The following is a 57,671-nucleotide window of genomic DNA, read 5'->3' on the forward strand; positions in this document are numbered from 1 at the left end:
GAAAGAACCCGAAGCTGATTACTTCGGGTTCACTCATTTTAGAGTATATGAGTTGTTATTATTATATTTACACTCCAATACCAACTTAATGCTTAAAACTATCTGTTATAAAAGTCGAGTTAATCCAAATCTTAGATTATTAGATTTTGAAGCTCTTTTTAACAAAACTCAGCTAAATAACAATAGTCAAAACATCACTGGTGTTTTAATAAAAAAAGACAATGAATTTTTTCAGATATTAGAAGGTGACTCAGAAACATTGGACACACTTTATGAGTTAATCAAAAAAGATTATCGTCACTCTAAGATTAAATTACATTTAAATAAACCCATTAAACAATTAAACTTTAAGTCTTTTGATGTTGGCTACTCAGTAATAAATGATATTAAAACCCTGTATAGTTTACAATTCTATATAAAAACATTACAGGATAATAATATAGAAAATAGTGATTTCTTTTTTCAATTTATTGAATCGCTATTAGAACCTAATTCATAAAAGTAGTAGTTTTACAAAAAATAACACAAAACCAATAAAATGTCTTCAAAATTAATTGCTCCTTCCATGCTAGCTGCCGATTTTGGCAACTTACAACGCGATACAGAAATGGTTAATACTAGTGATGCCGATTGGTTTCATATAGATGTTATGGATGGACATTTTGTACCTAACATCTCATATGGAATGCCTGTAATAGCTGCTATTAAAAAGCATGCTACCAAACCATTAGATGTGCATTTAATGATAGAAAAGCCAGAACGTTACATAGAGGAATTTGCTAAAGTTGGAGCAGACATTATTACAGTACATCACGAATCTACAGTACACTTACATCGTACATTAAGACAAATTAAAGATGCTGGCTGTAAAGCTGGTATTGTTTTAAACATTACAACACCTGTCTCTGTTTTAGAAGATATTTTACCAGAATGTTATATGGTGCTACTTATGTCTATAAACCCTGGTTTTGGTGGTCAAAAATTTGAAGAGGTGACCTACCAACGTATAAAAAAATTACGTAAAATGATTGATGAACAAGGTTTAGACACTAAAATAGAAATTGATGGTGGTGTAACAGATCAAAACATCCAAAAATTAGTGGAAGCTGGTGCAGATGTTTTTGTTGCTGGTAGCCATGTTTTTAAAAGTGAAAATCCTACACAAACTATTGCCAATTTAAAATCTTTGGCTAACTCATAATAAAGGCTCCAAAATTTGGAGCCTTATTTAATTACTTATTTATTTCTATCCCTTAAAACTGTCTAATTAAGTAATTAATTAAATCTGTTGTAGTCACTATACCAACCAATTTTTCGTGATCTACAACAGGTAATGCATGAAACTCTTTTGTTGCTAACAATTCTGCAACCTCTTTAATTGTTGTACTACTAGAGACACTTACTAAGTTTTTAGCCATCACTTGCTCTATAGTAAACATATTATATACTATACTTTCTACGTCTAAAGCATACTCGTCTGCTGCATCTGCAAAACTAATTCTTAGCAAATCTGTGTAGCTTAATATCCCAATAATAGCCTCTCCACTAACCACAGGAATATGTCTAATATTATGTTGTTTAAATAACTGTTCTGCTTGTTCTAAATCGTCTGTTTTATGTAAAGTAATAACCTGTGTGGTCATTATTTCTGATACAGGAGTTCTTTTTTTCATTTATAGTAGCTTTTAATTTCAATATTAAAATTAGTATTAATAAACCTTAATAAACATGATAAAAGTCAGCTGAAACAAAATTAATAACCTGCAAAGTTAAAGTTAAGCATCTGCTTCACTTTAGTGTAAATCTCTGGGAATTGTCTTTTAAACTCTTGTGGTGTTTCAATAAATGTTTCGATGATTACCGAAACAAATTCAAATTGATTGGTATAGGCGTAATCCCTAAAATAGTCTGAAGCAACTAAGCGGTCTTTGTAGTTTTCATTGATTTCAAGATAATTTGCAATATCTGCAAAACTATTTAAAAATATTGCTGCTTTTGGACCACGCTCTTTTAAATTATCTATATGAATAGCATGTACAAACTCATGAATAGCCAGATTGTAATTGTCATTTTCAATAGAATAACCATGCAAGAAATCTTCCCATGAAAATACTATTGCTTTATAGGCTGGATTAAATTCGCCTTTATGTAATTGTTGATTGGTATTAGAGTAAAACGCTTTTGGATACAGTATAACCTTGTCTAATAGTTTGATGTTATACCTTCTAAAACCAAAAGTTAGCATAGTTGCAGTAGCTGCAACAAGCACTTTCATCTGGTCTGTTATTTGCAGATTGTCTTTGCCAATAAATTGGTGTTTACTAATAAATTGCGCGACACGATGCTCAAAATAGGTTTGATTTTTTGGTGATAATTTTTTAAAAAATGAAAACTCATTTTTTAAAATAAAATTCTGAGCTGGACTTAACTTTTTTAACCTTAAATAAAAATGATTATATAATGGTTTTTTAAATTTTGACACAAACTGAAACTCAACTATCAAATATATTCTGTACAGAACAAATAAGATAATTACAATGGTACCTATAGCTAGGACATACTTGTACACTAATGGATTTTCTTTAAGTTCTGTTTGGGATTGTAAGGCTAAAAAAAATGTAGTCATTAATAATTAGTAGTTAGTATTTTCTTTTTGTTACATCCATATTAATCTTTTGCAAAATAACACATTCTATAAAAGACGTTTTGGATTTTAATTATGTTTATTAATTTCTCTAAAACTTAATATTTATTAAATAACCGAATAGTCATTCATTATTAATGTTTTAAAACATATTTTAAAGGATTAAGTGCGATTTTGTAATATAATTCTTCCTTAATCATCTTCATACAGTAGAAATTAATGTCTTTTTAGACTATTTGAGTCAAAAAAAGACCAGAATCAATGAATGATTGCCCACTATAACTGGTTTACCAATTGTATTTTATTAAAAAACAATCAATTGCCTCCCTTGTTTCACTAAATATAAAATGTTAAAAAATGTTATTTATTAAGAATATCACAAAAGAGTTTACATTTCGTCGATTTTTTTTGCTTCTTGTCGATAGTTGCGAATATTTCGTCTATGTTTGTAATGTAATTAGTCTATTAAATTGTAAAAACATTAATCTATTAATTAAAAAAACAAAAAAATATAAAAAAAACTATACTAACAGTACATTAATTCTTACTACTTATGAATACCAAAACCCTCACCCTCATCTACCTATTACTTTTAGGTTTCAATTTAAGTGTATTTGCTCAAAACCCTGGAAATGTCCCTACAGGTTTACAACTTTGGTTAAAAGCTGATTCTGGCACCAATTTATCAGGTAGTGATGTCACTTCTTGGGAAGACCAATCCATAAATTCGATTACTGGATCTTCAGATGGTGTTAACCACGCAACTATAATTAACGATGGTTTAAATTTTAATCCAATTGTTCAGTTTTCCGGTGACGAATTTTATAACTACGGGACACCTGTAACATTAAATATAGATCCTAGTTTATTAGGAATGACTATAATTTCAGTTGTAAAAACAGATCAAGCACAAGGAGGTACAGTTATCTCTAAAGGTGATAATACCAATAGAAATTTTCAATTACATTTTGATGCAACACACAGAGTTGTTCATAACACTTTTGGAAGATCAATAAGCAACAATGCAGAGCGTGTTGGAACGTTTCACACGTTAAACGAAGCAAAATTAAGCTCTAACATAGTTAATTTAGCAATTGTAGATCCGTTATTAAGATTAACTCCTTTTGTTAATGGTATTGCAGACCCATCTACAACCAACGATGGTGTACAATCTGGAACCAGCAATCTTTCTGATGTATTAATAGGTGCACGTCGTCAAACTGTTAATTCGGGTAGCACAGATTTTTTTAATGGTGATATCGCAGAAGTAATAGTATATAATAGAGACTTAACTGTATTAGAGTTACAACAAGTAGAATCTTATTTAGCTATTAAATACGGTATAACCTTAGGGGCTAACGACCAAACTTGGGATAGCTCTACTAGCACAGCTACAGACTTAACTTATTCTGGTACCAGCACAAACTATTTTAACTCTTTAGGAAACATAGTATGGAATGGTGCTGCAAACTCAGGATACGGACATAATGTAATTGGAATTGCAAGAGATGACAATTCTAGCTTATTGCAAACTAAATCGACTAGCTCTAGTACTGTTACGGAGTCTATTTTAACTATTGAAGGAGAAATAGGTAGCTTTTTAAATGACGATAGTTATTTAATTATAGGTAGTAATGGTGGCGAAACCACATTAACCTCTACAGGAACACCTACCAGAACCACACAAGTATTAAATAGAATGTGGAAAGTAAGCGAAGCTAATAATGATACAGGATTAGTTAAATTAGAATTTGACCTAAATGGTACAACAATTACAAATGCTGAAGCTACAGAATTAGATTTATTAGTAGCTGACGATGCTAGTTTAGATGATTATAAAAACTATAGAGGAAGTTATAATACTTCTACTAAAATATTAACCTATAACCTTATTGAATTAAAAGATGGACAGCTGTTTACTTTAGCAATTCCAGATGTAATTGCTGGACCGTTTCAAATCTTGCTTGATGGTGTAGACGATTTAATTACAACTAATTTAGATTTAAGCGGTTTACCAGAAGTTACTATTATGTGCTGGGTAAAAAAAGCAAATGATAGCGAGTTACTTCAAACAGGAATTATAGGACAAAATGGTGTTTTTGGATTATCAACACTAAACGATGATTTAAGTGTAATTTGGGGAGGTAACATTGTTGGAGGTTTAGATCTTACTCAAACTGGACTTGGAAACACAGGAGGCACTTGGCACCATATTGCTGCTTCGTTTAAAAATGGTTTTATAAAAATGTATTTTGATGGAGAGTTAGTCGATTCGTTTTTAGACACCTCAGGAAACACTGTACTTGGACTAGCTAGTGTAGCAACATTTAATATTGGTGGAGACATCACTAGTCTACTTGGAACAGATAATTTTGAAGGAGAAATAGACGAAGTACGTGTATTTAACAAAGCATTAGAAGACGAACAACTACAACAAATAGTATATCAAGAAATTGAAAATAACGCTGGAAATGTTAGAGGAAGCGTAATCCCTAAAGACATTAAAGACCATGCACTTAACTCTACAGTTAGCTGGTTAGACCTATCATTATATTACACCATGAATGTGGTAAGAGGAAATTGTGTAGTAGATGGTTCTGGTAATGCATTAAACGGTTCTATACAAGGTATTTCTTCTAATACATTATGGAATCAAACCACGCCAATGCCTTACGTATCTGTTAATGATGGAGCTTGGACTTCAGAGTCTACATGGTTACATGGTGATGTTTGGGACATAGAAGATTTACCAAATAAAGATTGGTCTATTGTAGAAATTAATAGTAATGTAGATACCAATAGTGCTCATACGCATTTAGGCTTAATTGTAAACCCTGGTAATACATTAACAATAAACGGAACCAATGAATTAAAAAACACATGGTTTTTAGATTTAAACGGTACCATAGACTTAAAAGAAGATTCTCAATTAATTCAAACAGAATTAAGTGATTTAAACGTTACAAGTGCTGGAAAAATTTTAAGACGTCAAGAAGGTGTAACAAGTATGCATAGATATAACTATTGGTCTTCTCCTGTTGGTGCAATTAGCACAACTAGTAACAATACAGATTTTTCAGTAAACATGTTACAAGATAACAATGGATTTATTCAATTTGTAAACACATATGACGCACCATCAACCACACCTGCTTCTATTAGCAGAAGATGGTTATATACATTTCAAAATGGTGTAACATATTACGACTGGATACCAAGAGACGAAAACAGTTTAATACCTGCAGGTGTTGGATACACTCAAAAAGGTCCTGGTGTTGCTGGTACAGAGTTTCAATATATATTTGAAGGAAAACCTAACAATGGAGATGTTATTATTCCTGTTGTTGATACTGGAGGTCCTGGTTCTGTACATAGCTCTACACAAACGCTTTATTTATTAGGAAACCCTTACCCTTCTGCTATAGACGCACACCAGTTTTTAGATGACAATGCATCTGTTTGTGGTGGTACAATTTACTTATGGGAACAATGGTCTGGAAACAGTCATAATTTAGCAGAATATAATGGTGGTTATGCAACATTAAATAAATTTGCTAAAGTACCAGCATATCAATTTGTAGGAATAAATGGTGCAAACAACGGATTTCAAGACGGAACCAAAACACCAACTCAATTTTTACCTGTAGGACAGGGGTTTATGACAGAAATTGTATTAGATGGTGACATTGTTTTTAACAATAGTCAAAGAGTATTTAAAGAAGAAGCTCTTGGAGAATCTGTATTTTTTAGAACTGGTAACACTAATAATCAAGCAGATAATGACTTAACAGAAGTTGACGCTTGTAAAAAAATTAGATTAGAATTTAAAGTTGACAACAAGCCAACAAGAGAATTAGTAATTGGTTTTTGCGGAAACACAACAGATGGTTTTGATTATGGTTACGATTCTAAACCAAACGAATTTAACAACAATGATATAGCAACTTCGTTAAACGGAGACAAAATGTTAATTCAGGTATTGTCAGAATTTTCAGAAGACAAATTAATAGATTTAATATTAAGCACAAGAGGTAATCATAATTACTCAATAACTCTTACTGAAAAAATAAATTTTGATGAGTCTCAAGAAATATTTATCTATGATGCTTTTGCAAATAAATATTATGACTTATCTAACTTTCAAAATTATAATTTTAATTCTGCAGATGGTATTAATCCCAACAGATTAAAAGTAGTTTTTAAACAACAAGCTACTTCAAATTTTGATAATCAATCTGACAATGTATTTATGTATTTAGACCAAGACAGTAATACTTTTTACGCTAAAGGTTTACAACAAGACGCATCTATGTTACAAGTAATAAATATGCATGGACAAATAGTACATAACACCTCTAACAATACCAATAAATCAAAATTAGATCAAGGTGTGCTTTTAGATAAATTTAGCACAGGTGTTTACATTGTAAAGTTAACTTTAAACAATGGAGAAACCCTTTCTAAGAAAATTATTATGAAATAAATAATATCCCTTAACTATAAAAAACCTGTAACTCAAGTTGCAGGTTTTTTTATGTTAATTCAAGAACAGGATTCGCTAACACGCATCTCTCAAGGCTCCGCTTTGAAAATAGAAAAACCGAAAACATAATTTTGAGTAAGCTCAATTTTGTTTTCGGTTTTTCTGTTTATTCGTGACCTCGAGAGGATTCGAACCTCCAACCCTCAGAGCCGAAATCTGATATTCTATCCAGTTGAACTACGAGGCCTATTGAGCAATGTAGTTAATAATTTTTTTGAACTACCTAGCCAAAAAGACTTTAAGACAATCTAGCTTTTACAATTGTAGAAATAGTTTTACCATCTGCTTTTCCTGCCAATTGACCACTAACCATTCCCATAACCTTACCCATATCTTTCATGCCTTCTGCTCCAGTTTTAGCAATAACATTGTCTACTATTTTAGCAATCTCCTCCTCACTCATGGCTTCTGGTAAAAACTGAGCTATCACTTCTGCTTCTGCTAATTCTGGTGCTGCTAAATCTTCTCGTCCTTGTTCTAAAAATATTGCAGCACTATCCTTGCGTTGCTTGACTTGTTTTTGAAGTATTTTAAGCTCTTCTGCTTCTGTCAACTCTGCTTTTGCTCCAGTTTCTGTCTGCGCTAAAAGTATAGCAGATTTAACAGCTCTTAATGCAGTTAATGCAACTGTATCTTTACTTTTCATTGCCTCTTTTAGGGCTGTCATTATATCTTTAGATAAACTCATTTTATTTGTGTTTTTATTGAACCACGAAGATAGGTAAAAGTATTTATTTTTAAATGTGATTGCTTTTGCACTGTAGAAACTAGACTTAAAAAATTCTTATTTGTAAAAGCGGGATTAGTTTTACCAATAACTTTGAATGCAACCCTTTCTTTTCAAAATAGGATTTCACTAAAAAAACCCGAAAAGCTTGAGGGCACTTTTCGGGTTAAAAATGGATTAATTTAAGTGATTAGTTTTCCGAAATAAACCGGAATAAACCTAACTAACTATTTAAATAATAGTGTTTTATTAATCTACGTTGTCATGCAAAAAAGAATTGTTACTTCTTAATTGGATATCGTCATTATCATCAACACTAAGTGTTGTTTTTGAAATACTATTGTCTGATGAGTGTTGACTATTATCTAACTCTAAACCTTGACGTTTATAAGCTGGAATTTTCTCTATATCTTCAATTTTAGAACTATTGAATTTATGATTAAAATTCTTCATTTTTTTTCTACGCTCGTCTGCTCTGCTTTTTAATAACTCAGAGATTGGCGTATTCATAGGATCTACTTCTGTTTCAGTCACATCTTCATCTGTATCCTCTAATGTTTTCTGTTCAAAAGCAACTTCCTTATCGACTTCAACTTTTGGTTCAGCCACTTTATTAATTGCAGAATTTACCTCAACATAATCATCTAAAGCATATCTTACTTCTCCAGTTTCAGAATTTTCGGTTACAGGAATAATTTCAATAAAATCATTTACTTCCATATCATTAACCTCGTCCGTTAAATTCATTACCACTGGTTTCTCCTCTTCTACTGTAGACTCTACAACTGGCTCTGATAATGGCATATCAAAACTTAATGTAATTTGTTGCTTCTCTTCTTCTTCTTCAATTCTAACTGGTGCCTCCACCTCTGTATTGGAAACTGTAGTAATATTAAAATCTTCAGTGTCTTCAACATTTACATCCACTTCAGAGTATATGACATCCATGTTTTTAATAAGCTCGCTTGTTGGAATTAAATCTACATCCTCATAGCTCACTCCTTTTTGTTTATTTATTTGAGCCATTTCAAATGCAGACAGCTCATCTTCTGTATTGTCTTCAATATCTAAAGTATGCTTTACTACCGCTTGAGGTGTCTCTTGCGTATCTTCTAGCTCAATATTAGGTAAGATTATAGCTGGCTCTTTTTCGTTACCACTTAAATCTTGTTCCATATTTTGGTCGTCTTCTAAAGCATGAATGACTTTTTTAATTTCGGTGTTTGAAATTTCATTTTGCTGCTCGACATCAAAACCTGTAGCTATAATGGTTACAGAAATTGACTCTTCTAAGCTTTCATCTTCACCAACACCCATAATAATATTGGCTCCATGACCAGCTTCATTTTGGATATGATCGTTAATTTCTCCAATTTCATCAATAGTAATTTCATGAGCTCCAGAAACGATTAGCAACAATACGTTTTTGGCTCCTGTAATTTTATTATCGTTTAATAACGGAGAATCTAATGCTTTAGAAATAGCTTCGTGAGCACGATTTTGTCCTGAAGCTTCAGCAGATCCCATAATAGCAGTTCCGCTATTACTTAATACTGTTTTTGCATCGCGTAAATCGATGTTTTGCGTGTAGTGATGCGTTATGACTTCTGCAATACCACGTGCTGCAGTAGATAATACTTCATCTGCTTTAGAGAAACCAGCTTTAAACCCTAGGTTCCCATAGACTTCACGTAATTTATTGTTGTTTATAACCACTAAACTGTCCACTTCTTTACGCAATTTTTCAATCCCTTCTTGAGCTTGCTCATTACGCATTTTACCTTCAAACTGAAATGGCATCGTCACAATTCCAACGGTTAAAATATCTAAATCTTTAGCCATTTTAGCTATGATTGGCGCTGCACCTGTACCAGTTCCACCTCCCATTCCTGCTGTAATAAATACCATTTTAGTATTGGTATCTAACATACGTTGGATGTCATCAAAACTTTCTACCGCAGACTGCTCTCCTACATTTGGATTAGCACCTGCACCAAGCCCTTCTGTTAAGTTTACACCTAATTGAATTTTGTTTGGCACACCACTGTTTTGTAACGCTTGTGCATCTGTATTACAGATTACAAAATCTACACCTTTAATGCCTTGAAGAAACATGTGATTGATAGCATTACTACCTCCACCACCTACACCGATGACTTTTATGACATTAGATTGATTTTTTGGAAGATCGAATGCTATGTTTTCGAATTCGTTGTTGCTGCTCATAAATTCTAGTTTTCTGGATCAATTATTATTTTAAAGCGATATAACATCGCTTGAATATTATTATTTTAATTTTACTCTGCGTTATCTAAAAAGTCTTTAACCCTTTCTGTTAACGTATCTAAAAACGACTTGCGTTGTTTTTTTGGAGGTTCTACTTTTTCTACTTCAGGACTTTCTTGGTTTGCCTCTTCCTGAGCCTGAATTTCTTCTTCAATTTTAGCTTCTGCTTTTTTACGGTCTTGACGTTTTAAACCGTCCATCACTAATCCTACTGCTGTTGCAAATAGAGGACTAGTAATAGCGTCATCACTATCGCCTGCAAGATGCTCGTTTGGATATCCAATTCTGGTATCCATTCCTGTAATATATTCTACTAATTGTTTTAAATGTTTTAATTGACTTCCTCCTCCTGTTAAAACAATACCTGCAATTAGTTTCTTTTTTTGTTCTTCGTGTCCGTAGTTTTTTATTTCGACATATACCTGCTCTACTATTTCTACAACACGTGCATGAATAATTTTAGACAGGTTTTTAAGGGTAATCTCTTTAGGATCACGACCTCTTAAGCCTGGAATAGACACTATCTCGTTATCTTTATTTTCTCCTGGCCATGCGCTACCAAATTTTATTTTAAGTAATTCGGCTTGCTTTTCTATAATCGAACATCCTTCTTTGATATCCTCAGTAATTACATTACCTCCAAAAGGGATTACAGCTGTATGACGGATAATACCATCTCTAAAAATGGCTAAATCTGTAGTACCACCTCCTATATCAATTAAAGCAACACCTGCTTCTTTTTCTTCTTGACTTAATACTGCATTAGCACTTGCAAGAGGCTCTAACGTGATACCTTCTAATGCTAAACCTGCACTTTGTACACAACGTCCAATGTTTCTAATAGATGATACTTGCCCAACTACCACATGAAAATTAGCTTCTAAACGCCCACCATACATACCAATTGGCTCTTTAATTTCGGCTTGACCATCAATTTTATACTCCTGTGGTAAGACGTGTATAATTTCTTCTCCAGGAAGCATAACCAATTTGTGTACTTGATTGATTAGGCGTTCTATATCATCTTCATCAATAACCGTTTCGCTATTTGGTCTAGTAATGTAATCGCTGTGTTGTAAACTTCTAATATGTTGTCCAGCAATACCTACAGTTACTCCTTCAATTTTTAATGCTGCAGCAGCTTCTGCTTCTTGAATGGCTAATTGAATAGATTGAATAGTTTGTGTTATGTTATTAACCACACCACGATGTACACCCAAACTTTTAGACTTACCAATGCCTAAAATTTCGACTTTACCATATTCGTTTTTACGACCAATCATAGCCACAATTTTTGTGGTTCCTATGTCTAATCCTACTGCAATGTTTTGCTCCATAACTTATGCTTTTGTACACACAACTTGATTACCAAATTGCAAGTTTACTTTACTGTAATTGTTTAAGGTTTTATCTTTTGTAGCTTTTAGGTAAAAGGCTTTTAGATTATTTATTTTTTTATCTAATTGTTTTAAATCTCCTAGTTTGACTACAAAATCACATTGTCTTAGTTTAAGGTCCATCGTTCCATTCTTGTTTTGATGAATGCGAACAACATGCTTTTTTAAAAACTCGTCTTCTTGAATTTTTACTGCTATTTTTTGTGCCTTCTCTAAGTTTTTTTTATTGACAAATCCAGTAACAATTGGGACGCGTTCTGTATAGTTTTTTGATAATGGCATATAACCACCATTGCTATCTATATAATACGACACGTCTGTTACCACTCTGGCAATAGGTGTTTTTTGTTTAACCTTTGCTGTTAAATGTCCTGTTACACTAACGTAAACATCTGCAAACTCTACAATTGGGTTTGCATTTAGAGTCGTTTCTAATAAGTTCAAATCTAAAATTTCTTTAGGCTCATTTGTAACGTACTGTTGATTTTGTATTAACAACTTACTAACATCTTCTTGTGTCATAAAAAGATTATTGTTTCCTAGGAATTCTACATGAGGTTTAGAAATCGTTCTTTTATTATTTCTTGCAGATGAAAACGCATACAAAAACACTACTAAACCCAGTAGAAACAGTAGTTTTATGTTATTCCAATTAACTTTCATTTTGAAGTGCTTTTTTAATTTTTGAAACTTCTGCACCTATATCTCCAGCTCCAATAGTTAAAATAATATCTGCTGTACTTTTCTTTATATTTTCTATTAAAGTGTCTTTTGTTACTAATTTTTTATTTTTTGCAGTCATTAAACTTAACAACCACTCTGAAGTTACACCTTCAATTGGCATTTCTCTTGCTGGATAAATATCCAATAATAGCAGTTCATCAAATTGTGATAAGCTTTTTGCAAAATCTTGAGCAAAATCTTGGGTTCTTGAAAACAGATGTGGTTGAAAAATGGCTAATACTTTTTTATTAGGATACATTTCTCTAACTGCCTGATGGACTGCATTAATCTCTTCTGGATGATGTGCATAATCATCGATAAACACTAAATTATCTGTCTTAAGTTGATAGGTAAATCTGCGCTTTACACCTTTATAAGACGCTAAAGCTTTGGCGAGCTGTTGGATAGGGACTCCATATTCTACAGACATCGCCAGAGCGACTAAAGCATTTGACAAATTATGTCTACCAGGTAGGTTAAATTGCAAATTTTTAAGCACTGTTTTTGGTGTTTTTACATCAAAAACATAGGTGCCATTTTCTATTGTTATGTTTTGCGCAGCATAGTCTGCATCATCTTCTATTCCGTAAGTTATTCCTTTAAGCGGAAGTCCATTTTTAACAAACAGTTTTCCGTTAGGCTTTAATTGTTTTGTAAAATCTTTAAACGAAGCTATCAATGCAGAAGCATCTCCATAAATATCTAAATGGTCTGCATCCATGGACGTGATACAAGCCATATCCGGATGTAAGGTTAAGAAGGAACGATCAAACTCATCTGCTTCAACCACACTAACCTCTGTTCCGTTAAGAATCAAATTAGAATTGTAATTTTCGCTAATTCCGCCTAAAAATGCGGTTAGTGGCACATTACACTCGTGTAACAAATGTCCTAAAATACTAGTTGTAGTTGTTTTACCATGCGTACCTGCAACTGCTAAACAAAACGTGTTTTGAGTGATTAACCCTAATACCTGAGAGCGTTTTAAAACAGTAAACCCATTATTTTTAAAGTAAGTCAACTCCATGTGACTTTTAGGCACAGCAGGCGTGTAAACAACTAAGGTCGTTTCTGGGTTTAAAAAACGGTTATCCAGATTAGCTACAGAATCTTCAAAATGTATGGCGATATCTAAATCTACCAGACTATCTGTAATATCTGTTTTAGTTTTATCGTATCCAGCAACACACTTACCATTAGCTTTAAAATAGCGCGCTAATGCAGACATACCTATTCCTCCAATGCCTATAAAGTAAATGTTATATATGTTGTTTAAATTCATTATTTATTTAGAAGTTTTTCTACTTCGTCTGCGATATCTTTTGTAGCATTAACTAATGCTAATTTTTTAATATTTTTACTTAGTTCTTCTTGTTTTTCTTTTGAAGCTACTAATTGTCCAAATTTATTTTTAAAGTCTACTTTTAAATCTTCTTGCGCAATTAAAAGCGCTGCATTTTCATTTACAATAGCTGCAGCATTTTTGGTTTGATGGTCTTCTGTAACATATGGAGAAGGCACAAAAATGGTTGGCTTACCAACTATACACAGTTCACTTACAGAACTTGCTCCAGCACGAGAAATAATAAAATCTGCAGCCGCATAAGCATAATCCATTCTGTTTATAAATTGATGCACTTGCACATGCTTTGTGTTTCCGTAAAGTTTATAATTTTGGTAGTATAATTTTCCACATTGCCATATAATTTGGATGTTTAGCGTTTGCAAAAAATCCAATTCATTAACCATTAATTCGTTAATAGCTTTTGCACCTAAACTTCCCCCTAAAACCAATAAGGTTTGTTTGCCTTCTTCTAGTTTAAAATGCTTGATAGCCTCAACTCTTTTAGAGGAAATATCTAATAAATCTTGTCGTACAGGATTACCTGTTTTTATAATTTTGTTGGCTGGAAAAAAACGTTCTAATCCATTATAGGCAACACAAATTTTTTGAACTTTTTTTGATAATAATTTATTGGTGATTCCTGGATACGAGTTTTGTTCTTGGATTAAACTAGGAATTCCTTTTGATGAGGCTACTTGCAATAATGGACCACTAGCAAAACCACCAGTTCCAATTGCTACGTCAGGTTTAAACTGATTTACTATTTGTCTAGCATTCCATAAGCTATTTATTAACTTAAATGGAAACATCATATTTTTAAGTGTTAGTTTTCTTTGAATACCAGAAATCCATAACCCTTTTATAGCATAACCAGCTTGCGGAACTTTTTCCATTTCCATACGGTCTTTAGCTCCAACAAATAAAAATTCTGCGTTTGGAAAACGCCTTTTTAATTCGTTAGCTATAGCAATTGCGGGATAGATGTGACCACCTGTTCCGCCACCGCTTAAAATAATTTTGTATGCTTTGTTTGTGTTACTCACTTTTAATCCTCTAAAGTTTCTGATAAAATCTCCAATGGATGTTCTCCATCTTCTTCTTTTTCTTTTTGTATAATTTCTTCACGCTTAGCACTAACACTTAAAATGATTCCGATTGCTAAACAAGTCATCCAAATACTAGTTCCGCCACTACTTATTAATGGTAAGGTTTGTCCTGTTACCGGAAACAACTCGACTGCTACAGCCATATTTATCATTGCTTGAAAAATAATAGGAAGCCCAACACCTAAGACTAGTAATTTTCCGAAAATAGTATCTGCTTTTTGCGCGACAATTATGATTCTAAATAATAACCACATGTATAAAATCATTAATGCAAAACCACCTAATAATCCATATTCTTCAACAATTATGGCGTAAATAAAATCTGAAGACGATTGTGGTAAAAAGTTTTTTTGAATGCTTTTTCCAGAACCAACGCCTACAACTCCTCCTGAAGCTATTGCTATTTTAGCTTTTTCTATTTGGTAATCTTCTTCTGTGTCCTCACCATTAAAAAAACTTTCTATTCTACTGGTCCATGTATCTACTCTATTAGGCATCGCATCTGGAAAAGCTCTTGCGATTAAAACAAACAAAGCTAGCCCTACAACTCCTGCTAAACCCATTGCAATTAGATATCTTAAAGGATATCCACCTAAAAATAATAATGCACAAGCCATGACAAAAATGATAGCTGTAGTTGAAAAATTAGAAGGTAAAATAAGAGCTAAAATGATAAAAACCGGAATCCAAAGAGGCAAGATGGACTCTTTAAACGTTATGGTTTTGTCCTTAATTTTAGACAAGTATCTTGCTATATACACCATTAAGACAACCGCAGCAAAGGTTGATGTTTGAAACGACATATTAACAAACGGTATACGTATCCAACGACTCGCATTTGCACCTTGTATAGTAGTACCTTGCAAAATAGTAAGTATTAGTAGCACAAATACAATAGGCAGCATTACCATAGATAAACCTCTAAAATATCGATACGGTATTTTATGCACACCATACATAATAGAAAACCCTAAAAACAAATGCATAAAGTGCTTAACAAAATAACCAAAGGTATTACCATCTCCACCAATATATGCTAAGTTACTTGCAGCACTGTAAACAGGTAAAAAAGAAAATATAGCCAAAAGCGCAGCTATTGCCCATATTAATTTATCTCCTTTTATGTTTTTAAATACTGTTTGCATGACCTTGATTTTTAATGGTGTTTAGACTATGCTCAAACACCACAATCAATTTTATAAATTTCTTACTGCTTCTTTAAATTGACGACCTCTATCTTCATAATTTTCAAATAAATCAAAACTTGCACATGCTGGAGAAAGCAACACATTATCTCCTGCTTCCGCAATTTTGTATGCTATTTTTACTGCCTCGCTCATAAACTGAGTTTCTACGATAATGTCAACCATTTTGCCAAAGCTTGCTATAAGCTTTTCATTATCTGTACCTAAACAGATGATTGCTTTAACCTTTTCGTTTATAAACGGAAACAACTCCTCGTAGTTATTACCTTTATCCACACCTCCAACAATCCAAACTGTTGGTGCTTCCATACTTTCTAGCGCAAAATACGTAGCATTAACATTGGTTGCTTTAGAGTCGTTTATGTATTGTACTTTATTAATTTTTAATACATTTTCTAATCGATGCTCTACTCCTTGAAAGTTTTCTAAACTTTCACGAATAGTTTGTTTTCTAATTTTAAGCAAATGTCCTACTGTTGATGCAGCCATTGCGTTTTTAATGTTGTGTTTACCCTCTAATGCGATGTTTTTTGTTGGCATAATTATCTGGTTATTATCTATGGTTATCTTAATATTATCTTGATCTAAATACGCTCCGTTTTCAATTGTTTTAGTTAGCGAAAACGGTAATAATGTAGATTGAATGGAATTGTTTTTTAGGTACTCTAAAATCACTTCATCATCCGCATCATAAATCAAATAATCGTCTTTGGTTTGATTTTGAACTATTCTGAATTTTGAAGCGATATAGTTTTCAAACTCATAATTGTAGCGATCTAAATGATCTGGAACAATATTAGTTATGATGGCTATTTTAGGATTAAAATCGAAACAACCATCTAATTGAAAACTGCTAATTTCTAACACATAATTATCAAAATCATGGTCCAAAACTTGCTTTGCAAAACTATCACCAATATTACCTGCTAAACCAACATCTAACTCTTGTTTTAACACGTGATGCGTTAACATAGATGTTGTGGTTTTACCATTACTTCCTGTAATGGCTACAATAGTAGCATTAGTATATTTTGAAGCAAATTCTATTTCAGAAATTACCGGAATACCCTTTTTTAAAAGCGCTTTTACCATAGGCACTTTATCTGGTATTCCTGGGCTTTTCATCACGACATTTGCATTTAAAATTTTAGCTTCTGTGTGCTGTTGGTCTTCCCATTCAATATTATTATTTATAAGAACGTTTTTATATTTTTCTTTTATTATTCCTTTGTCTGAAACAAAAACCTCATAGCCTTTTGCCTGTCCCAAAAGCGCTGTACCTACTCCACTTTCTCCACCACCCAATATGACTAATTTAGATTTACGACTCATGAATTACGATTTACGATTTCGTGTTCGCATTGTTTTTATTGATGCTACAACAATTGACAATAATTCATTCCCTTCTCCATGTAATCGTTTTATTTCTGCATGTTCTTTATCAGAAATTTCCATCATTAACTCAAGGAAATACATACTTTCATCAGCTTCCTCTTCTACAATTTTTAATTTATTAATGAAATCTGCATCAGACTTTGCTCTACAAGCTGCCCTATAATTAGCTCCAACAGAACTTGAACATCTTATTAGCTGATTACAATACGCATTATACTCTCTTGAAACCGGAAACTTGGCACACAAATTCCAACAGTCTGCTGCATATTTTCTTGTTCTTTTTTTTAATGCTTCTTTCATTATTCAATCCTAATTCTAAAATCGTATATCAAAAATCTGACTATCTTAATTTCAAGGTCACAATGGATAGTATGGCTAGAAAAATTCCAACAATCCAAAACCGTGTGACTATTTTACTTTCGTGATATCCTTTTTTCTGATAGTGATGGTGTAAAGGCGACATTAAAAATATACGTCGTCCTTCACCATACTTTTTTCTTGTATATTTAAAATAGGTAACTTGTATAATGACTGATAATGATTCTGCAAAGAAGATTCCGCATAGTAAAGGAATTAGTAATTCCTTTCTAACCGCAACTGCTATAACTGCAATCACACCACCAATAGTTAAACTTCCAGTATCACCCATAAATACTTGTGCTGGATAGGTATTGTACCATAAAAATCCAATGAGAGCTCCCACAAAAGCAGCTATAAATACTACCATTTCACCTAAACGAGGGATGAACATAACATTGAGATAATCTGAGAATACGATGTTTCCAGAAATGAAAGCAAAAATGGCTAATGCAAATACAATTATGGCAGAACTACCTGCTGCTAAACCATCTATTCCATCAGTTAGATTAGCTCCGTTAGATACTGCTGTTACAATAAAAATGACGATTGGGATAAAAACTAACCAAGCATATTTTGCATAATCATCTCCCATCCATGTTATTAAGTTTGAATAATCAAACTCGTTATTCTTTACAAAAGGAATGGTTGTTTTAAGCGATTGCTCTTCTACATTAAACTCTCTAGGTGAATTTTGAGTGATTAATTCGGTTTCATAAATTGGATTAATTTTTTCTGTCTTGATGGTGATTCCTGGATGAAAATACATGATTGCACCAACAAACAAGCCCAACCCAACTTGACCCATGACTTTAAATTTTCCGCTAAGACCAGCTTTATCTTTTTTAAATACTTTTATATAATCGTCTGTAAATCCAACCGCTCCCATCCAAAGCATGGTAACAATAAGCATAACCACATAAATGTTATCTAGCTTTGCTAATAACAACACAGGTATTAAGGTTGCTAGAATAATTATAATTCCACCCATGGTTGGTGTACCTGCTTTTTCTAACTGACCTTCTAGACCTAAATCCCTAACCGATTCTCCAACCTGTTTTTTCTGTAAAGCAACAATGATACGTTTACCGAAAATTGTAGAAAATAACAAGGATAATATGATTGCCAAAGCAGCTCTAAACGTGATGAATTGAAACACACTTGCGCCTGGAAATTGGTAGTTTTTTTCTAAAAATTCAAATAAGTAGTATAACATTTGTTGGTTTTTTAAATAGCACATCGACTAGCTCTGTGCGACATTTTCATTAGTTTACTTGTGTTTATTTCTGTAATTGTTTTAAAAATTCTTTTACAATTTTAAAATCATCAAAATCATGACGTTTACCCTTAACTTCTTGATAGGTTTCATGTCCTTTTCCTGCTATTAAAATGATGTCGTTAGGATCAGCTAATTGACAAGCTGTTTTAATAGCTTGTTTTCTATCTAAAATGGATATTGTTTTTTTAAAGTTTTGAGGCTCGACTCCCTTTTCTATATCTTCAATAATCGATTCCGGTTTTTCGCCTCTTGGATTGTCACTTGTAAAAATGACTTTAGTACTTAAAGCAGAAGCTATATGACCCATTTTTGGGCGTTTAGTAGCATCTCTGTCACCACCACAACCTACTACGGTAATAACTTCTTCATTTTTAGTTCTAATATCATTTATGGTTTCAAGCACATTTTGCAAGGCATCTGGTGTGTGTGCATAATCTACAATAGCAGTAATTTTCTGTTCAGAAATTAAAAACTGAAATCGTCCACTAACACTTTCTAGCTCACTAATTAATCTTAAAGTTTCTTCTTTTTCTAGACCAAGCAATTCTGCAGTAGCGAAAATGGCTAGAATATTATAAGCATTGAATGTGCCTATTAAACGCGCCCAAACTTCATTGTCATTTAGTTTTAATAACAAACCATTAAACTGGTTTTCTAAAATTTGAGCTTTGTAATCTGCAAAACTTTTTAAAGCATAAGTATATTGCTTTGCTTTAGTGTTTTGAAGCATCACACTTCCGTTTTTATCGTCTGCATTTGTTAGTGCAAACGCTGTTTTTGGTAACTCGTCAAAAAAGCGTTTTTTAACATCTCTATATTCTGCAAATGTGTCGTGATAATCTAAATGATCATGAGAGAGATTTGTAAAAATACCTCCTTCAAATTTTAATCCAAGTGTGCGGTTTTGATGAATCCCGTGAGAACTTACTTCCATAAAGCAGAATTCTACTCCTTCATCATTCATCATTTTCAAATATTGATTTATTGTCAATGAATCTGGCGTGGTATGCGTTGCTGGATATTCTGAATTATCTACCATAATTTTTACCGTAGATAATAATCCCACTTTATAACCCGCTTTTTTAAATAACTGATACAACAATGAAGCAATAGTGGTTTTACCATTAGTACCTGTTACACCAATTAGCTTTAAATTTTCAGATGGATTACCATAAAAATTTGCAGCCATTATTGCTAATGCACGACTAGAGTCATCCACTTGTATATAGGTTATTCCAGATTTTGTTTTATTAGGAAGTTGCTCGCAAACTACTGCAATAGCACCTTGTTTAATTGCATTTTCTATAAATTGATGTCCATCTGTAACACTTCCTTTTATAGCTACAAACACATCGTTAATAGCTACTTTACGAGAATTAAAATGAACATTACGCACTAAAATATTGGTGCTTCCAACTACTGCATCTAACGTTACCTTATATAATATGTCTTTTAATGAATTCACGAAGCTTCTAAAACTATGGTTTGATTATTTTTTAATTTGGTGTTTTTACTTACCGATTGACTTTTTACTGTTCCGACTCCTTGGCATTTCACATTAACTTTTACATTCATGTTTTCTAACAAAGCCAATGCATCCATAACTGGAAGACCAGTTACATCTGGCATAATGGTTTTATAAGTTCTTGCTAGGTTATAATACCCTTCGTATTCTTTTTCTACTGAAGCATCTTTAACCTGTAAGGAAGCCACTTGGTCAATTAATGGTGTGTCTGTAAATATTTTTTGAGCTATTTTTTTAAACACTGGTCCAGATACATCTGCACCATAAAACCCTTTTTTAATACTTGGTTTATGAATAATCACAATGCACGAATACTTAGGATTTTCTGAAGGAAAATAGCCTGCAAACGAAGAAATATACCTAGGGTTTTCTGCCCAATCCGCCATCCAATACTCCACTCTGGCAGTTCCAGTTTTTCCACTCATAGAAAAATAATCAGAGTATAATGACTTACCAGTCCCTCTAACCACTACGTTTTTAAGCATCTCTTTTGCTGCATTAAGTGTAGCGTCAGAACATATTTTATTATTAATTACTGTTTTTTCAAAAACTTCTATAGTTTGATCTAAATCTTTAACCTCTCTAATAAATCTAGGCTTTACCATAACACCATTATTAGCAATAGCGTTATAAAACGTCAATGTTTGTAACGGAGTAATTTTAAGGTTATACCCATAAGCTATAGATGGTAATGCATTTCTACTCCATAATTTATCACCAGGTTTTGGTAATACTGGAGCACCTTCGCCTTTAATAGATACTCCTAATTTTTTATCAAGATTCCAACTTCTTAAAATATCAAGAAAACGATTAGGGTCTTTTGCATAAGCATTATCAACAACCGTAGCTAATCCAATATTTGAAGACACCTCAAATGCTTTTGCAACTGATATTTTACCATGTCCACGCGAGTCTTTAATACCTCTTCCATAAAATACTTTATACCCATTTCCGGTATCTACAATATCTGATGTATCTATTTTTTTATCCTCTAAAGCAGCCATTAAAGCCATAAGTTTAAACGTAGAACCAGGTTCATGCGCTTCGTAAACTGCATAGTTTCTTTTTTCGTAATAATAACCAGCTTGTGTTTTTCCTAAATTAGAAATTGCTTTAATTTCACCAGTTTTAACATCCATAACCACTACTGTTCCATGCTCTGCCTCATACAATTCTAATTGCTCCAACAAAGCATGATGTGCTATATCCTGAATATTGACATCAATAGTTGTGTATACATCAAAACCATCTTTAGGCTCTACCTGATCATAGTCCAAAATAGGTTTCCATTGTCCTTTACCTATTTTTTGTTTTAAGCGCTTTCCGTCTTTCCCTCTTAAATAATCAACCCCAAAAGCTCCATCAATTCCTGCTCTGGTAACATTACCTTGGTCGTCCGTACGCTCGTACCCAATGGTACGTTGTGCGACTTCACCCAATGGATGCTCGCGTTTTACTTTTTGCTCTACTATAAGTCCACCTTTAAAAGCGCCAAGTTTTAACAATGGAAACTCTCTAAACTTTAAGTAATCCGAATACCCAATATTTTTCACTAAAGAGAAATAACGGTTTTTATTAGCACGTGCTTTTGCTAATTCCTTTTGATAATAATTAGAAGATTTACCTGTGTATTTAGCTAATGCATCACTAAGCGGTTTTAAATTAGCTTTGAAGTTTTTTTCTGATGGTGTTACAGCATCAAATAAAATATCATATTTTGGAATTGAAGTTGCCAACAGACTACCATCTGCAGAATACACATTACCTCTATTAGCAGGAATAACAACATCTTTTAATGTACGTTGATCCGCTAAGGCTCTGTACTTGTCTCCATGAACCAATTGGATAGTTAATAATTTTCCAACCACCAAAAGTCCGAAGATGAACATACATCCTGCGACAAAATACAATCTGTTTAATATGTTCTTTTCGTTAACTGACACGATTTTTTGAATTTAGCTTTGTGGTTTAACAATTATTTTTTTTGGCGGAATTACTGAAGGCGCCAACCCTTTTTCTTTCATTTTTTTAACTACTGACGATTCCATTTTAAGTTGCATCAACTTGGTTCTTCCATCATATAGTTGAGACCGCAATTCTTTGACTTGATTATTAAGTTTTGCTATCTCATGCACCTTTTTATCTAAACTGTGTGAGCTTGCAATCATAACCAGAGCTAAAGCTGAAATAAACAGAATAAGCCTCCAGTTTTTAAAGGAGTCTTCACTAACTAGGAATGTTCCTCTTAATATGCTGTAAATGCTTTTTTTCATAATTCTAGCTTTTGGCTTTTGGCTTTTGGCTATTTGCTTTCTCTGCTATTCTTAGTTTTGCACTACGTGCTCTGTTGTTTAATTTTATTTCTTCTTTAGTTGGCACTATTAGTCCACCAACTTTTTTTAATGGCACTTCAAAATGTCCAAACACATCACGTTCAGGCTCACCTTCAAACAACCCATTTCTTATAAACCGTTTAACTAATCTATCTTCTAGACTGTGATAAGAGATTAAACTTAATCGGCCTTTTGGTTTTAAAATTTCTGGTGTTTGTTGCAAAAACTCTTTTAACGCTTCAATTTCTTGATTAACCTCAATCCTTATAGCTTGATAGATTTGAGCTAATATTTTGTTTTCATGTTTTGGAGCTAAAAACTTTTGAAGCACTTTTTTAAGTTGCTCGCTGGTTTTTATAACTTCATTTTTACGATGTTCGACAATTAACCTTGCCATAGCTGGTGCTGCACGAAGCTCTCCATATTGAGACAACACCTGTCTTAGTTGCTCTTCTTCATATTCATTTACCACATGATAAGCAGATAACTGACTATTTTGATTCATGCGCATATCTAAATTGGCTTCAAATCGAGTTGAAAACCCACGTTCTGCGACATCAAACTGATGCGAGGACACCCCAAAATCTGCTAAAATCCCATCTACTTCTTTGACTCCATGAAAACGCAAAAAACGTTTGATATATCTAAAATTTTCATGAATAAGCGTAAATCTAGGATCGTCAATAGCATTATCAAGCGCATCTTTATCTTGGTCAAAAGCATATAGCTTTCCGTTTTCACCCAAACGATTTAAAATCTCTTGACTGTGCCCACCACCTCCAAAGGTGACATCTACATAAACGCCATCTTTTTTGATTGCTAAACCATCAACCGTTTCGTGTAATAATACTGGATTATGATATGCTGTCATCTCCATCGTCTTGACCCATTACCTCCTCTGCTAAATCTGCAAAATCAACTGTTGCATCATCAATAGCTTTTTCATACTTCGTTTTGTCCCAAATTTCTACAATATTCACAGCAGAAGACATTACGATATCTTTGGTTATAGAAGCAAAACCAACTAAGTCTTTTGGAATCAACAAACGTCCATTAGCATCTACCTCTACCATTTTTACACCAGCAGTAAACCTGCGGATAAAATCGTTATTCTTCTTTTTAAAACGGTTTAGCTTATTTACTTTTTGCATTAACGCATTCCACTCTTGCATAGGATACAATTCCAAGCATTCTTGGAAAACCGCGCGTTTTAACACAAAGCCATTTTGCAACTCTGGAGCCAACTGTTTTTTTAATGCAGCAGGTAGCATTAGCCTTCCTTTTGCATCTACTTTACATTCGTATGTTCCTATTAATGAGTTCAAAACCGTTTTTGCCTATCAAATTTTTGTAAAAATCAAATATATTGAAAATTTTACCACATTTTACCACATTTTACCACATTGTTAATAAGTATTCAAATTTTAACAGTTTATAGACGTATAAAAATCACTGAATGATTAGTAAAATCAATCACTAAAAGAGTTATCATCAAGTGGGAGTTGCTAGGGTTTTATTTCACTAAATAACAACAGAACAAAACAATTAAAATAGCTGTTTTTTAAATGAAATAGTTATATTTGCTTTTGATGTAAACTACTAACCATTAATGACGCGTACACTTAAAAAAGAAGGAAAATTCAACTACATAGAAGTTGGTGAAGGACAGCCAATAATAGTGCTTCATGGACTGATGGGAGGATTAAGTAATTTTAATGCAGTAACTACTTTTTTTAGTGATAAAGGTTACAAAGTAATTATTCCAGAATTGCCTATTTACAGTATGTCTTTATTAAAGACTAACGTTAAAGCGTTTGCAAAATACTTACATGATTTTATCGCTTTTAAAGAGTTGGATAATGTGGTTTTATTAGGTAATTCTTTAGGTGGTCACATAGGATTGTACCACACTAAAATGTTTCCAGACAAGGTGAAAGCTTTAGTAATTACTGGTAGCTCTGGATTGTATGAAAGTGCTATGGGAGGAGGATACACCAAGCGTAGTGATTATGAGGTGATAAAGAAAAAAGCTCAAGAAGTATTTTATGATCCTGCAATAGCAACTAAAGAGATTGTAGATGAAGTTTATGAAACCGTAAACGATAGACATAAGCTTATTAAAACTTTAGCAATTGCAAAAAGTGCTATTAGACATAATATGGCTAAAGATTTACCAAAAATGAATACTCCAACTTGTATTATTTGGGGAAAAAATGACGCTGTAACACCTCCAGAAGTTGCAGATGAATTTAATAGTTTATTACCAGACTCGGATTTGTTTTGGATTGATAAATGTGGGCATGCTGCTATGATGGAACATCCAGAAACCTTCAATCAAATTTTGTTAGATTGGTTTAAAAAAAGAAATATTTAGATTTTAAACAAACATCTAAATACTTATATAAAGTCCGTTGTCACGGAAATTAAAAACTTTATCCATGCATATTAAATCTGCTGAATTTGTTGTAAGCAACTCTGATGTTACCAAATGTCCAAAAGACCGTTTGCCAGAATACGCCTTTATTGGACGTAGTAATGTTGGTAAATCTTCTTTGATTAATATGTTGACTAGCAGAAAAAGTTTAGCTAAAACTTCAGGAAGACCAGGAAAAACACAATTAATTAATCATTTTTTAATAAATGACAATTGGTTCTTAGTAGATCTACCAGGATATGGTTATGCTAGAGTTTCTAAAAGCACCAAAAAAGTATTTCAAAAATTTATAACACAATACTTTGAACATCGCGAACAATTAGTTACTGCATTTGTTTTAGTTGATATAAGACACAAACCGCAACCTATTGATCAAGAGTTTATGCAATATTTAGGTGAAAGTGGCATTCCATTTTCTATTATATTCACCAAAGCAGATAAGCTAAGACCAAAAGCTATTGAAAACCATGTGGAAGCCTATAAAAACATCTTATTAGAAACCTGGGAAGAGATGCCAAATTACTTTATTACCTCTTCTAGTAAAGATATTGGTAAAGACGATGTTTTAAACTACATTGATGGACTTAATAATAGCATAGTAATTGACTAATCATTGACGTGTATTTAATTGCATCACGATTATTCAAAGCACTACACTAAATTGTAATTAGTATTTATTACAACACTACAGATGAAGCTCTTAAGATTTTTTACCTCCTAAAAACGCGACTATCAAAGCCACAACACCTAAACCAATTGTAATATAAGAGTTAGTATTATCTTGCGCTTCCATATTTAGAGGTCCAACACTTATTGCTGCTTCTGGAGCTACCATTGTATAAATTCCATAAATTAATAGTGCAATACCTGCAACCATTAATACCATTTTGATAGTTTTATTCATAAAAATTTAGTTTAGTTATTTTAGAAAGATAGTTAAATTTATTTAAAAAATAACTAAACACTTAATTATAAAACTTGTAATCTAATGCTCAAATTTGGCCTCAAACAGATGCGCAAAATGTTTCAAAATTTTAGCTTTAACCTCAGCTTCATCTACGGTTTTAATACCCAACTCAACATTTAAAGAAGTTACAGCTTTACCTCTTATTCCGCAAGGAATAATATTATCAAAATAACCCAAATTTGCATTTACATTTAGTGCAAACCCATGCATAGTAACCCATCTACTTGCACGTACACCCATAGCACAAATTTTTCTAGCAAATGGTGTCCCTACATCTAACCAAACACCTGTTTCACCATCACTTCTAGTGGCTTTCAAACCGTATTCTGCCAGGGTAAGAATGATGATTTCTTCTAAAAAACGTAAGTATTTATGGATATCTGTAAAAAAATTATCTAAATCTAATATTGGGTAGCCTACAATTTGTCCAGGACCATGATACGTAATATCACCTCCTCTATTAATTTTATAAAACGTAGCTCCTTTTTCTTTAAGTTGATTTTCGTCTAATAATAAATTAGACAAATCACCACTTTTACCTAAAGTGTAAACGTGTGGATGCTCTACAAACAAAAAATAATTATCGGTTTGTAATCCTGCAGCTTCACGTCTGTTTTTAATTTTAGTATCTAAAATACCTTTAAATAATTGCTCTTGGTAATCCCAAGTTTCTTTAAAGTCTTTGGTTCCTAAATCTTGTAATTTGATGCTTTTATTCATTCTAAAAATTAATGTAACAAAGATACAATTTATCTAAGCGATTCTCCAATAAAAGAAAACACAAACATCTTGTTAAACTCCTTTAAATTCTTCAATTTAATTGAAAAAATCGTAAATCAAATCGCTATATTTGTGCCTTTAAAATTTACAATAGTATTATGTCACAATTATCTGAGCAAGAGCTCGTACGAAGAGAAAAACTTGCAAAATTACGCGAGTTAGGTATCAACCCTTATCCAGCAGATTTATTTCCGGTTTCTGATAATTCAAATCAGATTAAACAGGACTTTAAAGAAGGCAAACAGGTTGTTATAGCCGGTCGTTTAATGTCTCGTCGTATACAAGGTAATGCTAGTTTTGCAGAATTACAAGATAGCGAAGGACGTATACAAGTGTATTTTAATAGAGACGAAATTTGTACAGGAGACGACAAAACCAAATACAATACTGTCTATAAAAAATTACTAGATATAGGTGATTTTATTGGTATTGAGGGTGAGTTGTTTACCACTAAAGTAGGTGAAAAAACGGTATTAGTTAAAGATTTTAAAGTATTAAGTAAAGCCTTAAAGCCATTACCTCAACCTCGTGTTGATGCAGATGGAAAAGTACACGATGCTTTTACAGATCCAGAACAACGTTACAGACAACGTTATGCAGATTTAGTAGTTAATCCTCATGTAAAAAATGTGTTTGTTAAGCGTACCAAGCTATTTAATGCCATGCGTGAGTTTTTTAATAAATCTGGATATTTTGAAGTCGAAACTCCAATTTTACAACCTATTCCTGGTGGTGCAGCAGCACGACCATTTGTAACGCACCATAACAGTTTAGATATTCCGTTATACATGCGTATTGCCAATGAGCTATACTTAAAACGATTGATTGTTGGTGGTTTTGAAGGTGTCTATGAGTTTTCTAAAAACTTCCGTAACGAAGGGATGGATAGAACACATAACCCAGAATTTACAGCAATGGAAATTTATGTAGCCTACAAAGACTACAATTGGATGATGGACTTTTGTGAGCAATTGTTAGAACATTGTGCAATTGCAGTAAATGGAACCTCAAAAGCTACTTTTGGAGAGCATGAAATAGACTTTAAAGCTCCTTACGCTAGAGTCACTATGGCGGATTCTATCAAGCATTTTACAGGGTTTGACATCACAGGTAAAACAGAAGCTGAAATTAGACAAGCTGCTAAAGACTTAGGTGTTGAAGTAGATGAAACAATGGGTAAAGGAAAATTGATTGATGAGATTTTTGGTGAAAAATGTGAAGGCAATTATATACAGCCTACATTTATTACCGACTATCCAAAAGAGATGAGTCCATTGTGTAAAGAGCATAGAGATAACCCAGAGTTAACAGAACGTTTTGAGTTAATGGTTTGTGGTAAAGAAATAGCTAATGCATACTCAGAACTTAACGACCCGATAGACCAACGTCAACGTTTTGAACACCAGTTAAAACTAGCTGCTAAAGGTGATGATGAAGCTACCGAGTTTATTGATCACGACTTTTTACGTGCATTAGAATATGGAATGCCACCAACTTCTGGAATGGGAATAGGTATGGACCGATTAATCATGTTTTTAACAAACAATCAGTCTATACAAGAAGTATTATTTTTCCCGCAAATGCGACCAGAGAAAAAAGCTATCCCAATGTCTGATGAAGAAAAAGCAGTATTTGCTATTATAAAAAATAACAACCCAATAGACCTAAATGAACTTAAAGGACAATCTGGTTTAAGCAATAAAAAATGGGATAAAACCATTAAAGGATTAACCAAACTTGGAGTTGCAAAAGTCAACAAGACTGAGGATGGCTTGTTTGTAGAGTTGGCTTAACACCTTTACTAGATTAATAAAAACTAATTATATAAATAGGAACTACAGAAATGTGGTTCCTATTTTTTTTTGATTTAATTTTAAGCTTTAAACTGTTAATTAAAAGCTAAATACATTACTATTATTAAACTATTACAAACTAATCAGGTCTTAGCAGTATATAAATTTTAAACAAATAATAAACATGAAACAATTAGTAATAGTAGCTTTAGCTTTAATCACTTTTCAAGCTAATGCACAAGACACCAAAGACCATAAAAGAGGAGATAGATCAGATCGTTTAGAAAAACGCATGGAATTAGAGCCTCAAGAAATGGCTGAATTACAAACTAAAAAAATGACCTTGCATTTAGATTTAACGGAAGCGCAACAAAAAAAGGTGATGGCATTAAATTTAGAAAATGCTAAAAAGCAAAAAGAAGCAATGAAAAAACGTCTTGAAGCAAAAGACGAAAAAACGAAGCCTACTAAAGAGGAAAAGTTAAAACGAATGAATGACAGATTAGACCAGCAAATAGCTACTAAGAAGAAAATGAAAGAGATTTTAACTGCAGAACAATATGAAAAATGGGAAAAGTCTCAAGTAAAAAGAGGAAACAGAAATGAAAAAATGAAACAAGGTGCTAAAAAAAGAATGGCGCACAAAAAAGAATTTGATAATAAAGAACGTAATGAAGATTAACCTATTATACGTTTAAAGGTAAAAAAGCACTGATAATCTATTCAGTGCTTTTTTATTTGTAATTATTAAACAAAAAGTGTTACTTTGATAGTATAATTAATTAACTCCTATAACAATGAAAAAAATATTTACGCTTTGCCTTTTTGTTTTTGGTTTCTTATTAGTCACCAACACTGCTCAAGCACAACAAAAATTTAGTGCAGAAGTTAATGAGGCTGCACAAACTAAAGCTGTTGAATTTGGTCGTTTTTTAAAGGCTGATCAAGCAACACAAGAATCTATATATACTGCATATCAAGAATTTTACGCTAAATCTGAAACTTTAAATAGTATGTTAAAAAAAGGAACTAGTGATTATGCTGATTTAGAAACAAAACTAAATCAACGATTACTATCTCAAATGGATGAAGCACTAACTGACGAACAATATGCTAAATATTTAGAATTAACAGATCAATCTGGCAATCAAGAGTAAATAATTAACACCTATAAAAAAAGCCGATTATATTTCTATAATCGGCTTTTTTATGTTTAAATATATTGATTAACTAAACACTGCTTCACAAGCTGCAATAGTTTTATCTAAATCTTCATAGGTTAAGGCATCATTTAAAAACCAACTTTCAAAAGCACTAGGTGCTAAATAAATTCCTTGATTAAGCATCCCATGAAAAAAGGTTTTAAAGGTATCATTATTACCTTTAGCAGCAGTTTCAAAATCGACCACATCATTGTCACAAAAATGTACTGAAATCATAGAACCTACTCTATTAATGGTATGCGTTATATTTCTTTTTTCTAATACTTCAGCAATTCCTTTATGTAAGTATTCGGTTTTTTTAGCCAAGCTTTCAAATACATTTCCATTATTAAGCTCTGTTAACATGGCTAATCCTGCTGCCATAGCTAAAGGGTTTCCGCTTAAAGTACCTGCTTGATATACTGGACCTAAAGGCGCTAAATGATTCATAATTTCTGCTCTAGCAGCAAACGCTCCAACTGGTAATCCGCCACCAATTACTTTTCCAAAGCACACAATATCTGCTTTAATATCTAATAACTCTTGCGCACCACCTTTAGACAATCTAAAACCTGTCATGACTTCATCAAAAACTAACAATATATTGTTAGCATCACATAAACTTCGTAAGCCTTCTAAAAATCCTTGTTTTGGAGGAATACAACCCATATTTCCAGCTACTGGCTCTATGATAATACAAGCTATTTCATTTTTATTAGCATTAATTAAAGCTTCTACATTATCCAAATCGTTATACTTTGCTAATAGGGTGTCTTTTGCTGTACCTTGGGTAACTCCTGGACTATTTGGTGTACCAAAGGTCACTGCTCCACTTCCTGCCTGTATTAAAAACGAATCTGAATGTCCATGATAACAACCAGCAAATTTGATGATTTTATCTTTTTTAGTGTATCCTCTTGCTAATCTAACAGCACTCATACAAGCTTCTGTCCCAGAGTTGACAAACCTAATTTTATCAATATTCGGAACCATTGATACTGCTAATTCTGCAATTTGAGTTTCAATTTGAGTGGGCATCCCAAAAGAGGTTCCTTTTTTTGCTTTATCTATTACAGCATCAACAACTGGTTTGTGTGCATGACCTAATATCATTGGTCCCCAAGACGCAATGTAATCTATTAATTGGTTTCCATCTTCGTCATACAAATAGGCTCCTTTGGCTTCTTTAACAAAAATTGGTGTTCCGCCTACTGCTTTAAATGCGCGTACTGGAGAATTGACACCTCCAGGAATAACTTGCTCTGCTTCTGCAAACAAAGCACTACTTCGTTTATAAATCATAAACTTTTAAAAATCTTTAGGAATTGGTTTTACATATAAAACTTGACCGATAAACAAATCGTTATTTTCAAGACCGTTTAACGACTTTAATTGATCAATTGAGATGTTGTATTTTTTTGATAACGAATACAAAGTATCCCCTTTTACAACAGTATGCTTATCGTTTGAAGTCGTTTGTTTACCTAAAACATCTGCATCAAAACGATATAATTGATAACGCTCTATCAAGCTAATTAATTTATCTGGATATTTTCTATCTGTTGCGTAGCCAGCAGCTCTTAGCTCTTTAGCCCAACCTTTGTAGTCATCTTTTTCTAATAAGAAAAGTTTAGCATATCGTTTGCGTTCTGTTAAGAACAACGAATGGTCTCTGAATGAGTATTTCGAGTTTTTATATTTTCTGAAACACTCTTGCGAGGCATCATCATCATGATAAATTTTTGCTCCTGTCCACTCATGACATTTAATACCAAAATGGTTGTTAGCTTCAACAGACAATCGTCCTTGACCAGAAGCAGATTCTAAAATACCTTGAGCTAGAGTAATGCTTGCAGGTATACCATAATTACGCATTTCGTCTTGTGCAATATCACTGTAAATAGCAATGTATTCTTCTGTTTTATTGGCGTAAACTTCTGGAGTTTCTTTTATTGTTTCTTCAACAATAACAGCTTCTTCTTTAGGAGTATCTCCTTTAGTTTGATTAGTGTTTTTGACAACTCTAACTGTTTTTTGTTTACTTTTTCTAGTGGTTACTTTTTTTGAAGACCCACAACTAACAATTAGAATGATTAAACTTAATATGGTAATTATTTTTTTCATTAATTATAAAATTAATTGTTGTTGTTTTTGCTTTAATCGCTTATTCATTCCTTCAATACCTTGCAAACCTCCAGTATGTATTGCTAATATTTTAGAATTAGGTTTGAAAAATTCTTTTTTTATTAAATCGAATATTCCAAATAGCATTTTTCCTGTGTACACTGGATCTAAAGCAATAGCATATTGTTGTTTAAACTGATTGATAAACGCAACCAGCTCTGTATTTATTTTAGCGTAACCACCAAAATGATAGTCCGTTATTAAATCCCAATTAGTTTGTGTTGCAAATTTACTAATATCTTGTTTTAAAAAGTCACCTTTTAAAGCCGAAAATCCCAAAACTTGTTGACTAGGTTTTGAACAATTTATTAATCCTGCAATTGTACCTCCTGTACCAACAGAGCTACAGATATAGCCAAAATCTAAGTCTGTAGGATTTAAGATTTCTTCGCAACCTTGAATAGCAAGAGGGTTAGTACCTCCTTCTGGTATTATAAAAAAGTCACCAAATTCCTGTTTTAATTTTTCTAAAAACGAGTCTGTAGATTTATATTTAAACTGATCTCTAGTAACAAATTTAAAGATCATACCACACGATTGTGCGTACTTAAGTGTTGGATTTTGATTGATTTTTGCTTCCAACTCTTCTCCTCTAATAACACCAATGGTTTTAAAGCCATATACACGACCAGCTTCTGCAGTTGCTGCAATGTGATTGGAATAAGCACCACCAAAAGTCAATAATGTTTGATGATTATTTTTTTCCGCGAAAGCGATATTATATTTTAATTTACGGTACTTATTTCCAGAAATTATTGGATGTATCAAGTCTTCACGTTTAAGATACAAAGACACAGAACTATCAAAAGGAAGTTCGATTTTTTGATTAACACTAAGTTCTGGCTTAAATTTCATGTGCGCTAATATACTTTAAAAATTGCCAAAATGGTCTGGATTTTAGATAGTCTAAATTGGCATCATTACAAAAGGCTTCACGCTCAAAACTGATATTTTTATAGGCTAAAAACCAATTTTTATGTTGAATATATCTTACTACAAACTCTAAACCATACCAGATATAAAATGGTAAAACAAGCAGCTCTATTTGTTGTTTTAAATGAATTTTTTCGTGATTAATTAATACAGCACTTTGCTTCAACCTTTTATTTTTAAGAAAAATAAAAGGAAAAATGGTCATTCCGGTATACCCCTTAGGGACTAAATATTTTGATACTATTATCATAGTTTTTACCATTCAAAATGTATTCCAATTTACGTTATCTTTGTGATATGAAGAAGATATTACCTATCGAAGAAGGCGATTTTTACCTGACACCAGAAGGCTATCGTTGTTTTACAGAACAATACCATTTAAAGCGTGGTTATTGTTGCGAAAGCGGTTGCAGACATTGTCCTTATGGCTATAATAAAAAAACAAATTCAGTAAAAAAAAAGTAAAGTCAGCATCTACTATGACATTTAAAGAACAAATATTAGAAGGTATTCCAGAACATTTACCTCAGCCAAAACCTTATGATGCATCAATCAATCATGCACCAAAACGCAAAGCCATTTTAAGTAAAGAAGAAGAAAAATTAGCTTTAAAAAATGCACTGCGTTATTTTGAAAAGAAACATCATAGCATCTTATTACTAGAGTTTAAAAACGAGCTAGACACTTATGGTCGTATTTATATGTATCGTTTTAGACCAGATTACAAAATGTATGCTAGACCAATTTCTGACTATCCTGCACAATCAAAACAGGCTGCAGCAATCATGTTAATGATACAGAATAATTTAGATTATGCAGTTGCGCAACACCCACACGAGCTGATTACATATGGTGGCAATGGTGGCGTGTTTTCTAATTGGGCACAATATCGATTAACCATGAAGTATTTGGCAGAGATGAATGACGAGCAAACTTTAGTTATGTACTCTGGACATCCAATGGGATTGTTCCCTAGTCATAAAGAAGCACCAAGAGTTGTGGTAACTAATGGTATGATGATACCCAATTATTCTAAACCAGACGATTGGGAAAAATTTAATGCATTAGGTGTCACGCAATATGGACAAATGACCGCAGGAAGCTACATGTATATTGGTCCGCAAGGGATTGTTCATGGTACTACAATTACGGTTTTAAACGGATTTAGAAAAATTAAAAAAGAACCAAAAGGTAACCTGTTTGTAACTTCTGGTTTAGGCGGAATGTCTGGCGCGCAGCCTAAAGCAGGTAATATTGCTGGTTGTATTACTGTTTGTGCAGAGGTTAATCCAAAAATTACACAAGTCCGTTTGGACCAAGGATGGATTGATGAAAAGATTACTGATTTAAATGAATTAGTTGCAAGAGTTAAACAGGCTAAAGTCGAAAAAGAAACGGTATCGATTGCCTACTTAGGAAACATTGTAGACGTTTGGGAAACTTTTGATAAAGAAAATATCCACATAGATTTAGGAAGCGATCAAACGTCATTACACAATCCTTGGGCTGGTGGTTATTATCCAGTTGGATTATCTTTTGAAGAGTCTAATACCATGATGGCAAACAACCCTGAATTATTTAAAGAGAACGTTCAGGAAAGTTTACGCAGACATGCATCTGCTATAAATAAACATACCGCAAAAGGGACTTACTTTTTTGATTATGGTAACGCGTTTTTACTGGAAGCTTCACGTGCTGGTGCAGATATCATGGCAGACAATGGTATAGATTTTAAATACCCAAGTTATGTACAAGACATCATGGGACCTATGTGTTTTGATTATGGGTTTGGACCATTTAGATGGGTTTGTGCTTCTGGAAAACCAGAAGATTTAGCAAAAACAGATGAAATTGCTTGTACTGTTTTAGAAGAAATAAAACAACATTCGCCTAAAGAAATCCAGCAACAAATGGCTGATAATATCCAATGGATTAAAGGTGCACAAGAGAATAAATTAGTAGTTGGCTCTCAAGCTAGAATATTATACGCAGATGCTGAAGGACGCATGAAAATTGCTGAAGCTTTTAATGAAGCAATTGCCAATGGAGATATTGATACAGTTATTTTAGGTAGAGACCATCATGATGTTTCTGGAACAGATAGTCCGTATCGTGAAACTTCAAATATTTATGATGGCTCACGCTTTACCGCAGATATGGCTATACATAATGTTATTGGAGACAGCTTTAGAGGTGCTACTTGGGTGAGTATTCACAATGGTGGTGGTGTTGGTTGGGGAGAAGTTATTAACGGTGGATTTGGTATGGTTCTTGATGGTAGTAAAGAGGCATCAAAGAGATTAAAATCCATGTTGTTTTGGGATGTTAATAATGGAATTTCAAGACGAAGTTGGGCAAGAAACGAAGAAGCTATTTTTGCTATTAAACGTGCTATGCAAGCAGAACCTGATTTAAAGGTTACGCTACCCAATCTAGTTGATGACGATTTATTGAATTCAATCTAAAAAAATAAAACTATGAGAAAAATTATCAAACTTTTACCCATTGTGTTAGTGGCAATTGTCCTAACATCATGTAGTTCTGTTAAAGTAGCTGCAGATTATGATAAAGCTGTTCAGTTTGACAACTACAAGACCTTTGCTTTTTTTAAATCGGGAATTGACAAAGCAGAAATTAGCGATTTAGATAAACGTAGAATTCTACGTGCTATTGAAGCCGAATTGATGGCTAAAGGTTACACAAAATCTGAAAACCCTGATTTGTTAGTTAGTATTTTTACTAAATCTAATCAACGTGTCAACATATACAACAACGCCTGGGGAATGGGTGCTTGGGGTTGGGGAGGCGGATTTGGACCTGGTTGGGGTTGGGGTTGGAACAACCAACCTAATGTCACAACCTCTGTACAAGGCATGCTATTTATAGACCTAATTGATGCAGATAAAAAAGAACTAGTATGGCAAGGTCAAGGTACTGGTTACCTATCTAAAAATATAGACAAAAAAGAAGCTAGAATTAAAGAGTTTGTGTCTAAAATTATGGAAAAATACCCTCCTGGAATGGACAATTAAAATAGTATAGATGAAAATAAAAAGCGACTTAATTAAGTCGCTTTTTTTATTTGTAAATGGTTTAAAAAATTAATCGTCAGTGTCTACTTTAATCTTAGTTTCACCATCCTCTTCTTTAATTTTCACCTCTTTGTCTTCGGTTTCCATTTTTATTTTAGTTTCATCACCATCTTTTTTAACTTTGATGTCTGCGCCTTCCGCTTTCATCTCGTCAATTAACTCTTCTTTTTCTGTTTTCTTTTCTTCTCTACATGAAGTAAAAGATGCACCTAGAAATAATGCGCATAAAGCAATTGCAAGTGTTTTTCTCATTGTGTAAAATTTTAGTTAGTGTTTAATGATGTTAATATAAAAATTTCTGTTTTAAAGACGTGTTTATAGCAAATAAGGTTGTGCATGTCCATTATCTACCAACCATTGGTTAAGTTCTAACCCATCTTCTAAAATAATGTTTGCTAAATAGCGCCCATATTTTCCTTGTTTGTCTTTGTAAGAGCGTATGGTGACTTCTTTATCTAAAATCATACTTCTAACTATATCTCTAACTTTTTTACCCTCTTCTTTTTCTACTCCTCTTAGTTCTGGTGTATCTATTCCGTAAAGTCGTAGTTTCATTTCTTGAAAATGTAAAAATCCTAAATCAACCACTGCAGTGACCGTATCACCATCATAAACATCTATTATTTTAGCTTTGTACGTGTACATAAATTAGTCGTTTTAATAGTCTTAAAGCTACAAATTAATTTACAATACTCATGAAAAAGCAATAAAAAACCCTTAAAACAAATGTTTTAAGGGTTTAAATATTTTATAAAAACTTGATTAGTTTTTATTGTTCTTAAAGTTTTCAAACTCGTTAGCTTTTTCTTCTCTTGGCCAAGAGTTATTAGAAGTATCCACATCTGCAGTCTCTAATTTAGGGTCTACAGTAATACTAACTATTTCTTTTTCTGAAGCTATTGCTTTACTTACCTCTTTATCATTAAGTCTCCAAATTTGTGCAGGATACGTTTCTGTTTTAGACGTTCCGTCAGCATAGGTATACTCAACAATAATAGGCATCACTAAACCTCCTGGTTTATCAAAGGTTACGTTATAAAAGTACTTAGGCTCTTTTAGGTTTTTTTGTTCTTCTGGCGTGAAATTATCCATAATATACTCTTTTAAAGTTGTAGAGCTTTCCATTAAACTTTTAGTTTTCATGTCTTCTTTAAAGTCTTCACTTCCTTCTTCAACCATATACACTAAAGGTGGTAAATCACTAAGACTCATTCCTCTTTGTGCTACCATGTCTTTAATTTCTTTATTAGGCTCGCTAGACACGTAATATTTCTTTACGTCTTTAATACCTATATCAACATAGTCTGTTGTGTAAAACCATCCTCTCCAGAACCAATCTAAATCAAATGCAGATGCATCTTCCATAGTTCTAAAAAAGTCTTCTGGAGTTGGGTGTTTAAACATCCAACGTTGAGAATATTCTCTAAACGCATAGTCAAACAACTCGCGTCCCATTACTGTTTCTCGTAAAATATTAAGAGCAGTTCCAGGTTTTCCGTATGCATTGTTACCAAACTGATAGGTATTTAAACCTTTTGTCATAATTGGAGCAATATAGTCTTGATCGCCTCCCATGTAATTAACAATGTTAGCTGCTGGTCCACGACGTGAAGGATACTTATCCATCCCTTCTGAAAGACAATCTGGATACCATTCTGCAAAATCTTGTTCTGCTACGTATTGCACAAAAGTGTTTAAACCTTCATCCATCCAAGTCCATTGACGCTCGTCACTATTAACAATCATAGGGAAGAAATTATGTCCTACTTCATGAATAATTACAGACATCATACCGTATTTAACACGGTCACTATAATTACCATCTTCATCAGGACGTCCATAATTCCAGCAAATCATTGGGTATTCCATACCTTGATTTTTGGCATGCACAGAGATTGCTTTGTGGTAAGGATAATCAAAGGTCATACGTGAGTAAGACTTTAACGTACTTGCTACTGCTTTAGTTGACCACTCTTCCCATAATGGGTTACCTTCTTTAGGGTACATAGATACAGCCATAACATCTTTGTTTCCTATCTTAACAGCCATCATGTCCCAAATAAATTTACGAGAGGTTGCAAACCCAAAGTCACGTACATTCTCTGCATATAACTTCCATGTTTTTTTCTTAGTCGATCTTTGTTTTTCTGCTGCTTCTGCTTCTGCTTGTGTCACAATTAAAACAGGCTCATCATAAGATTTTTTTGCTTGTTCGTAACGCTTCATCATCTCTTTAGAAAAGACTTCTTTTCTATTAGTTAGTTTTCCTGTTGCATCTAAAATATGATCTGCAGGAACAGTAATATTTACTTCAAAATTACCAAATGGTAAAGCAAACTCGTCACGACCCCAAAATTGTGAGTTCTGCCATCCTTCTACATCATTATATACTGCCATTCTAGGATAGAATTGTGCAATAACGTATGCTCTGTTATCATCTTCAGGAAAATACTCGTATCCAGAACGTCCACGTCCATTGACGTGATCATTAATATTGTACCACCATTTAATTGAGAAAACAAATTGCTCTCCAGGTTTTAAAGCAGTGGGTAATTCTACACGCATCATTGTACGATTAATCATATGTGGTAATGCACGACCTTTACTATCTGTAACAGCTTCTATATTAAATCCTCCATCAAAACCATCTGTCATATAACTATCTGTAAAAGACGATATTTGTTGTGCTGGTGCAACTCCGCTACCTTGAATTAAAGGTGTTTTAGAATCTCTTGCACGCATGTTTTGATCTAATTGTACCCAAAGATATTTTAGATTGTCTGGCGAATTATTAGTGTACGTTATTGTCTCGAAACCGTACAATTTAGCATTTTCATCATCTAGCTCGATGTCCATTTTATAATCTGCTTGTTGCTGATAATAAGCTGGTCCTGGAGCACCTGATGCAGTTCTAAACATGTTTGGAGTAGAAAACTCGTCATACAACTGTTTAAACTTATTGTTGTTAGTGTGACCTGGTTGGCGTTCTTTTTTTTCTTCAGTTTGGTCTTGTGCAAATGCACTTACAGACACGAATAAAGCTGAAAGAAATAAATACTTTAGTTTTTTCATTGTGAGTGTTTGTTACTTTAAGGACGTGAATTTAACAAAAATTAACGTTGTAAAAAGCGTTTGTTAAAAGTTTAACAAACCTTTATCGTTCTCTGGAATTAAAACAAAAGTTTTGTGTTTACCATTAATTTTTGTTCTTACAATGTTTTTTTGATCGTCAAAAACATCGTAAAGCACTTTGTTTTGTATTTGAAAATTTTTGATGGACGAGATGTTTTCTATTTCTAGATAACAATGCATGATATCGTCATCATATTTTTTACCTATAAACGTTAAAACTTTTGGTTGATTATTTATAGATATTGTTATTTTATTAAGCAGGTATTTTTCAATGTAAGTGTCAATTGTTAATTCGTCTTCATTGTTATTTAATGTGATTGTTTCATCATAACGCTGACGTAATAACTTTTCAAAATCATCCACAAAAATTCTTGATATAATTTGTAACGATTGTTTGTCTTTTACATATTCTATTTGCGTTATACTAACATAATATTTGTGTACAGTAGTAAACGAGAATAATGTAAATAGAAATATAAACAGTGTGTATTTAAGTGCTTTCATTAAAAATTTTATAGGATTACAAATCTAATGGATTACTGTCAAAAAGCATTCCAATTAATTAGTTTAATCTTGTTCTTGAAGGTTTTTATTGTATTGGTCTAATTTCTTTTTAAAAAAAGCTAAAGCATCTAAGTTGCTTTTACTACAAACACCTCTAAAATCTTTATCTTCCTGTACAAAATAAAAAAATTCTGCGTGATACTTTACATCAAGCGGATTGGATGCAAAAAAATCTGCAGCTAAATCGTTTTTAAGTCTTGTTAATAAGGCATCGTCATTTTCAAGCTTCACAATTTCTTTAAGTTTTTTTGTACGTCCACTAATCGCATTCATGATAGGATTTAAAGGGATATTACCAGACAACATCCCAAGTAACACATCCTTGACATTTAATTCGCCTGCTTCAAACAAGCGTCTTTCTGCTTGCGTTTTTTGTTTTCCTTTATATCCAGGAATGCCAACATCATAAAAATTAATATCTGGTTTAGTATTAGAATTTAATATATCATCTTCTAAATTTCCTGATAAGGGTTCAACCAGAAATACCTCATCCAACTCATTTGTTAGTATCTCTAAAAAAACATTTACTGTTTTTGAAGATATCTCTTCAGAATTAACAACTTTTACTAAGGTTTTGTATTGTACTGCTGTAAAAATAATGGTATCATTTACTTTAGCTTTTATAGTAAATTTACCTTCTTTGTTGGAGGTTGCATTAGTAAGAGATGTTTTGTTTAAAATATGAATATTTTCTACATCATCATCACCAGAAATTGTACCAGATAACTCTACTGTTTGTGCCTGCAATACGTGAGACACCAATGCTAAACCAATAATTAATAGATACTTAATCTTTTTCAACTACTGGCTTTAAAAATTCTTGACTTTGTTTGTGTAGGTACTCTATAAGTTGCATTTCTTTACCGTTTTCAAGTAATTTAGTGTCAAAATCATTAGTTTCTACATATGCTATAAAGGCTTCAACCTTTTCTTCTGGAATTTTAAAATTAACGGTAAAATATTCATGTGTATAAGTATCACCTAAAGAGGTAACTTCTTCAACCTTAGAATTGGAAGTTGTTTTGTTGTCTTTCTTTTTAAACAATAAACCTACCAAACCACCTAAAATTGCCATACCATTTGCTTGGTAACGTATTCTATCGTTTTGGCTCATAGCTGCTAGGTTTTCTACTTTACTATATTGGTCATTAGAAAACTCATACAAACTAATATCATCCACCCCAAAATAAATAGCATCTAGATTTGGATTAAATGTCTCGACATTGGCTACATCTTCTTTTAAAACACCTGTTAAATCATAAGAAAGTATAACAACCTCGTCTAACTTATTGACTTGTTCTACTAAGTAGACATTCATTTGTTTTGAGTCAATAACATCTTGTGCTACAGCTACATTAAAATCTTTAAACTGTAAAGCAGACACATTAATTTTATCATTTAACATGGCTTTGATAGTAAATTCTCCGTTTTCATCTGTTACAGTACCTTTATTAGAAGATAAATTATAAACGGTTATACCTTCCAAATCTGGAGAGGCAACTATAATTTTACCTTTAATCTCTACTCTAGTCGAATCTTGAGCATTAACAAATGTAAAGGCTAGTAAAAAAATGGCAATAAGGTATGATTTCATGATGGTTGATTTTAAGTAAATTAATAACTTTTAGTCTTAATTTTTATCTAAAGCCTGTATAATCTTTTGTTAAAAGCTATGATTACTTAAATTTACAAAAACTAAACCTATGAAGCAATTATTAATTGCAAGTACTTCCACCCTACATTCTGGTGGTTATTTAGAGTATATTTTGGATGCGTTACCACTTCATTTTAAAAACGCAAATGAAATAATTTTTATTCCGTTCGCTAGACCAAGTGGAATTTCTCATGACGATTATACTAAAAAAGCAGCTGAAGCTTTTAAAAAAATAAATATTAAAGTAAAAGGGTTACATGAGTTTGACAACCCAAAAGAGGCTATTAAAAACGCAAAAGGAATTTTTACTGGTGGCGGAAACACTTTTGTTTTAGTCAAAGCACTTTACAAATTTGACATTATTGAAACACTTAAAACCGCTATTAATAGTGGTACACCTTATTTAGGCACAAGTGCAGGAAGCAATATTTGTGGTTTAACCATGTGCACCACTAACGATATGCCTATAGTGTATCCGCCAAGTTTTAAAACCCTAGGATTAGTACCATTTAATATTAATCCGCATTACTTAGATCCAGATCCAACTAGTAAACATATGGGTGAAACTAGAGAAACTAGGATTAAAGAGTTTCATCAATTTAACACCCAACCTGTTGTTGGATTACGTGAAGGAAGTTGGATAGAAGTAAAAGGAGCCTCTATACAGCTTAAAGGGGCTTTACAAGCTAGAATTTTTGAGTATAACAATGAGCCTTATGAAATTGAAACTGGTACGTATTTAAATGAATTAAAATAAAAAAGCTTCATCTTTGAAGATGAAGCTTTTAGTGCGAGAGACCAGGTTGTAATTCGTTGGAGTTTATCTTGAGCGAAGCCGAAAGGCTCAGTATAAACTTCTCACCTTAAATCTAAAAACTATTTAAATTTATTATATAAAAAAACCTCATCGTTTTAAATGAGGCTTTTAGAGCGAGAGACCAGGTTCGAACTGGCGACATTCAGCTTGGAAGGCTGACGCTCTACCAACTGAGCTACTCTCGCATTTCCGTTGGCAAATATAATAAGTATTATAGTTTTTACAACAAAAAATTAAAGTGTTTTATAAAAATGATACCCATAAATTTCATAACCTTCGTTATAATAAAATTTATGCGAAGGGTAATTTTGAACGTAAGTGTTTAATTCTGAAGTGATACACCCTTTGCTTTTAGCATAATCATACAACCATTTAAAAAACTGTTTCCCCAAACCTTTACTTTGGTAAGCTTCTTCTATATATACATGATCCACTTCCATACTTTTACCTGCATAGTGTCTAGTTTGAAACCACATCCCACAAATACCTATAAGTGTATCGCCATCAAACACACCAGCACATTCGTAGTTTTGTGTGATCATTTCTGCAAATCGCTCTTTTAAAATAGCATCAGAATTAGCATGATTAGTCAATTTTTGAACTAATGGTATGATAGAATTTATTTCTGTATTATCAATTATTTTAAAGCTAAATGACATTGCGTTAATTTTCAGTAAAATTAGTTAATTTTGAAATACTTCAAATAATTTAAATGAAAATCATTACTGAAACTGAAAGGTTGTATCTCAGAGAATTTATTCCCGAGGATGCCATTCATTTTTATCAAATAAATCTTGATGAAGATGTTATTAAATATACAGGTGATATAGCTTTTGAGTCTTTAACCGAAGCCAAAGAATTTTTATCATCTTACAACCAGTATCAACAACATAATATGGGACGATGGGCTGTTTGCGATAAACAAACAGATGATTTTTTAGGTTGGTGCGGATTAAAATACCATCCTAAAGATGACATAGTTGAAGTGGGTTACCGTTTTTATAAAAAATATTGGAATAAAGGCTACGCTACAGAAAGTGCTAAAGCAGCTATACATTATGGTTTTGAAACCTTAAAACTAAAAACCATATTTGCACATGCACACGTTAACAATGTAGCTTCACATAAAGTTATAGAAAAATGCGGATTACAATTTGTTGACCAAAATAATTACGATGGTATGCCAGCTAAACTCTACAAAATTGACAATCCAGATATAACAATTAAAGCCATTTCTGGTTCTGATACTATTCCTGTAAGACATGCAGTTTTAAGAAAAGGTAAACCAGTAGAAGCATGCCCAATTCCAGAAGATAATTTAGAAAGCACCTATCATTTTGGACTTTTTTATAAAGATAAACTAGTGGGTGTTTGTACGTTTGTAGCAGATCAATCTCCATATTTTGATGATGCAGTTCAGTACAGATTACGTGCAATGGGAGTTTTAGAAGAGTATCAAGGATATCATTTTGGAAAACACTTGTTAAACCATGGTGTTGCCTTTTTAAAAACCAAAAACATTGATAGATTATGGTTTAACGCCAGACTTATTGCTCTAAATTTTTATAAAAATAATGGGTTTACAACTATTGGCAATCAATTTGATATCCCTAAAGTAGGACCACATTATGTTATGCACAAAACTTTACAATGAAAAGAAAAAATCTAATACCATTTTTAACAGTTGCATTAATGATACTTGCAATCATTCCGCAATTAGCTTTTTATCAAGTCTCTATCTCTGCAGACGAGCTAATAGGTAAAGGGACACCTCAACTTTTTGGCGAACATTACAAGCTTAGAGAAGCTGCACATTTAGCCTTTAAAAAATTGCAAGCTTCAGCTGCAAAAGACGGAATAAGTATTGCTGCAGTTTCTAGTTACAGAGATTTTGACCATCAAAAACGTATTTGGGAACGCAAGTTTAAAAGCAACAAAGCAAAGGGATTATCAGATTCTACCAACATTAGAAAAATCATAGAATATTCAACCATTCCAGGTACTTCACGTCATCATTGGGGAACAGATATAGATATTTACCAAACCAATGTAAAGCAACCCAAACATGTGTTACAACCTCAAAATTATCATGGAAATGGCGCCTATTGTAAAATTAAAGAGTGGATGGATAAAAATGCAAATACTTATGGTTTTTATTTAGTTTATACAGATAATGCCAACAGAAAGGGGTTTAAATACGAACCTTGGCACTACAGTTACAAACCATTGTCCAAACCTTATTTAAAAGCTTACAGAGCACTTAATATTTCAAACATTTTAAATAACGAGGGTTTACTTGGTATAGATTCCTTTTCCCAAAGCTTTGTAAATCAATACATCAATCAAAATATTTTGGATATTAATCCAGAACTTTTGTAAATTGTTACTTTAAAATAAATGTTTAATGAGAAATTTAAGAGGACGCTTATTAATAGGATTATGTATCGCTGCTTTTTTTGGGTTTAAATATTGTAGCCAGCAACAAATCAATCCATATACAGGAAAAAAACAAGCTATTTCTATGACTCCAGATCAAGAAATACAAATGGGTTTACAAAGTCGAGATCAAATGGCTGCACAACATGGTGGTTTGTATCCTAATGAAAACTACCAAGCTTTAGTTGATAATGTTGGAAACAAACTAGTTAAAAACAGTATAGCTAGAGAAACCCCTTATAGATATGAGTTTCATTTACTTGCAGACCCAAATACTATTAATGCATTTGCGTTACCAGGTGGACAAATATTTATTACTTATGCTTTATTTTCTCAATTAGAAAACGAAGACCAATTGGCAGGAGTTTTGGGACATGAGATTGGTCATGTTTTAGGAAAACACAGTGCAGAACGTATAGCAAATTCCGAGCTTTGGCAAGGTCTGTCTACAGCAGGTTCTGTTGGAGGCGATTTTGGTGGAATAGTTAGTCAATACGGAATGTCAAAATTACTAAAAAACGGAAGAGGTGACGAGTTAGAAAGTGACGATTTAGGTGTCCGTTTTATGATTAGAGCTGGTTACAATCCTGAAGAAATGATTAAAGTCATGGAGATTTTAAAACAAGCTGCAGGACCAAATAGACAACCAGAATTTCAAAGCACACATCCAGATCCAGATAACCGTATTGAAAAAATTAGAGAGTCTATTAAAAAGTACACGCTTAACTAAAACGTTATCGTAAATAAGCTTTAAAGTCCTGCTAATGCAGGACTTTTCTATTTATATTTGTAGTATAATTTTATCAAAAATGAACAAAAAAGTAATCTTAATGATTTTGGATGGTTGGGGAAAATCTCCTGATCCTAAAGTCTCTGCAATAGATAATGCCAACACCCCTTTTATAGATAGTTTATACACTAAGTATCCTAATGCACAATTACGCACAGATGGTTTACATGTTGGCTTACCAGAAGGGCAAATGGGTAATAGCGAAGTTGGACACATGAATTTAGGTGCTGGACGTATTGTGTATCAAGATTTAGCCAAAATTAATTTAGCTGTAGAAAATAACACCTTAGCAAGTGAGCAAGTATTACAAGACGCTTTTAATTATGCTAAAGCAGAACATAAAGCGGTTCATTTTTTAGGATTAGTAAGTAATGGTGGTGTGCATTCGCATATTAACCATTTAAAAGGATTAATTACTGCAGCAGAAGTAGCTGGTGTTAAAAACAGTTATTTACATGCGTTTACAGATGGTCGTGACGTAGATCCAAAATCTGGAAAAGGATTTATAGCAGATATATTAGATTACACTAAAAACACAAACACACAAATAGCAAGTATAACAGGTCGATATTATGCTATGGATAGAGATAAACGCTGGGAACGTGTCAAGTTAGCTTATGATGCGTTAGTAAATGGCTTTGGTGAAAAGACAAAAGATATATTGGCTACTATTCAAAAAAACTATGATGCAGATATTACAGACGAATTTATAAAACCAATCATTAACACATCTGCTGAAGGATTGCCATTAGCGACTATCAAAGAGGATGATGTGGTTATCTTTTTTAACTTTAGAACAGATCGTGGTCGTGAGTTAACTGAAGCTTTATCGCAACAAGACTTCCATGAACAAAACATGCACAAGTTAAATTTACATTATGTGACTTTAACTAATTATGACGAAAATTATAAAGGCATTAACGTTGTTTTCAATAAAGATAATTTAACCGAAACCCTAGGAGAGGTATTAGAAAAAAATAATAAAACACAACTTAGAATTGCCGAAACAGAGAAATATCCACATGTAACATTTTTCTTTTCTGGTGGTCAAGAAGCACCCTTTAAAGGCGAAAGTCGTATTTTAAAAAACTCGCCTAAAGTGGCTACTTACGATTTAAAACCAGAAATGTCTGCATTTGAATTAACTGAAGCATTAGTCCCAGAATTAGAAAAAGAATCTAATGATTTTGTTTGTTTAAACTTTGCAAATGGTGATATGGTTGGTCATACAGGATCTATGGTCGCAGCAATCCAAGCATGTGAAGCTGTAGATAAATGTGTGGAACAAGTCGTAACTACTGCATTAAAACATGGTTACACAACCCTATTAATAGCAGATCACGGAAACTGTGAAACGATGATGAATCCTGATGGTTCACCACATACTGCACACACAACCAACCCTGTTCCTTTCATTTTAATTGACCAAGACTTAAAATCCATAAACAATGGTGTTTTAGGAGATATAGCACCTACCATATTAAAACTTATGGGAATTGAACAACCAAAAGCAATGACTTGTAAATCTTTAGTTTAAAATTGTACTTTTGTAATCGATTTTAATAGTACAAATGAATATTTCTAAAGGTTTAATTATTGCTGTAGATTTTGATGGTACCATCGTGGAAGATGCTTATCCAGGAATTGGAGAAGCACGTCTCTTTGCGTTTGAAACCCTTAAACGATTACAAGCAGACGGTCACAGACTAATACTTTGGACCTACAGACATGGTAAACGATTGGATGAAGCTGTTGCTTTTTGTAAGGATAATGGCATTAATTTTTATGCTGTCAATCAAAGTTTTCCTGAAGAAACCTTTAAAAATGATGTAAGTAGAAAAATCCATGCAGATTTATTTATTGACGATCGTAATATTGGTGGGATTTTAGGTTGGGGAGAAATCTACCAGATGTTAACCAACGAAACACCTCAACTACCAAAACCAAAGAAAAAGGGTTGGTTTAAATTTTAAGGAATGATTATAGTAAAAACAAAAGAAGAAATAGAATTAATGCGTGAAGCAGCATTAGTGGTTTCTAAAACATTAGGTGAAGTTGCAAAAGCAGTAAAACCTGGTGTAACTACATTACAATTAGATAAAATTGCAGAAGAACATATTAGAGATTTAGGAGCCATTCCAGGTTTTTTAGGACTTTATGATTTTCCTAATACACTATGCATGAGTCCAAACTCTCAAGTCGTTCATGGTATACCTAATAACACACCTTTAGAAGAAGGAGATATTATTTCTGTAGATTGTGGTGCGATATTAAATGGTTTTTATGGAGACCATGCTTATACTTTTGCTATAGGTGATATTGATCCAGAAACCGAAAAACTACTTCAAGTTACTAAAGAATCTTTATACGTAGGAATTAGAGAATTTAAGTTAGGAAATCGCGTTGGTGATGTTGGATATGCCATACAAAAATATTGCGAAGACCATGGTTATGGCGTAGTACGCGAATTAGTAGGTCATGGTATTGGAAAAAAAATGCATGAAGATCCAGAAATGCCAAACTACGGAAAACGTGGACGTGGTAAAAAATTTATTGAAGGAATGGTGGTAGCTATTGAACCTATGATAAATTTAGGAACACAACGCATTAAACAACATCGCGATGGTTGGACCATTACAACTTTAGATGGTAAACCTAGTGCACATTTTGAACATGATGTTGCTATTGTAGATGGAAAACCAGAATTATTGTCAACGTTTGCTTATATCTATGAAGCATTAGGTATTGAAAGTAACGAGGAGGATGAGTTTAGACAGAAAGCGTTAGTGTTGTAATATTTGACACTAATTTCACTAATTATCACTAATTTGCTTACTCATAACTTCTTACTTTACTGTTAAAACTTAAATTAATGTCAAGTCTTATTTATAAAGAAGATGCCTATAAAATAATTGGCATTTGTATGGAAGTACATCGAGAATTAGGTAAAGGATTTAGCGAAATGGTTTATGGTGATGCTTTAGAAATTGAATTTATTGATAATAACATTAAGTACTCCAGAGAGACTAAGTATGATATTACTTATAAAGGAAACTTACTGCCTCATAAATATAAAGCAGATTTTATTATTGATGATAAAATAGTACTTGAAATAAAAGCAATTAGTACTTTAACCGACTCTCATGTAAAACAAACGCTTAATTATTTAGCAGTATCTAAATTAAAACTTGGGTTGTTAATTAATTTTGGTGAAGACAGCTTAAAATATAAAAGAATCGTACTGTAATGATTCGTGAAAATTCGTGAAATTCGTGTTAAAGAAACTCTTCAAATTTATTCTAAACATCATCCCTAGACCTTTACTTATAAGGTTAAGTTATATTGTCAGACCAGTTTTAGCTTTCTTTTTAAAAGGAAATAAATTTACAGACCCGATAGATAATAAAAGTTTTAGAAGCTTTTTACCTTATGGTTATGGTAAACAACGTAATAATGTACTATCACCTTCCACTCTATCTTTAGAACGTCACAGACTGTTATGGTTGTATTTAAAAAATGAAACCGATTTCTTTTCAGCAGAAAAAAAAGTATTACATTTTGCTCCAGAACAGTGTTTTTTAAAACGTTTTAGAGCGTTAAACAATTTAGACTATACAACTACTGATTTATTATCTCCAATTGCTGACGTTAAAGCAGATATTTGTAACCTTCCGTTTGAAGACAATAGCTATGATATTATTTTATGTAATCATGTATTAGAGCATATTCCAGATGACACCAAAGCGATGCAAGAATTGTTTCGTGTGATGAAACCTGGAGGGTTTGGCGTCTTTCAAATTCCGCAAGACTTAAATCGAGAGACGACTTTTGAAGACAATTCTATTACTGACAAAAAAGAACGCGCAAAAATCTTTGGTCAATATGACCATGTACGTATTTATGGTCGTGATTATTTTGACAAGCTAAGAAGTATTGGTTTTAAAGTTGAAGAGGTTGATTATACAGCACAGCTTTCCGCAGAGGCGATAGAACAATATTGCTTAGCTAAAGGAGAGATTATTCCTGTAGTTTACAAATAAATTACTTAACAGGAAACTGATTTAAGTTTAATGTTTCTAGTTCTTGCTTATCATTTTCAAAAATTAAATACGCTTTCAATTCTGGATGAGTAGATAAAAAATAATCTACTTCTTCTATTCCCATAGCTTGAAAAGCGGTAGCATAACCATCTGCCATCATACAGGTTTCTGCAATTACAGAGACACTTAGTATATTGGTTTTTGTTGGAAATCCAGTTTTAGTATTGATGATGTGTGCGTATTTGTTTCCGTTTTCATCAATTTTAAACTTTCGATACGTACCTGAAGTCGCCATAGCTTCATCAGTTAGTACTATTAATTGATTAACGCTTTGAGAGCCATCAAAATTAGGGTTTTCAATACCAACAGTCCACCCTTTTTGTTTTTTTAGATTGATGCCTTTTGCACGTAACTCGCCACCAATATCAACAATGTAGTTTTTAATGTTTTTAGATTCTAAAAAATCGGCAATTACATCTACTCCATAGCCTTTTGCAATTGCATTAAAATCTATAAAGGTTTCTTTTGGTTTTTTAATAGTATCGTTTACTAAACCAACTCGGTTTAAACCAACACGCTTAATTAGGCTATCTACAGTAGCACTATCTAAAGCAGTTTTGTTTTCTTCAGAGCCAAAATTCCATGCATTTACCAGTCGTCCAATGGTTGGATCAAAAACACCTTCGGTTTCTCTATAGATTTGTTTAGCAGCTTTAAACACTGTTTTAAAATGATCATCTACTGTAACCTTTTCATTTCTATTTAATTTAGAAATATCAGAATTTACTTGATAATTGGACATGGATTTATTGATGACATAAAACAAACTATCAAATTGTTTAGCATAACTTTTTCCGTCATTATCATAATATTGAATACTAAATCCAGTACCAAAAACAGGTCCAGATACTTGCACTAACTGTGGTTCTTTTTTACAAGAAAAAAACAAACATAATAATACAACTACATAAATTCTTTTCATTTTAATTCAAGTTAGTTTCTATAAGTTGTATTCCGTTATATTCTATTAAATATTCTTCATTTAAATAAATGGGTAAGTCTTCGCCTTTTGGATTACCCAAACCAACACCAGCATATAATACTTTAGAGTTGTGTGCTCTGGCATGCTCTTTAAAAGACTCCATCCAAACAATATCATAATTATTGGCGTTTTCAGGAAGCATTACAGCTTTTACAATCACAAAAAAATACTGTTTGTTTTTGTCCATACAAACAAATTGTGGATGCTTTTTAAGTTTACTATTTACAGCAATAAACTCGAAGCCACGTTGCTCTAAATCTTTACCAACATGGTTCATAGCAAGGTTATGTAACTCTTGTTTTGTAAGGGGTTTACTCATAGTGCAAAAATAATACTTATTTCGCTTACGCGGAAAAAAAAGCCACTCTTCTACTTATTTAAACCTCACAAATTTAGAGTCAGAAAACAAAAGAGTGGCTTATATAAACAGTCAAGTTTTAAGAAAATTTTATTCACTAACCACAAGATTTTTAATATCTTAGGTAAAAAAGAAAGTCATGATACTTCCACCTCGTTTAGAAATTGCACTAAGCAAATTGTATAATGCATTCCACAATGACACGTTACATCCTGAATATTGCACAAAATGTGCAGTAGGAAATATATGTGATAATTTAGAGTTTTGGACACACCTTACAGATGCACATGGCTCTGTAAAACTAAACTATGTAGGGTTAGTCAATCAAAATTTTGGAAAACGTTTTTTTGGCTACACACCTTTAGAACTACTACATATTGAAGCAGCTTTTTTAAAAGGTTGTGGTTATGAGTTACCGTTAAACGGACAAAACAAAAAACCTGAAAACCCAAAAGATAAATCTATTTTGTTTGAAGGTTTGTGTGCTACTGTAAAGTTTTTATGTCAATTGGATTCTATCTCAAACGTCATGGATTACTCGAAACTATTTGAAATGGAAAACGATAAACCTCGATACCAATTACATGAAATATTAGTATAAAAAAACCCAATACAAAAGTATTGGGTTTTTTATATCTATTAAGAGATTCCTTTTTTTAAAGGAATTTTATCCTCCAAAGTCATCAAATCTGATGTGCTCATCCGGAATACCAAAATCCTCACCCATTTTCTGAACCGCTTGGTTCATTAATGGAGGTCCACAGAAATACAATTCTATATCTTCTGGAGACTCATGATGGTTTAAATAATTATCGATAACACAGTTGTGGATAAATCCAACAAAACCGTCTCCTTCTTCGTCATTAATATCTTTTTTAACTTTCCAGTTATCTTCTTCTAAAGGCTCAGAAAGTGCCATGTAGAATTTAAAGTTAGGGAAGTCTCTTTCTAACGATTTAAAGTGGTCAATATAAAATAACTCACGTTTAGAACGTCCACCATACCAATATGTTACTTTACGACCAGTTTTTAAGGTTTTAAATAAGTGGTATAAGTGAGAACGCATAGGTGCCATTCCTGCTCCACCACCAACGTATAACATTTCTGAATCACTCTCGTTAATAAAGAATTCTCCGTAAGGTCCAGAAATTACAACTTTATCTCCTGGTTTTTGAGCAAAAATATAAGAGGATGCTACTCCTGGATTTACATCCATCCATCCGTTTTTAGCACGATCCCATGGTGGAGTGGCAATACGTACGTTAAGCATAATTTCTCGACCTTCTGCTGGGTAAGAAGCCATAGAGTAGGCACGCTCAACAGTTTCATTATTTTTCATTACTAAAGGCCATAAACCAAACTTATCCCATTCGTTTTGAAACTTATCTGGAGTTTCATGCTCTTCTGGGTGAGCAGTAATGTCTATATCAGAATATTTAATCTCACATGGTGGAATTTCAATTTGAATATATCCACCAGCTTTGTAATTCATATCCTCAGGAATTTCAACCACAAACTCTTTAATAAAAGAAGCTACGTTGTAATTACGTACAACTACAGCATCCCATTTTTTAATTCCAAACACTTCCTCTGGAATGGTAATTTCCATGTCTTGCTTCACTTTAACTTGACAAGCTAGACGTGCTCCATGTTGAAGTTCTTTTCTTGAAAAGTGAGGTGTTTCAGTAGGTAAAGCTTCTCCTCCACCTTCTAATACGTGACACTCACATTGGATACACGTTCCACCTCCACCACAAGCTGATGGTAAAAATATTTTGTTACTCCCTAAAGTTGATAATAGCGTTCCACCTGATTCAACTTCTATTTCTTTTTCACCATTAATTTTAATTTTTACTGGACCAGATGGTGATAATTTTTGTTTTACAAAAAGTAGTAAGCTTACTAGTATTAATGTTATTAGTAAAAACGCTGCTACAGTTGCTAATACTGTTCCTAATGTTCCTGCTGCTAAAATCATATTACTCAATTACTTTAGTATTGTTAGCTAATTCTTTTTTATCCTCTACTTTAGTTTTAACCTCAGCTGTAGTTTCTTTTTTTGGTGCTTCTTCATCTCCACCAGTTAACATACCACCAAAACTTAAAAACCCAATACCCATTAAACCAGTAATAATAAATGTGATTCCTAAACCTCTTAAAGGTGCTGGAACATTACTATATCTAATTTTTTCACGAATAGCAGCAATTGCTAAAATGGCTAAAAACCAACCAATTCCTGAAGATATTCCGTAGTTTAATGCTAGTCCTAAAGTTTCGATCTCTCTAGATTGCATAAATAAACTACCTCCTAAAATGGCACAGTTTACAGCAATAAGTGGTAAGAAAATACCCAATGAGTTATATAAAGATGGTGAAAACTTCTCTACTACTATTTCTACCAATTGTACCATTGTTGCAATAGTTGCAATAAACATGATAAATGATAAGAAACTTAAGTCATAAGCAGCATATTCTGCACCTAACCAAGATAATGCGCCTGGTTGTAAAATATACTGGTCAAGCAACCAGTTTAAAGGTACTGTAATTGCTAATACAAATATTACTGCTGCTCCAAGTCCAACAGCTGTTGCAACTTTTTTAGATACTGCAAGGTAAGAGCACATTCCTAGGAATACAGCAAATACCATGTTGTCTATAAAAATCGATTTGAAAAATAATTCTAAATGTTCCATATTTTTTTAGTCTTCAGTCTTTAGTAATCAGTCTTCAGTTAGCATTTGACTGCATACTGTTAACTGCATACTGTTGACTTTTTTAGTCTTCGATTAATGCTTTGTTTCTACTACGTTGTACCCAAATAATTAGACCAACAATTATTAACGCCATAGGAGGCATTAACATAAATCCGTTATTCTCATAACCTATTGAATACACACCTGTTTTTTCTATTGGATCTCCAAGTACCGGAATACCAAATAAAGTTCCAGAACCTAACAGTTCTCTAAAAAAACCAACTATAATTAGGATTACTGCATAACCTAATGCGTTTCCAATTCCGTCAAGAAAAGAACGCCAAGGTCCATTACCTAAAGCAAAAGCTTCAAAACGTCCCATAATTATACAGTTGGTAATAATTAATCCAACAAAAACGGATAATGTTTTACTTAATTCGTAAGCAAATGCTTTTAACACCTGATCAACAATAATTACTAAAGCAGCAACTACAATTAATTGTACGATAATTCTAATTTTTGATGGGATAATGTTTCTCATTAAAGAGATTACCACATTTCCTATACCTAATACAAACAGTACTGCAATTCCCATTACCAACGACGCTTTTAATTCTGCGGTAATTGCTAAAGCAGAACAAATCCCTAATACTTGTATAGTAATTGGGTTGTTATCTGCTAATGGATCTGTTATTAACTTTGCGTCTTTTTTTGAAAGTAGTCCCATAATTAATTGCTAGCTTGTTTGTTTAAGTTTTCAAAATAAGGTTGATATAACTTCAAGTCATTTTTTATCATTGCAGAAACACCATCTCCTGTGATAGTTGCACCTGCTAATGCATCAACTTCATAATCGTCTTTAATTTCGTTTTTAGGATCGTTATTTCCTTTTGCTACAGTAATCCCTTTAAATACACCAGCTTCTGTTAATAAGCGCTCGCCATAAAAGTCATCCATAAAGTAACGTTGCTTGATGTTGGCTCCTAGACCAGGAGTTTCTCCTGCGTGGTCAAAAAACGTTCCTCTTACAATCATGTCTTCATCTAAAGCTACATATCCCCAAATCGCATCCCAAAGTCCTTTACCTCTAATAGGTGCTACATAATAAGTTTTACCTTCGCTTTCTCCAACAAATAGCGGTAATAAACGAGATTTACCAGCTTTTGCGTTTGCTTGTTGTTTTTTTACATCAATTAAGTAAGGCTCTTGCTTATATTGGTCCATGTACTCTTGTCTGTTCATGGTTTTAATGATAGCACCATCTTTATATTCTAACACTAATTGTTCTTTGATGTTAGTTTTAAAAGCTTCAGCTACTTTATCTGTAGATACAAAAGTGATATCTCCAGTTCCTTCGTTACCATTAATTCCTAAAGCATACAAAATATTTTGTTGCTTTTCCATTCTTCTGTTTTCAGCAATATTAGGCTTTAATGACGATGCTGTAAAAGCTAATAAAGATCCAACAACTAATACCATTGCTACTGCAAATATTACGGTATATGAATTTTTGTCTGTATTGATTGCCATAATTATGCTGTTTTAACTTTTAAACGTTTCATTCTGCGTTTTACGTTTCCTTGTATTACGTAATGGTCAATAGTTGGTGCAAAGACATTCATTAATAAAATGGCTAAAAATACACCCTCTGGGTAAGCAGGATTAAACACACGAATCATAATAGAAATGAATCCGATTAAAAATCCGTAAATCCATTTACCTTTATTTGTTTGTGATGCGGTTACTGGGTCTGTTGCCATATATACTGCACCAAATAAAATACTTCCTATAATTAAATGTTGCCAGAATGGTACATTCATTAAACCGTAAAACTTGCTTGATTCTCCTATCCAGCCTGCATCAACCACACCATTAAAAATTAATCCCATGGTTAAAGCTCCGATTAATGTTGATACTATAATTCTCCAGCTTCCTACTTTAGTAAAGATTAAGAATAAAGCTCCTATTATAATAAGTAGTTTTGAAGTTTCGCCAACAGAACCTGGTATATAACCAAAGAACATATCCATGTAATCAATTCCTGCTAAACTACTGTTTTGTGCATAGGCACCAAGAATAGTTTCACCAGAAATAGCATCTGCTGTACCAGCACGTTCTACTGCTTCATGTACCCACACTTTATCACCTGACATCCATGTAGGATATGCAAAGAATAAGAAAGCACGAATTGTAAGTGCAGGATTTAAGATATTCATTCCTGTACCACCAAACACTTCTTTTCCAATAACTACTCCAAAAATTACTGCTACAGCTAACATCCATAATGGTATATCTACTGGTACAATTAATGGTACTAGCATACCAGTTACTAAGTAACCTTCTTCTACTTCGTGACCTTTAATTACTGCAAAAATAAATTCTACAATCAGTCCAACTCCGTAGGAAACAATAACTAATGGTAACACAGTCCATGCACCAACAACAAAGTTGTCCCATGTTAAAAAGTTGCCAAATAAAGAAGCTTCTCTAATGACACCTGCTGCTGCATCTACAGCTGCATAATGTTGGTAACCAGCATTAAAAATACCAAAAATTAAACATGGTACTAAAGCCATGATTACGGTATTCATGGTACGTTTTAAATCGTCTGCTGCCTTAATGTGTGTTCCACCATGAGTGGTTTCATTTGGCAAGTATAAAAAAGTATGAATGGCGTTAAACGCTGGAGCCATTTTGGTTCCTTTATACTTTTCTTTTAAATTATGTAAATTACTTTTTAAGCCCATTATCCTATCTCTTTAAGCATTAAGTCTAATCCTTCTCTAATAATTTTTTGATGTGGTTGTTTAGATACACATACAAATTCTGTTAAAGCAAAATCTTCTGGTGCAACTTCATACATTCCTAAAGCTTCCATTTCGTCTAAATCTTTATACATGCAAGCTTTTAAAATTTGCATTGGATAAATGTCTAACGGGAATACTTCCTCATAAGTCCCAGTTGTTACAAATGCACGATGCTCTCCGTTTGTATTAGTATTTAAATCAAACTTTTTATTTGGTGTTAACCATGAAAAAGTTAAAGCTCTAGACGTTGACACCTTATTAAATACAGGTTTATTCCATCCAAAAAACTCGTAATCATCTCCTTCTGGAATAACAGTAATAGTATTGCTGTAATAATCTAAATAACCATCTGGTTTTACTTGTTTTCCTGTAAGGACATTTCCAGAAATAATACGGTCGTTACCATCTTTATCCACACCATTATCATACACCATAGTTGCTATTTCGCTTCCTAATTTGGTTTTAAAATAACGTGGTTTTTTAACTGAAGATCCAACTAAAGCTACGATACGCTCTGCATTAAATTTTCCGGTTAATAATAATTCTCCAATAATAACAAGGTCTTGTGCATTAACTGTCCAAACAACTTCTCCTTTATTTACTGGATCTATTTTATTGATTTGTGTACCAACATTTCCTGATGGATGTGGACCAGATACGTTATGTAACGTGATATCTGATAAACCTGCTAAAGGCGAGTTCCCATTTTTACCAACGCTTACATGTACAAGACCTGCTGTTAATTTACTAAGCGCTGTTACTGCAGCTTGAAGCTCTGCCTCTTTACCTTGTAACACATAGTCTAAATCTGCAGCAAGAGGTGCACTTGCATAAGCCGAAATAAAAATAGCCTTAGGTTGACCTTCAGGGTTTGCAATCACATCGTAAGGACGTTGCTTTATAAAAGCCCAACATCCAGATTCTAGTAATCGTGCTTTAATGTCTTCAGCTTTAGCTGAAGTAACATCTAACTTACCAAAATCGTGATACGACTGCTCTTTGTCTGCTTGAATTTTTACTGAAAGAATTCTTCTTTTTTCACCACGCGCTATTTCAATAATCTCTCCAGAAACAGGAGACACAAATTT

The 57,671-nt window shown here is 32.9% G+C and carries 59 protein-coding genes and 2 tRNA genes (1 of these 61 cut by a window edge); 21 read left to right on the forward strand and 40 right to left on the reverse strand.

Annotated features, from left to right (window positions below):
* Positions 1-88: 88 nt before the first annotated feature.
* Positions 89-499 (forward strand): BLUF domain-containing protein, encoded by a 411-nt coding sequence (locus LY08_RS08690; protein WP_211305925.1) that lies wholly within the window; start codon positions 89-91, stop codon positions 497-499.
* 39 nt (positions 500-538) lie between these two features.
* Entirely contained in the window at positions 539-1,201 is a 663-nt protein-coding gene (rpe, locus tag LY08_RS08695) for a ribulose-phosphate 3-epimerase (protein WP_111660067.1), read from the forward strand.
* Positions 1,202-1,253: 52 nt separating this feature from the next.
* Here the strand turns inward: rpe and LY08_RS08700 are convergent, their stop codons facing one another.
* Together LY08_RS08700 and LY08_RS08705 are read right to left on the reverse strand one after the other, a co-directional pair.
* Positions 1,254-1,673: a CBS domain-containing protein gene (locus LY08_RS08700; RefSeq protein WP_111660068.1), complete on the reverse strand. Its 420-nt coding sequence runs from the start codon at positions 1,671-1,673 to the stop codon at positions 1,254-1,256.
* Between the two features lie 80 nt (positions 1,674-1,753).
* Entirely contained in the window at positions 1,754-2,626 is an 873-nt protein-coding gene (locus LY08_RS08705) for a zinc-dependent peptidase (protein ID WP_111660069.1), read from the reverse strand.
* Between the two features lie 571 nt (positions 2,627-3,197).
* Here LY08_RS08705 and LY08_RS08710 point away from each other — a divergent pair.
* A complete protein-coding gene (locus LY08_RS08710) occupies positions 3,198-7,127 on the forward strand; it encodes a LamG-like jellyroll fold domain-containing protein (RefSeq protein WP_111660070.1) in 3,930 nt (1,309 codons plus the stop codon).
* 173 nt (positions 7,128-7,300) lie between these two features.
* Here LY08_RS08710 and LY08_RS08715 read toward each other — a convergent pair.
* The 16 genes from LY08_RS08715 to mraZ all read right to left on the reverse strand — a co-directional run bounded on the left by LY08_RS08715 (position 7,301) and on the right by mraZ (position 24,190).
* A tRNA-Arg gene (locus LY08_RS08715) sits at positions 7,301-7,374 on the reverse strand.
* 51 nt (positions 7,375-7,425) lie between these two features.
* Positions 7,426-7,875, reverse strand: coding sequence for a GatB/YqeY domain-containing protein (locus LY08_RS08720; RefSeq protein WP_111660071.1), 450 nt, complete (start codon positions 7,873-7,875; stop codon positions 7,426-7,428).
* A 288-nt stretch (positions 7,876-8,163) separates the two neighbouring features.
* Positions 8,164-10,140, reverse strand: coding sequence for a cell division protein FtsZ (gene ftsZ / locus LY08_RS08725; RefSeq protein WP_111660072.1), 1,977 nt, complete (start codon positions 10,138-10,140; stop codon positions 8,164-8,166).
* Between the two features lie 71 nt (positions 10,141-10,211).
* Positions 10,212-11,537, reverse strand: coding sequence for a cell division protein FtsA (gene ftsA, locus LY08_RS08730; protein WP_111660073.1), 1,326 nt, complete (start codon positions 11,535-11,537; stop codon positions 10,212-10,214).
* 3 nt (positions 11,538-11,540) lie between these two features.
* Complete coding sequence (locus LY08_RS08735) at positions 11,541-12,260, reverse strand: cell division protein FtsQ/DivIB (protein ID WP_111660074.1); 720 nt, start codon at positions 12,258-12,260, stop codon at positions 11,541-11,543.
* Positions 12,250-13,602: a UDP-N-acetylmuramate--L-alanine ligase gene (murC, locus tag LY08_RS08740; protein ID WP_111660075.1), complete on the reverse strand. Its 1,353-nt coding sequence runs from the start codon at positions 13,600-13,602 to the stop codon at positions 12,250-12,252. The genes LY08_RS08735 and murC overlap by 11 nt, the downstream gene beginning before the upstream one ends.
* Positions 13,602-14,708, reverse strand: a complete 1,107-nt coding sequence (gene murG, locus LY08_RS08745; protein WP_111660076.1) for an undecaprenyldiphospho-muramoylpentapeptide beta-N-acetylglucosaminyltransferase — start codon at positions 14,706-14,708, stop codon at positions 13,602-13,604. The genes murC and murG overlap by 1 nt, the downstream gene beginning before the upstream one ends.
* Positions 14,709-14,710: 2 nt before the next feature.
* Positions 14,711-15,916, reverse strand: coding sequence for an FtsW/RodA/SpoVE family cell cycle protein (locus LY08_RS08750; protein WP_111660077.1), 1,206 nt, complete (start codon positions 15,914-15,916; stop codon positions 14,711-14,713).
* A 51-nt stretch (positions 15,917-15,967) separates the two neighbouring features.
* The gene (gene murD, locus LY08_RS08755; RefSeq protein ID WP_111660078.1) at positions 15,968-17,308 is read right to left on the reverse strand and encodes a UDP-N-acetylmuramoyl-L-alanine--D-glutamate ligase; all 1,341 of its coding nucleotides are present in this window, start codon (positions 17,306-17,308) and stop codon (positions 15,968-15,970) included.
* Between the two features lie 3 nt (positions 17,309-17,311).
* Entirely contained in the window at positions 17,312-17,671 is a 360-nt protein-coding gene (locus tag LY08_RS08760; RefSeq protein ID WP_111660079.1) for a four helix bundle protein, read from the reverse strand.
* A 40-nt stretch (positions 17,672-17,711) separates the two neighbouring features.
* A complete protein-coding gene (mraY, locus tag LY08_RS08765; protein ID WP_111660173.1) occupies positions 17,712-18,944 on the reverse strand; it encodes a phospho-N-acetylmuramoyl-pentapeptide-transferase in 1,233 nt (410 codons plus the stop codon).
* Between the two features lie 64 nt (positions 18,945-19,008).
* Positions 19,009-20,472 (reverse strand): UDP-N-acetylmuramoyl-L-alanyl-D-glutamate--2,6-diaminopimelate ligase, encoded by a 1,464-nt coding sequence (locus tag LY08_RS08770; protein WP_111660080.1) that lies wholly within the window; start codon positions 20,470-20,472, stop codon positions 19,009-19,011.
* The gene (locus LY08_RS08775; protein WP_111660081.1) at positions 20,469-22,421 is read right to left on the reverse strand and encodes a penicillin-binding protein; all 1,953 of its coding nucleotides are present in this window, start codon (positions 22,419-22,421) and stop codon (positions 20,469-20,471) included. Before LY08_RS08775 ends, LY08_RS08770 begins: the two co-directional genes overlap by 4 nt.
* Positions 22,422-22,487: 66 nt before the next feature.
* Positions 22,488-22,805: an FtsL-like putative cell division protein gene (locus tag LY08_RS08780; RefSeq protein WP_111660082.1), complete on the reverse strand. Its 318-nt coding sequence runs from the start codon at positions 22,803-22,805 to the stop codon at positions 22,488-22,490.
* 4 nt (positions 22,806-22,809) lie between these two features.
* Positions 22,810-23,742: a 16S rRNA (cytosine(1402)-N(4))-methyltransferase RsmH gene (rsmH, locus tag LY08_RS08785; RefSeq protein ID WP_111660083.1), complete on the reverse strand. Its 933-nt coding sequence runs from the start codon at positions 23,740-23,742 to the stop codon at positions 22,810-22,812.
* Entirely contained in the window at positions 23,720-24,190 is a 471-nt protein-coding gene (gene mraZ / locus LY08_RS08790) for a division/cell wall cluster transcriptional repressor MraZ (protein WP_111660084.1), read from the reverse strand. Before mraZ ends, rsmH begins: the two co-directional genes overlap by 23 nt.
* Before the next feature lie 284 nt (positions 24,191-24,474).
* On the opposite strand from mraZ, the gene LY08_RS08795 reads away from it, so the two are divergent.
* The gene (locus tag LY08_RS08795; protein ID WP_111660085.1) at positions 24,475-25,239 is read left to right on the forward strand and encodes an alpha/beta fold hydrolase; all 765 of its coding nucleotides are present in this window, start codon (positions 24,475-24,477) and stop codon (positions 25,237-25,239) included.
* A gap of 64 nt (positions 25,240-25,303) precedes the next feature.
* Entirely contained in the window at positions 25,304-25,909 is a 606-nt protein-coding gene (gene yihA, locus LY08_RS08800; protein WP_111660086.1) for a ribosome biogenesis GTP-binding protein YihA/YsxC, read from the forward strand.
* A gap of 90 nt (positions 25,910-25,999) precedes the next feature.
* On the opposite strand, the gene LY08_RS08805 is transcribed toward yihA, so the two are convergent.
* Both LY08_RS08805 and lipB read right to left on the reverse strand, forming a co-directional pair.
* Complete coding sequence (locus LY08_RS08805; protein WP_111660087.1) at positions 26,000-26,203, reverse strand: hypothetical protein; 204 nt, start codon at positions 26,201-26,203, stop codon at positions 26,000-26,002.
* Positions 26,204-26,284: 81 nt separating this feature from the next.
* On the reverse strand, positions 26,285-26,986 hold the full coding sequence (gene lipB / locus LY08_RS08810) for a lipoyl(octanoyl) transferase LipB (RefSeq protein WP_111660088.1): 702 nt from the start codon (positions 26,984-26,986) through the stop codon (positions 26,285-26,287).
* A gap of 158 nt (positions 26,987-27,144) precedes the next feature.
* Between lipB and lysS the strand changes: the two genes are divergently transcribed.
* The 3 genes from lysS to LY08_RS08825 all read left to right on the forward strand — a co-directional run bounded on the left by lysS (position 27,145) and on the right by LY08_RS08825 (position 29,996).
* Positions 27,145-28,839 (forward strand): lysine--tRNA ligase, encoded by a 1,695-nt coding sequence (gene lysS, locus LY08_RS08815; RefSeq protein WP_111660089.1) that lies wholly within the window; start codon positions 27,145-27,147, stop codon positions 28,837-28,839.
* Positions 28,840-29,023: 184 nt separating this feature from the next.
* The gene (locus LY08_RS08820; RefSeq protein ID WP_111660090.1) at positions 29,024-29,521 is read left to right on the forward strand and encodes a hypothetical protein; all 498 of its coding nucleotides are present in this window, start codon (positions 29,024-29,026) and stop codon (positions 29,519-29,521) included.
* A gap of 115 nt (positions 29,522-29,636) precedes the next feature.
* On the forward strand, positions 29,637-29,996 hold the full coding sequence (locus LY08_RS08825; RefSeq protein WP_111660091.1) for a hypothetical protein: 360 nt from the start codon (positions 29,637-29,639) through the stop codon (positions 29,994-29,996).
* 69 nt (positions 29,997-30,065) lie between these two features.
* Here the strand turns inward: LY08_RS08825 and hemL are convergent, their stop codons facing one another.
* From hemL to LY08_RS08845, 4 genes are read right to left on the reverse strand one after another with little or no spacing between them, the layout of a single operon-like run.
* On the reverse strand, positions 30,066-31,343 hold the full coding sequence (hemL, locus tag LY08_RS08830) for a glutamate-1-semialdehyde 2,1-aminomutase (protein ID WP_111660092.1): 1,278 nt from the start codon (positions 31,341-31,343) through the stop codon (positions 30,066-30,068).
* Between the two features lie 6 nt (positions 31,344-31,349).
* Positions 31,350-32,165, reverse strand: coding sequence for a glucosaminidase domain-containing protein (locus tag LY08_RS08835; protein ID WP_111660093.1), 816 nt, complete (start codon positions 32,163-32,165; stop codon positions 31,350-31,352).
* Positions 32,166-32,168: 3 nt separating this feature from the next.
* Complete coding sequence (locus tag LY08_RS08840; protein WP_111660094.1) at positions 32,169-33,080, reverse strand: 1-aminocyclopropane-1-carboxylate deaminase/D-cysteine desulfhydrase; 912 nt, start codon at positions 33,078-33,080, stop codon at positions 32,169-32,171.
* Positions 33,070-33,408: a hypothetical protein gene (locus LY08_RS08845; protein WP_111660174.1), complete on the reverse strand. Its 339-nt coding sequence runs from the start codon at positions 33,406-33,408 to the stop codon at positions 33,070-33,072. The genes LY08_RS08840 and LY08_RS08845 overlap by 11 nt, the downstream gene beginning before the upstream one ends.
* Before the next feature lie 47 nt (positions 33,409-33,455).
* Here LY08_RS08845 and LY08_RS13515 point away from each other — a divergent pair, with 47 nt between their 5' ends.
* Genes LY08_RS13515 through LY08_RS08855 form a run of 3 tightly spaced genes read left to right on the forward strand, consistent with a single transcriptional unit; the run spans position 33,456 to position 36,190 of the window.
* Positions 33,456-33,623 carry a DUF5522 domain-containing protein gene (locus LY08_RS13515; protein ID WP_158526730.1) on the forward strand — a complete coding sequence of 56 codons (168 nt, stop codon included), beginning with the start codon at positions 33,456-33,458 and terminating at the stop codon, positions 33,621-33,623.
* A 14-nt stretch (positions 33,624-33,637) separates the two neighbouring features.
* Positions 33,638-35,623, forward strand: coding sequence for a urocanate hydratase (locus LY08_RS08850; RefSeq protein ID WP_111660095.1), 1,986 nt, complete (start codon positions 33,638-33,640; stop codon positions 35,621-35,623).
* 12 nt (positions 35,624-35,635) lie between these two features.
* Positions 35,636-36,190 carry a DUF4136 domain-containing protein gene (locus LY08_RS08855; protein WP_111660096.1) on the forward strand — a complete coding sequence of 185 codons (555 nt, stop codon included), beginning with the start codon at positions 35,636-35,638 and terminating at the stop codon, positions 36,188-36,190.
* Between the two features lie 69 nt (positions 36,191-36,259).
* Here the strand turns inward: LY08_RS08855 and LY08_RS08860 are convergent, their stop codons facing one another.
* From LY08_RS08860 to LY08_RS08885, 6 genes are all read right to left on the reverse strand, one after another.
* Positions 36,260-36,502, reverse strand: coding sequence for a hypothetical protein (locus LY08_RS08860; RefSeq protein ID WP_111660097.1), 243 nt, complete (start codon positions 36,500-36,502; stop codon positions 36,260-36,262).
* A gap of 63 nt (positions 36,503-36,565) precedes the next feature.
* On the reverse strand, positions 36,566-36,895 hold the full coding sequence (locus tag LY08_RS08865; protein ID WP_111660098.1) for a thermonuclease family protein: 330 nt from the start codon (positions 36,893-36,895) through the stop codon (positions 36,566-36,568).
* Between the two features lie 117 nt (positions 36,896-37,012).
* Positions 37,013-39,322: a M1 family metallopeptidase gene (locus LY08_RS08870; protein ID WP_111660099.1), complete on the reverse strand. Its 2,310-nt coding sequence runs from the start codon at positions 39,320-39,322 to the stop codon at positions 37,013-37,015.
* Positions 39,323-39,385: 63 nt separating this feature from the next.
* Entirely contained in the window at positions 39,386-39,886 is a 501-nt protein-coding gene (locus LY08_RS08875; RefSeq protein ID WP_111660100.1) for a DUF6702 family protein, read from the reverse strand.
* Positions 39,887-39,949: 63 nt separating this feature from the next.
* The gene (locus LY08_RS08880; RefSeq protein WP_111660101.1) at positions 39,950-40,747 is read right to left on the reverse strand and encodes a carboxypeptidase-like regulatory domain-containing protein; all 798 of its coding nucleotides are present in this window, start codon (positions 40,745-40,747) and stop codon (positions 39,950-39,952) included.
* Positions 40,734-41,540, reverse strand: coding sequence for a carboxypeptidase-like regulatory domain-containing protein (locus tag LY08_RS08885; RefSeq protein ID WP_111660102.1), 807 nt, complete (start codon positions 41,538-41,540; stop codon positions 40,734-40,736). The genes LY08_RS08880 and LY08_RS08885 overlap by 14 nt, the downstream gene beginning before the upstream one ends.
* 109 nt (positions 41,541-41,649) lie before the next feature.
* Here LY08_RS08885 and pepE point away from each other — a divergent pair, with 109 nt between their 5' ends.
* Complete coding sequence (gene pepE, locus LY08_RS08890) at positions 41,650-42,357, forward strand: dipeptidase PepE (RefSeq protein ID WP_111660103.1); 708 nt, start codon at positions 41,650-41,652, stop codon at positions 42,355-42,357.
* A 172-nt stretch (positions 42,358-42,529) separates the two neighbouring features.
* Here the strand turns inward: pepE and LY08_RS08895 are convergent.
* Positions 42,530-42,602: transfer RNA gene (locus LY08_RS08895), tRNA-Gly, on the reverse strand.
* Between the two features lie 48 nt (positions 42,603-42,650).
* Entirely contained in the window at positions 42,651-43,076 is a 426-nt protein-coding gene (locus LY08_RS08900; RefSeq protein ID WP_111660104.1) for a GNAT family N-acetyltransferase, read from the reverse strand.
* A 53-nt stretch (positions 43,077-43,129) separates the two neighbouring features.
* On the opposite strand from LY08_RS08900, the gene LY08_RS08905 reads away from it, so the two are divergent.
* The 8 genes from LY08_RS08905 (at position 43,130) to LY08_RS08940 (ending at position 49,683) form a co-directional block, all read left to right on the forward strand.
* Positions 43,130-44,071 (forward strand): GNAT family N-acetyltransferase, encoded by a 942-nt coding sequence (locus LY08_RS08905; protein ID WP_111660105.1) that lies wholly within the window; start codon positions 43,130-43,132, stop codon positions 44,069-44,071.
* Positions 44,068-44,796 carry a M15 family metallopeptidase gene (locus tag LY08_RS08910; RefSeq protein WP_111660106.1) on the forward strand — a complete coding sequence of 243 codons (729 nt, stop codon included), beginning with the start codon at positions 44,068-44,070 and terminating at the stop codon, positions 44,794-44,796. The genes LY08_RS08905 and LY08_RS08910 overlap by 4 nt, the downstream gene beginning before the upstream one ends.
* 25 nt (positions 44,797-44,821) lie before the next feature.
* On the forward strand, positions 44,822-45,583 hold the full coding sequence (locus tag LY08_RS08915) for a M48 family metalloprotease (RefSeq protein ID WP_111660107.1): 762 nt from the start codon (positions 44,822-44,824) through the stop codon (positions 45,581-45,583).
* A gap of 79 nt (positions 45,584-45,662) precedes the next feature.
* Positions 45,663-47,180 (forward strand): 2,3-bisphosphoglycerate-independent phosphoglycerate mutase, encoded by a 1,518-nt coding sequence (gene gpmI / locus LY08_RS08920; protein WP_111660108.1) that lies wholly within the window; start codon positions 45,663-45,665, stop codon positions 47,178-47,180.
* 34 nt (positions 47,181-47,214) lie between these two features.
* The gene (locus tag LY08_RS08925; RefSeq protein WP_111660109.1) at positions 47,215-47,616 is read left to right on the forward strand and encodes a BT0820 family HAD-type phosphatase; all 402 of its coding nucleotides are present in this window, start codon (positions 47,215-47,217) and stop codon (positions 47,614-47,616) included.
* A gap of 3 nt (positions 47,617-47,619) precedes the next feature.
* Positions 47,620-48,438 (forward strand): type I methionyl aminopeptidase, encoded by an 819-nt coding sequence (gene map / locus LY08_RS08930; protein ID WP_111660110.1) that lies wholly within the window; start codon positions 47,620-47,622, stop codon positions 48,436-48,438.
* 77 nt (positions 48,439-48,515) lie between these two features.
* Positions 48,516-48,890, forward strand: a complete 375-nt coding sequence (locus tag LY08_RS08935; protein WP_111660111.1) for a GxxExxY protein — start codon at positions 48,516-48,518, stop codon at positions 48,888-48,890.
* 25 nt (positions 48,891-48,915) lie between these two features.
* Entirely contained in the window at positions 48,916-49,683 is a 768-nt protein-coding gene (locus LY08_RS08940; protein ID WP_111660112.1) for a class I SAM-dependent methyltransferase, read from the forward strand.
* A 1-nt stretch (position 49,684) separates the two neighbouring features.
* On the opposite strand, the gene LY08_RS08945 is transcribed toward LY08_RS08940, so the two are convergent.
* Together LY08_RS08945 and LY08_RS08950 are read right to left on the reverse strand one after the other, a co-directional pair.
* Positions 49,685-50,665 carry an FAD:protein FMN transferase gene (locus tag LY08_RS08945; protein WP_111660113.1) on the reverse strand — a complete coding sequence of 327 codons (981 nt, stop codon included), beginning with the start codon at positions 50,663-50,665 and terminating at the stop codon, positions 49,685-49,687.
* A gap of 1 nt (position 50,666) precedes the next feature.
* Positions 50,667-51,044: a Na(+)-translocating NADH-quinone reductase subunit F gene (locus LY08_RS08950; RefSeq protein WP_111660114.1), complete on the reverse strand. Its 378-nt coding sequence runs from the start codon at positions 51,042-51,044 to the stop codon at positions 50,667-50,669.
* Between the two features lie 178 nt (positions 51,045-51,222).
* Here LY08_RS08950 and LY08_RS08955 point away from each other — a divergent pair, with 178 nt between their 5' ends.
* Positions 51,223-51,684 carry a Na(+)-translocating NADH-quinone reductase subunit F gene (locus LY08_RS08955; protein ID WP_111660115.1) on the forward strand — a complete coding sequence of 154 codons (462 nt, stop codon included), beginning with the start codon at positions 51,223-51,225 and terminating at the stop codon, positions 51,682-51,684.
* A 66-nt stretch (positions 51,685-51,750) separates the two neighbouring features.
* On the opposite strand, the gene nqrF is transcribed toward LY08_RS08955, so the two are convergent.
* From nqrF to LY08_RS08985, 6 genes are all read right to left on the reverse strand, one after another.
* On the reverse strand, positions 51,751-53,061 hold the full coding sequence (nqrF, locus tag LY08_RS08960) for an NADH:ubiquinone reductase (Na(+)-transporting) subunit F (RefSeq protein WP_111660116.1): 1,311 nt from the start codon (positions 53,059-53,061) through the stop codon (positions 51,751-51,753).
* Between the two features lies 1 nt (position 53,062).
* Positions 53,063-53,776, reverse strand: coding sequence for an NADH:ubiquinone reductase (Na(+)-transporting) subunit E (gene nqrE, locus LY08_RS08965; RefSeq protein WP_111660117.1), 714 nt, complete (start codon positions 53,774-53,776; stop codon positions 53,063-53,065).
* An 82-nt stretch (positions 53,777-53,858) separates the two neighbouring features.
* A complete protein-coding gene (locus LY08_RS08970; RefSeq protein ID WP_111660118.1) occupies positions 53,859-54,503 on the reverse strand; it encodes an NADH:ubiquinone reductase (Na(+)-transporting) subunit D in 645 nt (214 codons plus the stop codon).
* Positions 54,504-54,505: 2 nt separating this feature from the next.
* The gene (locus LY08_RS08975) at positions 54,506-55,306 is read right to left on the reverse strand and encodes a Na(+)-translocating NADH-quinone reductase subunit C (protein WP_111660119.1); all 801 of its coding nucleotides are present in this window, start codon (positions 55,304-55,306) and stop codon (positions 54,506-54,508) included.
* Positions 55,307-55,308: 2 nt separating this feature from the next.
* Positions 55,309-56,523: an NADH:ubiquinone reductase (Na(+)-transporting) subunit B gene (locus LY08_RS08980; RefSeq protein ID WP_111660120.1), complete on the reverse strand. Its 1,215-nt coding sequence runs from the start codon at positions 56,521-56,523 to the stop codon at positions 55,309-55,311.
* On the reverse strand, positions 56,523-57,671 hold the 3' portion of the coding sequence (locus LY08_RS08985) for a Na(+)-translocating NADH-quinone reductase subunit A (RefSeq protein ID WP_111660121.1). 207 nt of this gene lie beyond the right edge of the window; 1,149 of the gene's 1,356 nt are visible here — the last part of the coding sequence; the start codon falls outside the window, past its right edge; it ends in the stop codon at positions 56,523-56,525. Before LY08_RS08985 ends, LY08_RS08980 begins: the two co-directional genes overlap by 1 nt.

It is taken from the genome of Olleya aquimaris (assembly GCF_003259525.1).
Classification (GTDB): Bacteria; Bacteroidota; Bacteroidia; order Flavobacteriales; family Flavobacteriaceae; genus Olleya; species Olleya aquimaris.

What these genes read in the sequence shown, in the direction of transcription:
- LY08_RS08690 (WP_211305925.1), top strand. Translation starts at nt 89, where the DNA reads ATGCTTAAAACTATCTGTTATAAAAGTCGAGTTAATCCAAATCTTAGA.
- rpe (WP_111660067.1), top strand. Translation starts at nt 539, where the DNA reads ATGTCTTCAAAATTAATTGCTCCTTCCATGCTAGCTGCCGATTTTGGC.
- LY08_RS08700 (WP_111660068.1), bottom strand. Translation starts at nt 1,673, where the DNA reads ATGAAAAAAAGAACTCCTGTATCAGAAATAATGACCACACAGGTTATT.
- LY08_RS08705 (WP_111660069.1), bottom strand. Translation starts at nt 2,626, where the DNA reads ATGACTACATTTTTTTTAGCCTTACAATCCCAAACAGAACTTAAAGAA.
- LY08_RS08710 (WP_111660070.1), top strand. Translation starts at nt 3,198, where the DNA reads ATGAATACCAAAACCCTCACCCTCATCTACCTATTACTTTTAGGTTTC.
- LY08_RS08720 (WP_111660071.1), bottom strand. Translation starts at nt 7,875, where the DNA reads ATGAGTTTATCTAAAGATATAATGACAGCCCTAAAAGAGGCAATGAAA.
- ftsZ (WP_111660072.1), bottom strand. Translation starts at nt 10,140, where the DNA reads ATGAGCAGCAACAACGAATTCGAAAACATAGCATTCGATCTTCCAAAA.
- ftsA (WP_111660073.1), bottom strand. Translation starts at nt 11,537, where the DNA reads ATGGAGCAAAACATTGCAGTAGGATTAGACATAGGAACCACAAAAATT.
- LY08_RS08735 (WP_111660074.1), bottom strand. Translation starts at nt 12,260, where the DNA reads ATGAAAGTTAATTGGAATAACATAAAACTACTGTTTCTACTGGGTTTA.
- murC (WP_111660075.1), bottom strand. Translation starts at nt 13,602, where the DNA reads ATGAATTTAAACAACATATATAACATTTACTTTATAGGCATTGGAGGA.
- LY08_RS08750 (WP_111660077.1), bottom strand. Translation starts at nt 15,916, where the DNA reads ATGCAAACAGTATTTAAAAACATAAAAGGAGATAAATTAATATGGGCA.
- murD (WP_111660078.1), bottom strand. Translation starts at nt 17,308, where the DNA reads ATGAGTCGTAAATCTAAATTAGTCATATTGGGTGGTGGAGAAAGTGGA.
- LY08_RS08760 (WP_111660079.1), bottom strand. Translation starts at nt 17,671, where the DNA reads ATGAAAGAAGCATTAAAAAAAAGAACAAGAAAATATGCAGCAGACTGT.
- mraY (WP_111660173.1), bottom strand. Translation starts at nt 18,944, where the DNA reads ATGTTATACTACTTATTTGAATTTTTAGAAAAAAACTACCAATTTCCA.
- LY08_RS08775 (WP_111660081.1), bottom strand. Translation starts at nt 22,421, where the DNA reads ATGTTCATCTTCGGACTTTTGGTGGTTGGAAAATTATTAACTATCCAA.
- LY08_RS08780 (WP_111660082.1), bottom strand. Translation starts at nt 22,805, where the DNA reads ATGAAAAAAAGCATTTACAGCATATTAAGAGGAACATTCCTAGTTAGT.
- rsmH (WP_111660083.1), bottom strand. Translation starts at nt 23,742, where the DNA reads ATGGAGATGACAGCATATCATAATCCAGTATTATTACACGAAACGGTT.
- LY08_RS08795 (WP_111660085.1), top strand. Translation starts at nt 24,475, where the DNA reads ATGACGCGTACACTTAAAAAAGAAGGAAAATTCAACTACATAGAAGTT.
- yihA (WP_111660086.1), top strand. Translation starts at nt 25,304, where the DNA reads ATGCATATTAAATCTGCTGAATTTGTTGTAAGCAACTCTGATGTTACC.
- LY08_RS08805 (WP_111660087.1), bottom strand. Translation starts at nt 26,203, where the DNA reads ATGAATAAAACTATCAAAATGGTATTAATGGTTGCAGGTATTGCACTA.
- lipB (WP_111660088.1), bottom strand. Translation starts at nt 26,986, where the DNA reads ATGAATAAAAGCATCAAATTACAAGATTTAGGAACCAAAGACTTTAAA.
- lysS (WP_111660089.1), top strand. Translation starts at nt 27,145, where the DNA reads ATGTCACAATTATCTGAGCAAGAGCTCGTACGAAGAGAAAAACTTGCA.
- LY08_RS08820 (WP_111660090.1), top strand. Translation starts at nt 29,024, where the DNA reads ATGAAACAATTAGTAATAGTAGCTTTAGCTTTAATCACTTTTCAAGCT.
- LY08_RS08825 (WP_111660091.1), top strand. Translation starts at nt 29,637, where the DNA reads ATGAAAAAAATATTTACGCTTTGCCTTTTTGTTTTTGGTTTCTTATTA.
- hemL (WP_111660092.1), bottom strand. Translation starts at nt 31,343, where the DNA reads ATGATTTATAAACGAAGTAGTGCTTTGTTTGCAGAAGCAGAGCAAGTT.
- LY08_RS08835 (WP_111660093.1), bottom strand. Translation starts at nt 32,165, where the DNA reads ATGAAAAAAATAATTACCATATTAAGTTTAATCATTCTAATTGTTAGT.
- LY08_RS08840 (WP_111660094.1), bottom strand. Translation starts at nt 33,080, where the DNA reads ATGAAATTTAAGCCAGAACTTAGTGTTAATCAAAAAATCGAACTTCCT.
- LY08_RS08845 (WP_111660174.1), bottom strand. Translation starts at nt 33,408, where the DNA reads ATGATAATAGTATCAAAATATTTAGTCCCTAAGGGGTATACCGGAATG.
- LY08_RS13515 (WP_158526730.1), top strand. Translation starts at nt 33,456, where the DNA reads ATGAAGAAGATATTACCTATCGAAGAAGGCGATTTTTACCTGACACCA.
- LY08_RS08850 (WP_111660095.1), top strand. Translation starts at nt 33,638, where the DNA reads ATGACATTTAAAGAACAAATATTAGAAGGTATTCCAGAACATTTACCT.
- LY08_RS08855 (WP_111660096.1), top strand. Translation starts at nt 35,636, where the DNA reads ATGAGAAAAATTATCAAACTTTTACCCATTGTGTTAGTGGCAATTGTC.
- LY08_RS08860 (WP_111660097.1), bottom strand. Translation starts at nt 36,502, where the DNA reads ATGAGAAAAACACTTGCAATTGCTTTATGCGCATTATTTCTAGGTGCA.
- LY08_RS08865 (WP_111660098.1), bottom strand. Translation starts at nt 36,895, where the DNA reads ATGTACACGTACAAAGCTAAAATAATAGATGTTTATGATGGTGATACG.
- LY08_RS08870 (WP_111660099.1), bottom strand. Translation starts at nt 39,322, where the DNA reads ATGAAAAAACTAAAGTATTTATTTCTTTCAGCTTTATTCGTGTCTGTA.
- LY08_RS08875 (WP_111660100.1), bottom strand. Translation starts at nt 39,886, where the DNA reads ATGAAAGCACTTAAATACACACTGTTTATATTTCTATTTACATTATTC.
- LY08_RS08885 (WP_111660102.1), bottom strand. Translation starts at nt 41,540, where the DNA reads ATGAAATCATACCTTATTGCCATTTTTTTACTAGCCTTTACATTTGTT.
- pepE (WP_111660103.1), top strand. Translation starts at nt 41,650, where the DNA reads ATGAAGCAATTATTAATTGCAAGTACTTCCACCCTACATTCTGGTGGT.
- LY08_RS08900 (WP_111660104.1), bottom strand. Translation starts at nt 43,076, where the DNA reads ATGTCATTTAGCTTTAAAATAATTGATAATACAGAAATAAATTCTATC.
- LY08_RS08905 (WP_111660105.1), top strand. Translation starts at nt 43,130, where the DNA reads ATGAAAATCATTACTGAAACTGAAAGGTTGTATCTCAGAGAATTTATT.
- LY08_RS08910 (WP_111660106.1), top strand. Translation starts at nt 44,068, where the DNA reads ATGAAAAGAAAAAATCTAATACCATTTTTAACAGTTGCATTAATGATA.
- LY08_RS08915 (WP_111660107.1), top strand. Translation starts at nt 44,822, where the DNA reads ATGAGAAATTTAAGAGGACGCTTATTAATAGGATTATGTATCGCTGCT.
- gpmI (WP_111660108.1), top strand. Translation starts at nt 45,663, where the DNA reads ATGAACAAAAAAGTAATCTTAATGATTTTGGATGGTTGGGGAAAATCT.
- LY08_RS08925 (WP_111660109.1), top strand. Translation starts at nt 47,215, where the DNA reads ATGAATATTTCTAAAGGTTTAATTATTGCTGTAGATTTTGATGGTACC.
- map (WP_111660110.1), top strand. Translation starts at nt 47,620, where the DNA reads ATGATTATAGTAAAAACAAAAGAAGAAATAGAATTAATGCGTGAAGCA.
- LY08_RS08935 (WP_111660111.1), top strand. Translation starts at nt 48,516, where the DNA reads ATGTCAAGTCTTATTTATAAAGAAGATGCCTATAAAATAATTGGCATT.
- LY08_RS08945 (WP_111660113.1), bottom strand. Translation starts at nt 50,665, where the DNA reads ATGAAAAGAATTTATGTAGTTGTATTATTATGTTTGTTTTTTTCTTGT.
- LY08_RS08950 (WP_111660114.1), bottom strand. Translation starts at nt 51,044, where the DNA reads ATGAGTAAACCCCTTACAAAACAAGAGTTACATAACCTTGCTATGAAC.
- LY08_RS08955 (WP_111660115.1), top strand. Translation starts at nt 51,223, where the DNA reads ATGATACTTCCACCTCGTTTAGAAATTGCACTAAGCAAATTGTATAAT.
- nqrF (WP_111660116.1), bottom strand. Translation starts at nt 53,061, where the DNA reads ATGATTTTAGCAGCAGGAACATTAGGAACAGTATTAGCAACTGTAGCA.
- nqrE (WP_111660117.1), bottom strand. Translation starts at nt 53,776, where the DNA reads ATGGAACATTTAGAATTATTTTTCAAATCGATTTTTATAGACAACATG.
- LY08_RS08970 (WP_111660118.1), bottom strand. Translation starts at nt 54,503, where the DNA reads ATGGGACTACTTTCAAAAAAAGACGCAAAGTTAATAACAGATCCATTA.
- LY08_RS08975 (WP_111660119.1), bottom strand. Translation starts at nt 55,306, where the DNA reads ATGGCAATCAATACAGACAAAAATTCATATACCGTAATATTTGCAGTA.
- LY08_RS08980 (WP_111660120.1), bottom strand. Translation starts at nt 56,523, where the DNA reads ATGGGCTTAAAAAGTAATTTACATAATTTAAAAGAAAAGTATAAAGGA.